The 57671-nt window shown below is 65.1% G+C and carries 52 protein-coding genes (2 of these 52 only partly in view); 33 read left to right on the top strand and 19 right to left on the bottom strand.

Annotated elements, in window-relative coordinates; genetic code table 11:
- The 5 genes from XI02_RS05280 to ugpB all read right to left on the bottom strand — a co-directional run.
- On the bottom strand, positions 1-150 hold the 5' portion of the coding sequence (locus XI02_RS05280) for an ABC transporter permease (RefSeq protein WP_172648901.1). The gene continues 750 nt to the left of window position 1, outside the view; only the first 150 of its 900 coding nucleotides appear in the window; the start codon lies at positions 148-150; its stop codon lies beyond the left edge, outside the window.
- A 110-nt stretch (positions 151-260) separates the two neighbouring features.
- The gene (locus XI02_RS05275; protein WP_172648902.1) at positions 261-1274 is read right to left on the bottom strand and encodes an ABC transporter permease; all 1014 of its coding nucleotides are present in this window, start codon (positions 1272-1274) and stop codon (positions 261-263) included.
- Between the two features lie 331 nt (positions 1275-1605).
- Positions 1606-3228: an ABC transporter substrate-binding protein gene (locus tag XI02_RS05270; protein ID WP_172648903.1), complete on the bottom strand. Its 1623-nt coding sequence runs from the start codon at positions 3226-3228 to the stop codon at positions 1606-1608.
- A gap of 247 nt (positions 3229-3475) precedes the next feature.
- On the bottom strand, positions 3476-4423 hold the full coding sequence (locus XI02_RS05265) for a phosphotransferase (protein ID WP_172648904.1): 948 nt from the start codon (positions 4421-4423) through the stop codon (positions 3476-3478).
- Positions 4424-4650: 227 nt separating this feature from the next.
- Positions 4651-5889 (bottom strand): sn-glycerol-3-phosphate ABC transporter substrate-binding protein UgpB, encoded by a 1239-nt coding sequence (ugpB, locus tag XI02_RS05260; protein ID WP_244981172.1) that lies wholly within the window; start codon positions 5887-5889, stop codon positions 4651-4653.
- Between the two features lie 297 nt (positions 5890-6186).
- On the opposite strand from ugpB, the gene XI02_RS05255 reads away from it, so the two are divergent.
- The 7 genes from XI02_RS05255 to XI02_RS05225 all read left to right on the top strand — a co-directional run bounded on the left by XI02_RS05255 (position 6187) and on the right by XI02_RS05225 (position 17169).
- A complete protein-coding gene (locus tag XI02_RS05255) occupies positions 6187-7143 on the top strand; it encodes a TRAP transporter substrate-binding protein (protein WP_172648906.1) in 957 nt (318 codons plus the stop codon).
- Between the two features lie 34 nt (positions 7144-7177).
- Positions 7178-9244 carry a HAMP domain-containing sensor histidine kinase gene (locus XI02_RS05250; protein WP_172649294.1) on the top strand — a complete coding sequence of 689 codons (2067 nt, stop codon included), beginning with the start codon at positions 7178-7180 and terminating at the stop codon, positions 9242-9244.
- Positions 9214-10962, top strand: coding sequence for a DUF3369 domain-containing protein (locus XI02_RS05245; RefSeq protein ID WP_016847581.1), 1749 nt, complete (start codon positions 9214-9216; stop codon positions 10960-10962). Before XI02_RS05250 ends, XI02_RS05245 begins: the two co-directional genes overlap by 31 nt.
- A complete protein-coding gene (locus XI02_RS05240; protein WP_172648907.1) occupies positions 10959-11696 on the top strand; it encodes a response regulator in 738 nt (245 codons plus the stop codon). Before XI02_RS05245 ends, XI02_RS05240 begins: the two co-directional genes overlap by 4 nt.
- A gap of 174 nt (positions 11697-11870) precedes the next feature.
- Positions 11871-12905, top strand: coding sequence for an IS110 family transposase (locus XI02_RS05235; RefSeq protein WP_172646394.1), 1035 nt, complete (start codon positions 11871-11873; stop codon positions 12903-12905).
- Positions 12906-13264: 359 nt separating this feature from the next.
- Positions 13265-16303 carry a DNA polymerase I gene (gene polA, locus XI02_RS05230; protein ID WP_172648908.1) on the top strand — a complete coding sequence of 1013 codons (3039 nt, stop codon included), beginning with the start codon at positions 13265-13267 and terminating at the stop codon, positions 16301-16303.
- Between the two features lie 230 nt (positions 16304-16533).
- The gene (locus XI02_RS05225; RefSeq protein WP_026192149.1) at positions 16534-17169 is read left to right on the top strand and encodes a LysE family translocator; all 636 of its coding nucleotides are present in this window, start codon (positions 16534-16536) and stop codon (positions 17167-17169) included.
- Positions 17170-17285: 116 nt separating this feature from the next.
- On the opposite strand, the gene XI02_RS05220 is transcribed toward XI02_RS05225, so the two are convergent.
- Positions 17286-17912, bottom strand: a complete 627-nt coding sequence (locus XI02_RS05220; protein ID WP_016841252.1) for a glutathione S-transferase family protein — start codon at positions 17910-17912, stop codon at positions 17286-17288.
- A gap of 250 nt (positions 17913-18162) precedes the next feature.
- Between XI02_RS05220 and pyrE the strand changes: the two genes are divergently transcribed.
- The gene (gene pyrE / locus XI02_RS05215) at positions 18163-18726 is read left to right on the top strand and encodes an orotate phosphoribosyltransferase (protein WP_018269561.1); all 564 of its coding nucleotides are present in this window, start codon (positions 18163-18165) and stop codon (positions 18724-18726) included.
- Positions 18727-18914: 188 nt separating this feature from the next.
- A complete protein-coding gene (locus tag XI02_RS05210; protein WP_172648909.1) occupies positions 18915-19712 on the top strand; it encodes a DUF2865 domain-containing protein in 798 nt (265 codons plus the stop codon).
- Between the two features lie 21 nt (positions 19713-19733).
- Here XI02_RS05210 and XI02_RS05205 read toward each other — a convergent pair whose 3' ends face one another.
- Positions 19734-20165: a hypothetical protein gene (locus XI02_RS05205; protein ID WP_016843277.1), complete on the bottom strand. Its 432-nt coding sequence runs from the start codon at positions 20163-20165 to the stop codon at positions 19734-19736.
- Positions 20166-20359: 194 nt separating this feature from the next.
- On the opposite strand from XI02_RS05205, the gene XI02_RS05200 reads away from it, so the two are divergent.
- On the top strand, positions 20360-20653 hold the full coding sequence (locus XI02_RS05200) for a GIY-YIG nuclease family protein (RefSeq protein ID WP_172648910.1): 294 nt from the start codon (positions 20360-20362) through the stop codon (positions 20651-20653).
- Positions 20654-20906: 253 nt separating this feature from the next.
- Here XI02_RS05200 and XI02_RS05195 read toward each other — a convergent pair whose 3' ends face one another.
- Entirely contained in the window at positions 20907-21140 is a 234-nt protein-coding gene (locus XI02_RS05195; RefSeq protein WP_069279146.1) for a hypothetical protein, read from the bottom strand.
- 269 nt (positions 21141-21409) lie between these two features.
- Here XI02_RS05195 and XI02_RS05190 point away from each other — a divergent pair, with 269 nt between their 5' ends.
- The 3 genes from XI02_RS05190 to rocF all read left to right on the top strand — a co-directional run bounded on the left by XI02_RS05190 (position 21410) and on the right by rocF (position 26033).
- Entirely contained in the window at positions 21410-23953 is a 2544-nt protein-coding gene (locus XI02_RS05190; protein ID WP_172648911.1) for a glycogen/starch/alpha-glucan phosphorylase, read from the top strand.
- 136 nt (positions 23954-24089) lie between these two features.
- A complete protein-coding gene (locus XI02_RS05185) occupies positions 24090-24911 on the top strand; it encodes an acyl-CoA thioesterase II (RefSeq protein ID WP_172648912.1) in 822 nt (273 codons plus the stop codon).
- A gap of 144 nt (positions 24912-25055) precedes the next feature.
- Positions 25056-26033 (top strand): arginase, encoded by a 978-nt coding sequence (rocF, locus tag XI02_RS05180; RefSeq protein ID WP_069279148.1) that lies wholly within the window; start codon positions 25056-25058, stop codon positions 26031-26033.
- A 320-nt stretch (positions 26034-26353) separates the two neighbouring features.
- Here the strand turns inward: rocF and XI02_RS05175 are convergent, their stop codons facing one another.
- The 4 genes from XI02_RS05175 to XI02_RS05160 form a co-directional block, all read right to left on the bottom strand.
- On the bottom strand, positions 26354-27388 hold the full coding sequence (locus XI02_RS05175) for an IS110 family transposase (protein ID WP_172648913.1): 1035 nt from the start codon (positions 27386-27388) through the stop codon (positions 26354-26356).
- Between the two features lie 302 nt (positions 27389-27690).
- Positions 27691-29307, bottom strand: coding sequence for a phosphoenolpyruvate carboxykinase (locus XI02_RS05170; RefSeq protein ID WP_172648914.1), 1617 nt, complete (start codon positions 29305-29307; stop codon positions 27691-27693).
- Between the two features lie 177 nt (positions 29308-29484).
- Entirely contained in the window at positions 29485-29859 is a 375-nt protein-coding gene (locus XI02_RS05165) for a hypothetical protein (protein WP_172648915.1), read from the bottom strand.
- A 376-nt stretch (positions 29860-30235) separates the two neighbouring features.
- The gene (locus XI02_RS05160; protein WP_172648916.1) at positions 30236-30970 is read right to left on the bottom strand and encodes a HugZ family protein; all 735 of its coding nucleotides are present in this window, start codon (positions 30968-30970) and stop codon (positions 30236-30238) included.
- A gap of 242 nt (positions 30971-31212) precedes the next feature.
- On the opposite strand from XI02_RS05160, the gene XI02_RS05155 reads away from it, so the two are divergent.
- The 5 genes from XI02_RS05155 to XI02_RS05135 all read left to right on the top strand — a co-directional run bounded on the left by XI02_RS05155 (position 31213) and on the right by XI02_RS05135 (position 35209).
- Entirely contained in the window at positions 31213-31914 is a 702-nt protein-coding gene (locus XI02_RS05155; RefSeq protein WP_016843287.1) for a response regulator transcription factor, read from the top strand.
- A 110-nt stretch (positions 31915-32024) separates the two neighbouring features.
- Positions 32025-33833 (top strand): sensor histidine kinase, encoded by a 1809-nt coding sequence (locus XI02_RS05150; protein ID WP_172648917.1) that lies wholly within the window; start codon positions 32025-32027, stop codon positions 33831-33833.
- Positions 33830-34270 carry an HPr kinase/phosphorylase gene (locus XI02_RS05145; RefSeq protein WP_172648918.1) on the top strand — a complete coding sequence of 147 codons (441 nt, stop codon included), beginning with the start codon at positions 33830-33832 and terminating at the stop codon, positions 34268-34270. The genes XI02_RS05150 and XI02_RS05145 overlap by 4 nt, the downstream gene beginning before the upstream one ends.
- Positions 34271-34484: 214 nt before the next feature.
- Positions 34485-34886, top strand: coding sequence for a PTS sugar transporter subunit IIA (locus XI02_RS05140; RefSeq protein WP_021076632.1), 402 nt, complete (start codon positions 34485-34487; stop codon positions 34884-34886).
- Positions 34883-35209: an HPr family phosphocarrier protein gene (locus tag XI02_RS05135; RefSeq protein ID WP_016843291.1), complete on the top strand. Its 327-nt coding sequence runs from the start codon at positions 34883-34885 to the stop codon at positions 35207-35209. Before XI02_RS05140 ends, XI02_RS05135 begins: the two co-directional genes overlap by 4 nt.
- A 201-nt stretch (positions 35210-35410) precedes the next feature.
- Here the strand turns inward: XI02_RS05135 and XI02_RS05130 are convergent, their stop codons facing one another.
- Positions 35411-37024, bottom strand: a complete 1614-nt coding sequence (locus XI02_RS05130; protein ID WP_172648919.1) for a glycosyltransferase family 39 protein — start codon at positions 37022-37024, stop codon at positions 35411-35413.
- 110 nt (positions 37025-37134) lie between these two features.
- Positions 37135-37308 carry a M15 family metallopeptidase gene (locus XI02_RS45090; RefSeq protein ID WP_244981174.1) on the bottom strand — a complete coding sequence of 58 codons (174 nt, stop codon included), beginning with the start codon at positions 37306-37308 and terminating at the stop codon, positions 37135-37137.
- 277 nt (positions 37309-37585) lie between these two features.
- On the opposite strand from XI02_RS45090, the gene lepA reads away from it, so the two are divergent.
- From lepA to XI02_RS05105, 4 genes are all read left to right on the top strand, one after another.
- Entirely contained in the window at positions 37586-39397 is a 1812-nt protein-coding gene (gene lepA / locus XI02_RS05120; protein ID WP_057019506.1) for a translation elongation factor 4, read from the top strand.
- 100 nt (positions 39398-39497) lie between these two features.
- The gene (locus XI02_RS05115; RefSeq protein WP_172648920.1) at positions 39498-39830 is read left to right on the top strand and encodes a hypothetical protein; all 333 of its coding nucleotides are present in this window, start codon (positions 39498-39500) and stop codon (positions 39828-39830) included.
- Positions 39831-40083: 253 nt separating this feature from the next.
- Positions 40084-41310 carry an MFS transporter gene (locus XI02_RS05110; RefSeq protein ID WP_172648921.1) on the top strand — a complete coding sequence of 409 codons (1227 nt, stop codon included), beginning with the start codon at positions 40084-40086 and terminating at the stop codon, positions 41308-41310.
- Between the two features lie 136 nt (positions 41311-41446).
- A complete protein-coding gene (locus XI02_RS05105; RefSeq protein WP_172648922.1) occupies positions 41447-42619 on the top strand; it encodes an acyl-CoA dehydrogenase family protein in 1173 nt (390 codons plus the stop codon).
- 103 nt (positions 42620-42722) lie between these two features.
- On the opposite strand, the gene XI02_RS05100 is transcribed toward XI02_RS05105, so the two are convergent.
- Together XI02_RS05100 and XI02_RS05095 are read right to left on the bottom strand one after the other, a co-directional pair.
- Positions 42723-43085, bottom strand: coding sequence for a cytochrome c (locus XI02_RS05100; RefSeq protein WP_016843298.1), 363 nt, complete (start codon positions 43083-43085; stop codon positions 42723-42725).
- Between the two features lie 192 nt (positions 43086-43277).
- Positions 43278-43442 (bottom strand): hypothetical protein, encoded by a 165-nt coding sequence (locus XI02_RS05095; protein WP_016843299.1) that lies wholly within the window; start codon positions 43440-43442, stop codon positions 43278-43280.
- Positions 43443-43751: 309 nt separating this feature from the next.
- Here XI02_RS05095 and XI02_RS05090 point away from each other — a divergent pair, with 309 nt between their 5' ends.
- The 3 genes from XI02_RS05090 to XI02_RS05080 all read left to right on the top strand — a co-directional run bounded on the left by XI02_RS05090 (position 43752) and on the right by XI02_RS05080 (position 46922).
- The gene (locus XI02_RS05090; RefSeq protein ID WP_016843300.1) at positions 43752-44054 is read left to right on the top strand and encodes a hypothetical protein; all 303 of its coding nucleotides are present in this window, start codon (positions 43752-43754) and stop codon (positions 44052-44054) included.
- Positions 44055-44234: 180 nt separating this feature from the next.
- Entirely contained in the window at positions 44235-44636 is a 402-nt protein-coding gene (locus tag XI02_RS05085; protein ID WP_016843301.1) for a cytochrome c, read from the top strand.
- Between the two features lie 318 nt (positions 44637-44954).
- Positions 44955-46922 (top strand): methyl-accepting chemotaxis protein, encoded by a 1968-nt coding sequence (locus XI02_RS05080; protein WP_172648923.1) that lies wholly within the window; start codon positions 44955-44957, stop codon positions 46920-46922.
- Between the two features lie 218 nt (positions 46923-47140).
- Here the strand turns inward: XI02_RS05080 and XI02_RS05075 are convergent, their stop codons facing one another.
- Positions 47141-48052 carry a sterol desaturase family protein gene (locus XI02_RS05075; RefSeq protein WP_172648924.1) on the bottom strand — a complete coding sequence of 304 codons (912 nt, stop codon included), beginning with the start codon at positions 48050-48052 and terminating at the stop codon, positions 47141-47143.
- Positions 48053-48157: 105 nt separating this feature from the next.
- Between XI02_RS05075 and XI02_RS05070 the strand changes: the two genes are divergently transcribed.
- The 3 genes from XI02_RS05070 to XI02_RS05060 are packed head-to-tail and all read left to right on the top strand — an operon-like array spanning position 48158 to position 50045.
- Positions 48158-48763: a TetR/AcrR family transcriptional regulator gene (locus tag XI02_RS05070; RefSeq protein WP_172648925.1), complete on the top strand. Its 606-nt coding sequence runs from the start codon at positions 48158-48160 to the stop codon at positions 48761-48763.
- An 11-nt stretch (positions 48764-48774) separates the two neighbouring features.
- Entirely contained in the window at positions 48775-49557 is a 783-nt protein-coding gene (locus XI02_RS05065; protein WP_172648926.1) for a sulfite exporter TauE/SafE family protein, read from the top strand.
- Between the two features lie 32 nt (positions 49558-49589).
- Positions 49590-50045 carry a DUF1801 domain-containing protein gene (locus XI02_RS05060; protein ID WP_172648927.1) on the top strand — a complete coding sequence of 152 codons (456 nt, stop codon included), beginning with the start codon at positions 49590-49592 and terminating at the stop codon, positions 50043-50045.
- Positions 50046-50338: 293 nt separating this feature from the next.
- On the opposite strand, the gene XI02_RS05055 is transcribed toward XI02_RS05060, so the two are convergent.
- Both XI02_RS05055 and XI02_RS05050 read right to left on the bottom strand, forming a co-directional pair.
- Complete coding sequence (locus XI02_RS05055; RefSeq protein ID WP_172648928.1) at positions 50339-52552, bottom strand: bifunctional diguanylate cyclase/phosphodiesterase; 2214 nt, start codon at positions 52550-52552, stop codon at positions 50339-50341.
- 353 nt (positions 52553-52905) lie between these two features.
- Positions 52906-53286: a L,D-transpeptidase gene (locus tag XI02_RS05050; protein WP_016843321.1), complete on the bottom strand. Its 381-nt coding sequence runs from the start codon at positions 53284-53286 to the stop codon at positions 52906-52908.
- 252 nt (positions 53287-53538) lie between these two features.
- Here XI02_RS05050 and mepA point away from each other — a divergent pair, with 252 nt between their 5' ends.
- The 5 genes from mepA to modC all read left to right on the top strand — a co-directional run.
- A complete protein-coding gene (mepA, locus tag XI02_RS05045; protein WP_172648929.1) occupies positions 53539-54501 on the top strand; it encodes a penicillin-insensitive murein endopeptidase in 963 nt (320 codons plus the stop codon).
- A 129-nt stretch (positions 54502-54630) separates the two neighbouring features.
- A complete protein-coding gene (locus XI02_RS05040; RefSeq protein WP_069279162.1) occupies positions 54631-55140 on the top strand; it encodes a hypothetical protein in 510 nt (169 codons plus the stop codon).
- Between the two features lie 190 nt (positions 55141-55330).
- Positions 55331-56131 carry a molybdate ABC transporter substrate-binding protein gene (modA, locus tag XI02_RS05035; protein WP_172648930.1) on the top strand — a complete coding sequence of 267 codons (801 nt, stop codon included), beginning with the start codon at positions 55331-55333 and terminating at the stop codon, positions 56129-56131.
- Between the two features lie 163 nt (positions 56132-56294).
- Positions 56295-56990, top strand: coding sequence for a molybdate ABC transporter permease subunit (gene modB, locus XI02_RS05030; protein ID WP_194483372.1), 696 nt, complete (start codon positions 56295-56297; stop codon positions 56988-56990).
- Between the two features lie 103 nt (positions 56991-57093).
- Positions 57094-57671, top strand: the 5' portion of a protein-coding gene (gene modC, locus XI02_RS05025) for a molybdenum ABC transporter ATP-binding protein (protein WP_018269544.1). Its footprint extends 94 nt past the window's final position; 578 of the gene's 672 nt are visible here — the first part of the coding sequence; its start codon is at positions 57094-57096; its stop codon lies off the right edge, out of view.

Here is a 57671-nt window from a genome sequence, read left to right as displayed (position 1 = left end):
CGCGGCAAACAAGATCAGGATAAGCAGCGCGAAGGCAAAGCCGGTGACCTTGTTTTCGCTCAAGACGTAACGGGTCTGATCAAGAGCAGCGGCAAGCCCCGACGTGCGGGCGGGACCTGCGGGTTCGACGGTCGGCGCGACGGTACTCATGCGTCCCTCCCTAAAGCGCGATGAGATCAGGTTGCATCGTCATCGCGCTTCAGCTCCTTGTTTGAGCATGATCTTTTCGGAAAACCGCTTCGCACTTTTCCGGATCATGTTTAGCCCTCCAGCCTGACGCGGGGATCGATCACGCCGTAGAGGATGTCGATCATCAGATTGAGCAGAACGTACATGACCGCCATGGTCAGCACGAAGCCCTGCACCGGCGCGAAGTCGGACGCGATCAGCGCCTCGACCGCGTAGGAGCCGATGCCGGGCCAGGCGAACACCTTTTCCACCAGCACATTGGCCCCGAGCAGGAACGAGAACACCATGCTGAGCGTGGTGATGACCGGCAGCATCGCGTTGCGGAAGGCATAGGTGACGATCACCTTGCCGGGCGACAGGCCACTGGCGCGCGCGGTGCGGACGAAGTCGGACGCCAGCACCGCCAGCATCGAGGCCCGCGTCATCCGCGCGATCGGCGCCAGCGAGAAGATCGCGAGCGTCACCGCCGGCAGGATCAATTGGCTGAGCGCGGAACGAAACGCTTCGAAGTCCCGCGCGATCAGCGTGTCGACGAGATAGAAGCCGGTGACCGTCGGCGGCGCGCTGTAGAACACGTCGAGCCGGCCGAGCGGCGCCGGCGACCAGCCGAGGCGGAAGTAGAACAGATAGACCAGCACGAGCCCGGTGAAGAACACCGGCAGCGACACGCCGGCCGTGGTGGTGACGCGGCAGAGATGGTCGATCCAGGAGCCGGGCCGCGTCGCCGCCAGCATGCCGAGCGGGATCGCGATCACGATGGAGACGACGAGGCCGAGCAGAGTGAGCTCGGCCGATGCCGGCAGGCGGTTGCGCAGCTCGGCTGCCACCGGCTGACCGGTGGTGAGCGATGAGCCGAGATCGCCGTGGGCGAGATCGTTGGTATAGCGCACGAACTGCTCGATCAGCGGCTTGTCGAAGCCGAGCTTCTTCCTGATCTGATCGACCGCCTCCTTGGTGGCCGCCGGGCCGGCGAAATACGCTGCGGGATCGCCCGGCAGCGCGCGCGTCAGCAGGAACGTCACAATCACGACCCCGATCAGCGAAGGGATCGCGAACAGCAGCCGCTTGCCGATCAGGGTCAGCATGGCGCGATCTCAGCTCTATCGCAGGCCACAACGGGACTGCGAGGGCTCCCTCCCCCACGCACCCCAAGAGCTATCGCATGTGCGCTCGATCCCTCTACAAACTCGTCATGCCCGGCCTTGTGCCGGGCATCCACGTCTTGGCTTCCGCGTGAAAAAGACGTGGATGGCCGGGACAAGCCCGGCCATGACGATGTGGAAATAGCGCCGCCAAGCTTGTCGCTGCCATATGCTATTGCCCTCCCCCGCAAGGGGGGAGGGAGCCTGAGAGATGTGGCCACCTCACCACGAGCCACATACGCAAGATCGTCGCGGGCCATCAGCATCACCGCCCTCACCCCTTCGCCATCGCGCGATAGTCGAGGCGGCGGTGGAACCAGTATTGGTAGCCCGTCACGTTCTTCTGCATCGCGACGTTGACGAAGGGCTGATAGAGCGGGATGCGCGGGATGTCGGCGAAGGCGAGATCGACGAAGCCCTTGACGTCGGCGTCGTAGGCCGCGGTGTCGCCATTCGCGGCGGCGACGCGCGCGCCGTCGATGAGCTTGTCCATCTCTGATGACTTGTAGCTCATCGTGTTGAAGATCGAATTGTTGCCGTGATAGCACCAGTAGAAGAAGTATTCGGGGTAATCGAGCCAGCCCGAGAACACGTTGGTGAACAGCGGCATTTCCTTCTTGGTGAGCTCGGTGCGCCAATTGGCGCCGGGCACCTTGTTGATCGTGGTCTTGATGCCGAGCTGCGCCAGACTCTCCTGCACCAGCACGCAGAGCGGCTCGTTGACACCAGCGAAATTCAGGTCGAACGAGATCGTGGTCTCGAAGCCGTTGGCGTAGCCGGCCTCCGTGAGCAGCGCCTTGGCCTTCTCCATGTCGGTGAAATACTTCGTCGGCTGCGGCCACGCGACCTCGGTCGGCTTGTCCTTTGCCGCGCCGAACATCGGGTTGGCGAGACCGAACAGCACCGCATCCATGATCTTCTGATACGGCATCGCGTAGGCCATCGCCTGCCGCACCTTGGGATTGTCGAACGGCGGCTTGGTCACGTTCATGCCGATATACTGGATGCCGTTGGAGAACGGCAGCGACACCACGTTGAGCTTGCCGTTCGCCTTCATCTCCTGGAAATCCTTGAACGGCAGCTCGTAGGAGATGTCGGCATCGCCGCGCTCGAGCAGCGCTCGGCGGTTGCCGGCCTGCGGCACCATGCGCCAGATCACGCGCTTGATCTTCGGCAGCGGACCGCAGACCCAATCGTCGTTGCGTTCCATGACGACTTCGGTGCCGGCGGTCCACTTGGTCACCTTGTAGGCGCCGGAGCCCGCGGTCTGCTGCTTGGTGAATTCAAGACCCCAGGGATCCTTTTCGCTGGCGTTCTTCTTCACGAGCTCGGAGTTGACGACGCAGGGCACGATCACCGCGAGGTCGGGGATCGTCAGCTTGTCCTTCTTCAGGAAGTCGACGCGCACCGTGGTGTCGTCGACGATCACGAACTGCTCGGGCTTGGTCAGCGAGCCCGCGCTCATCTGGAAGGTCGGGAAGCCGCCGACAGAGACGGCACGGTCGAGCGACCATTTGACGTCCTTCGCCGTGACAGGCGTGCCGTCGTGGAATTTGGCGTTCTTGCGCAGCTTGAAGGTGACCGACATGTCGCCGATGTTGATGTCCTCGGCGAGCTCGGGCTTGAACTTGTCGCGGTCGTAATAGGGCACGCCGCCCGGACCGCTCTTCATCTCGTGGCTGATCAGGCGGTCGTAGCAATTCCACGACACCTCGTAGCCCGGCACATTCGTGCCGACGCCGTGGATGTCGAGATTGTTGGGACCGCCTTCGGAAACGATCAGCAGCGTCTCGGAGCGCGCGTCGGCTTTGGCCGGCGACCAGATCGCGGGCGCGGTCGGCGCCAAGGCGCCCGCTGCCAGCCCGGACACCGATTTGAGGAAATCGCGACGCTTCATGTGATGCTCCAACGCCTTGGGAAACGGCCTTGGAACTCAGATCGCAAGGATTGTGCCAACCCTTAACGAAAGCTTATGTCCTGCTAATGCCTTGCCGAGGCGGGAGAAAACGCCGACCGGTATCCCGGTCGGGCAAAATCTCAGATCGTCAATTGCATACAAAGACAGGCTATATGCTCAAGATATGAGCAGGAAATGGCTCCTGCTTGCTTTGTGGCCGACAATGGATGTCGCGCGCTGAAGAGAGCTAGTCGGGCCAGATCAACTCCTGCAACTGCACGAAGTCATCAACCCGGTCCGGCCAGCCCGCGATGCAGATATGCCGAAGCGGATCGCTGGCCGAGTGCAGCATCAAGAGCGCCATCAGCCGCCGCTTCAGCGTGAACGTCACGTCAGTGCGCGAGATGCCGAAGCCGTCGAACAGGCTGCGGACCCGGCGGGGATGCCCGGCGGCCATGAAGGCGCTGGGGCCGAGCAGGTCGTACTCGCCCCACCCCGTCCGGACGTCGCCGAAGTCGAACAGGCCGGCGACGTGCCAGCCGTCGGCCCGGCGTCCCAGCAGAAAGTTCTCCGGGATGTATTCGCCGGTCAGGATCATCGGCGGCGCGCTCATCGGAATCAACTCAGTGGCGTCGCGCAGCAGATCGTCGAGCGAGGTGAGCAATTTCGCCGGCAGGCCGAGCCGTTCGTGCAGCGCCCGGCACTGCGCGATCTGCCCGTGCATGAAAACCTCCCAGCGCGGCTCGAGCGCGAGCAGGCGGCCGGGCGGCACGCGCTGCACCTCCGCAATCACGGCCCCGATCTCGCCGAGCACACGCTCCCGCTCGGCTTCCGACAGCGCCGGCCATACCTCCGAGCCGACGGTGCCGGCGAGGTGCGTGATGACGAGATACGGCCAGCCGTCACGCTCACCCTCCGCGATGAGGTCGGGGATCGGAATGCCGAGCCGTCCGCTCAACACCGCGAGTGCGCCGCGCTCGGACACGAATTGCGGGCGCAGAAACGGCGGGAAGAGTTTGAGGATCAGGCCATCGTCCAGCCCGACAACCAGATTGGTGCCGGTCGAGAACACATGCGGCGCGACGCACGACAGCCCGAGGCCATCAGCAATATCACGCGCGACCGGCAGCCAGCGCGACGCGTCGCCGCGCCAGGCGCGGTAGGAGTCGTAGTCGGTCAGGGAAGGAAGATGCATTCGCGCGCGGCCTCTCAACGCTGTCGTCCTGGCGAAAGCCAGGACCCATAACCACCGAATTTGATTGTAAGCGGGATCGCGGCCCTAGCCTCGCGCAACGATGAGCAGCCGGGGTAATGGGTCCTGGCTTTCGCCAGGACGACCCTGAGTGTGTGGCGCCGCTTGCGAGCGATACATTCACATCCTCTCAGGATGACGGAGAAACAGTTGAGCAGTCTGGATGCCCCTCACCTATCCGGATTGGCGCGCTCGAACTGGCGCAAGAGGCGGTTGCCGCGCTCGACGGCGTTGTCCATCGCGGCTTGCGCCGATCGCTTGCCTGAAAACACCTGCTCGAGTTCCTCCTCGATCACGTCGCGGATCAGGACGAACGAGCCGAGGCGGATGCCCTTGGAGTTATCGGTCGGCGGCTTCAGCGTCACCTCCTCGATCGAGATCGAGGCGCCGGGATTGCGATCGTAGAAACCCTGCGCGCGGGTCAGATCGAATGCGGCGCGGGTGATCGGCAGGTAGCCTGTGTTCTGGTGCCAGGCGGCCTGCACCTCCGGCCGCGACAGATAGGCGAAAAACTTCGCCACGCCGGCATATTCGGCGCGCGGCCGGTCGCGCAGCACCCACAGCGTCGCACCGCCGATGATCGAGTTCTGCGGCGCGCCCTGCACGTCGGGTTCGTACGGCATCATGCCGTAGCCGACCTCGAATTTGGAATTGGCCCTGATGTCGGCGCGCGTGCCCGACGAGCCGATGAAGATGCCGCATTCGCCCTTCTGGAAACGCGGCTCGGCCGCCTGCCCGCGGCCGCTGTAGTCGAAGGTCTTGTCGGCCTGCCACTGCGCGAGCTGCGCGATGTGGCGCACCACCAGCGGGTTGTTGAAGATCAGCTGGGCGTCGAGCCCGGAAAACCCGTTGGCCTTGGTTGCGATCGGCAGATTGTGGAAGGCGGAGAAGTTCTCGACATTGATCCAGGACGGCCACGACGTGGTCACGCCGCACATCGCGCCCGCCGCGCGCAGCCGCTTGGCCACGACGCCGAGCTCCGGCCAGGTCCTCGGCGGCACACTGGGATCGAGCCCGGCAGAGCGGAACATGTCCTTGTTGTAGTAGAGGATCGGCGTCGAGGCATTGAAGGGGAACGACAGCATGTTGCCGTCGACATCGGCATAGTAGCCGGCCACCGCGGGCAGATAGGCCGACGGCGCGAATGCCTCGGATTGATCGCGCATCAGCTCGAACACCGGATAGATCGCGCCGCGGGCCGCCATCATGGTTGCGGTCGCGATCTCGTTGACCTGTACGATCGCCGGCTGGCTGCGCGAGCGGAAGGCGAAGATCGCCGCGGTGACGGTCTCGGTATAGTTGCCCTTGTAGGCGGGCACGATCCGGTAGTCGGATTGCGAGGCGTTGAAATCGGCGGCAAGCTTCTCGAGCTGCTTGCCGAGCTCGCCCGACATCGCGTGCCACCACATGATCTCGGTGGCCGCTCGCGCCGGCGACACAAGCAGAAGAGCCGCGACGACGAGGGGCAGGAGCTTCAAAGCGAACTTCACGACGAGCCGTTCCCGGATGCCAACACGCCCTCATAAGGCGCCACAACCGCAGATTCAACCGACACCACAGGTTGCAGCGCGGATTTAACGTTTGGCCGATGGCGAACCAGCGCCATTCTGCTAAAAATGCGTTGAACCTTTTCTTCCCGCCCTGGACACAAATCACAAGGGGAATTGTAGCCTGTGTACCGCCGCGCCGGCCTTTCGCGGATAACGATGCTTGCCGTCGCGCTGTCATGGGCAGCGGTCCCGGCGAGCGCTTTCGCGCGCGAATTCCGTACCGCCGATACCCAGAATGAGGACTATCCGACCGTCCAGGCGCTGAATTACATGGACCGCCTGATCGCCGAACGCACCGCCGGCCGGCACCGCATCGTGGTCTTCCATTCCCGCCAGCTCGGTGAGGAAAGGGAGACGCTGGAGCAGACCCGGGCCGGCGCCATCGACCTGAACCGGACCAATGTCGCGCTGATCGGGACAATGGTGCCGTCGGTCAACGTGCTGGCAATGCCGTTCCTGTTTCGATCGCCCGAACACCTGCAGAACGTGCTGGATGGACCGATCGGCAGCGAGATCCTGAACAGTCTCGGGGCTCACGGCTTCGTCGGGCTGGCCTTCTACGACTCCGGCGCCCGCTCGATCTATAACAGCGTCCATCCGGTCCATTCGCTCGACGACGTCAAGGGACTGCGGCTGCGCGTGCAGCAATCCGAACGGATGTCGGACGTGATGCGCGCGCTCGGCGCCCAGCCGGTCCAGATGCCCTACGGCCAGGTGCTGACCGGATTCGCCACCGGGCTGATCGACGGCGCCGAGAACAACTGGGCGTCCTTCGTCACCACCGGTCACTACAAACACGCGCGCTACTACACGTTGACCCAACACACTTTCAGTCCGGACGTGCTGCTGATGTCGCAAAAGGCCTGGGCCAGCCTCTCGCCCGAGGAGCAGGCGATCTTCCGCGAGGCCGCGCAGCGCTCCAGCGTCTACATGCGCGGGAGGTGGCGGGAGCTCGAGGAGCGCTCGCGCAAGCAGGCGGAGCTGGCGGGCGTCGAGATCGTGACCGACATCGATCGCAAGCCGTTCGAAGCTGCAATGGCCGGCATCTACGCCAGGGCCGAGCGCGATCCCGCGACATCGGCGCTGATCGAACGCATCCGCAACGTGGAGTAACCGGATCTTGGACGCAGCAAAGCAGGACGGGACGATGCGACGGCGGGCGGCCTTCGGGCCGCAGGGCCGTTTCCGCATCGTCCAGCTGCTGCGTGCGGTGCCGATCCGCTGGCGCATCCTTTCGATCGCCCTGCTCAACTCCGCGGTCGTGATCGTGCTGGCGGTGCTGATCTGGAACGGCGCGAAGGTGCTCGGCTCGGCCTGGGAGGATGTCCGCCAGGTGCGGGAATCCGACAAGATCCTGGCCAAGCTCGAAAGCGAGACCAGCCGCCTGCAGAACCTGATCCATCGCTACATCAACCAGCCGAGCCCGGACCTGTTCGCGGAAATCCTGCTGCTCCGCGAGGCCGTGCTCGGCACGCTGACCAACCGGGCCTCGACCGACCCGATGCTGTCCGGCTCGGTCGAGCAGCTGGAGCGCGTCACCAGCCGCTTCCTCGACGGCTTCGGCGAACTGCGCACCGTGCAGACCAGGATCGCCAAGACCTATGACGAGCAGGTGCTGTCGCCGACCAAGGACATGGCCGGGCTCTATTCGATCATCGAGGGCGCGACCGGCCATCGCGATGCGCTGATCTGGCCCGCGCTCGGCAAGTCGCGCGAAGCGTTCACCTCGCTGCTGGTCGCCGCCAACGCCTACTATCTCTCGCTGGCCTCTTCGTCGGCCGAGGAAGCCCGCCGCAACATCGATACGATCGAGCGGACGATTCCCGTCATGACCGATCTGGCCGAGAACGATCTGCAGCGCATGGCGCTGGCGCGGCTCAAGGTCAAGACCGCCGAGCTGCGCGACGGGCTCGGCAAGCTCAGCGAGCAGCTCACCAACCGCACCGATCTGCTGCGCAACTCGATCGACGCCAGCCAGGCGGATGCGATCGGCGCGATCGACGATCTCTCGGTGAAGATGCGCCAGCGCGAGCAGAAGGCGCAGGAGACGTTCGACAAGACGCTGACCTCGATCTCGCGCCGGGTGCTGTCGATTGCCGTGATCTTCCTCGGCGTCATCATGTCGGCCGGCGTCATGATCGCGCTGTCGATCCGCCTGCCGCTGGCGCAGATCATGGCCGCGATGCGCACCATCACCTCGGGGGATCTCGACCGGCCGGTGCAGGGCACCTCGGCCAAGGACGAGGTCGGCGCCATGGCGCGCGCGGTCGAAGTGTTCCGTGAAAACGCGATCGCCAAGCGCAAGACCGAGGACGAGCTGCGCACCGCCAAGGAGGAGGCCGAAAGCGCGCTGCTCGAGCTCAATACCGCGCAGCAGAACCTGATCGATGCCGAGCGTCTCGCCGCGCTCGGCGGCCTCGTTGCCGGCGTCGCGCACGAGGTCAACAATCCGATCGGCATCAGCCTGACGGTGGCCTCGAGCTTCGCCCGCCGCAGCGAGCTGTTCGAGAACGACCTGAAGACCGAGCCGCTGCGCCGCTCCAAGCTCGACGAGTTCGTGCGCGCCTCGCGTGACGCATCGCAGCAACTGGTCGCGAACCTGCAGCGCGCCGGCGAGCTGATCCAGTCGTTCAAGCAGGTCGCAGTCGATCGCTCGCATGCCGAGCGCCGGCAGTTTGCCTTGAGCGAATCCACCGACCAGATCGTGGCGAGCCTGCGGCCGGTGCTGAAGAAGGCCGCGATCGCGCTGTCGGTCGATGTGCCCGAGGGGCTCCTGATCGACGGTTATCCCGGCGCCTATGGGCAGATCTTAACCAATCTTTTCCTCAACGCCGTCAATCATGCCTTCGCCGATGGCCGCTCCGGCACCATCACCATCTCGGCGCGCGGGCGCGGCGCCGACGATGTCGAAATCATTTTCGCGGACGACGGGGCGGGCATGACGCCGGACGTGCAGCGGCAGGCGTTCGACCCGTTCTTTACGACGCGCCGCAACGAAGGTGGTACGGGCCTTGGCCTCCACATCGTCTATAACCTCGTCACCCAGCAGCTCGGTGGACGCATGATGCTGGAGTCAAGGGTAGGACAAGGCACCACTTTTCGCATTATCATGCCCAGTATCGCCAAGGGGGCTGCCAAGGGCGAGCCCACGATCGCTGACGCAGCAGCCGACGGAACCAGTCAATGGCCGAACAGGACGATGTCCTCCAACTGATCGACGATACCGAGAGCCCCCCGGAGGACTCGTCGGCCCGCAAGTGGAAGATCGCCGTCATCGACGACGATCACGCCGTCCATGAAGGCACCCGCTTCGCTCTGAGCGACTACAACCTGAACGGTTCGACGCTGGAGATCCTCTCGGCCTACTCTGCGGCCGAAGGCCGCACGCTGATGCGGGACAACCCCGACATCGCAGCCGTGCTGCTCGACGTCATCATGGAGACCGACGTCGCCGGCCTCGAGCTCGTCGAGTTCATCCGCAACGAGATCAAGAACGAGACCGTGCGCATCATCCTGCGCACCGGCCAGCCCGGCCAGGCGCCGGAACGGCGCGTCATCGTGCAGTACGACATCAACGACTACAAGGCGAAGACCGAGCTCACCGCCGACAAGCTGTTCACGTCGCTGACCGCTGCGCTGCGCAGCTACCAGCAGCTCGAGCGCATGGTGCAGACGCGGCGCGGGCTCGAGATCATCATCGACGCAGCCTCGACGCTGTACGACTTCAAGTCGATGCAGCGGCTCGCCGAAGGCGTGCTGACGCAACTCGCCTCGCTGCTCAATGTCGATTGCGCGGGGATCCTGGTGCTGCGCGACGACGGCAACGCGGCCGCGGCCGATTTCTCGGTGCTGGCCTGCTCGGGCTGCTACAGCCGCTTCATCGGCACCACCTCGTCGAAGGCGCTCGATCCGGACCTGCGGCACATGGTGGAGGAAGCGTTCCAGCGCCGCAAGAACGAGTTCGCCGACCACCGCAGCGTGCTCTATTCGCGCACCGGCAGCGGCCGCGAGGTCGTGGTGCTGCTGCAGGCCGAGCGCCAGCTCTCCGACACCGACCGTGCGCTGGTCGAGATCTTCTCGAGCCGGCTGTCGATCGCGTTCGACAACGTAATCCTCTACCAGCAGCTGCACGAGGCCAATACCCAGCTCGAGGACCGCGTCGCGCAGCGCACCCGCGCGCTGATGCAGGCCAACCGGCGGCTCTCGGCGCAATGGCTGCGGCTGCAGCGCGCCAACGGCTTCAAGAACGAGATCCTCGGCACCGTCGCCCACGATCTGAAGAACCCGCTCGGCGTCATCCTCGGCCGCACCGAGATGCTGACCGAACTGATCGGCGCCGGCTCGCCGAAGGAAAACGTCACGTCGCAGGTCGAGCACATCAGGGACGCCACCAAGCGGCTGACCTCGATGGTCGACCATCTGATCTCGGACGCGATGGCCGATGCCTTCGACATCACCATCCGCCGCGAGCCGGTCGACGTCGCGGCGCTGGTCAACGAGGTCACCGAGGCCAATCTGCCATCGGCGGTCAACAAGCAGCAGAGCATCTCGGTCTCGGGGCCGCAGCAATTCGTCACGATGTGCGACGCCGACCGGATCCGCGAGGCGATCGACAACCTCGTCAGCAACGCCATCAAGTACTCGCCGATCGGCGGCAAGATCACGGTCACGGTCAGCCATGAGGGCGACGACACCGTGATCCGGATCGTCGACCAGGGTCCCGGCCTCAGCCCCGAGGATCTCGGCCGGCTGTTCGGCCGGTTCCAGCGGCTGTCGGCCAAGCCGACGGCGGGCGAGAGCTCGACCGGGCTCGGCCTTTCCATTGTCAAGCGCATCATCGACATGCATGGCGGCCATGTGACCGCGCAGAGCCCGGGCCCCGGACAGGGGTCGACCTTTACGGTTACACTGCCGGCGACAGAGACATCATGAGCCAGAACCCGCATATCTTCATCGTGGACGATGAGGCGCCGGCCCGCGAAATGGTCGGCGATTACCTCAAGATGCACGGCTTCGGCGTGACGCTGTGTGATGGCGGCAAGAGCCTGCGCAAGGAGATCGAGGGCTGCACGCCCGATCTCGTGGTGCTGGACCTCAACATGCCCGAGGAAGACGGACTGTCGATCATTCGCGACCTGAAGAGCAAGATCAACGTCCCCGTCATCATGCTGACAGCTACTGCCAGCCCGATCGACCGGGTCGTCGGGCTGGAGCTCGGCGCCGACGACTATGTGGCCAAGCCCTGCGAATTGCGCGAGCTGATGGCGCGCATCCGCTCGGTGCTGCGGCGGAGCGGGCCGGCGAAAGCGGCGACGCCGGAACCAGCGAGTGCGAAGGCCGAAAAGGAGCAGCTGGTGCGGTTCGGCACCAAATGGCTCGATCTCGAGGCCCAGGCGCTGCGCGACGACGAGGGCAACGAGCATCCGCTGACGGCCTCCGAATTCGGCCTCCTGAAGGTGTTCGCGGCCAACCCGAAGCGGGTCTTGTCGCGCGAGCGGCTCCTGGAACTCGCCAATGCGCGCGATGCGGAAGCCTTCGACCGTGCCGTCGACCTGCGCATCATGCGCATCCGCCGCAAGATCGAATTCGACCCGACCAAGCCGTCGGTGATCCGGACCATCCGCGGCGGCGGCTACCTGTTCTCGCCGACCGGGGACAAGGCCTGATTGTCGTCCCGGCGAAGGCCGGGACCTATTACCCCGACTACCTGTGGTGAGACGACGATAGGGCCACAGCGAGCTCCAACAGCGAACGGCTGTGGTTGATGGGGTGGACGGCCCCCTACGGCATCAGTTGTGCCAGAATGAGGTTGTTGCAAATCTCAGACAAGGGAGCCGTCCGTGAGAGAGATTATCCGCATCGGTATGGATACGTCGAAGCATATTTTTGTGCTGCATGGGGTTGATGCAGCCGAGCAGGTTGTGTTGCGCAAGAAGCTGTCGCGGAAGCAGGTGCTGGACTTCTTCGCCAAGTTGCCGCCGACGGTGATCGGGATGGAGGCCTGCGGAGGCTCGCAGCATTGGGCGCGAGAGCTTGGCAAGCTCGGCCATGAGGTGAAGCTGATGGCCCCGCAACTGGTGAAGCCCTACGTGATGCGGAACAAGAACGACGGGCGGGATGCGGAAGGGCTGTGTGAAGCGATGGGCCGGCCGAGCATGCGCTTTGTGCCGGTCAAGACGGCCGAGCAACAGGCCGCGCTGATGCTGACGGGTATCCGCGATGGATTGATCGCCCGGCGCACCCAGCTTGGCAATACGATCCGTGGCCATGCGGCGGAGTTCGGCCTGATCGCAGCCAAAGGGGTCGACAAGGTCGAGCCGCTGCTGGCGCGGATTGCGCAGGACGAGACGCTTCCCGCCCTGGCGCGCGAGTTGTTTGTCGTGCTGGGCCGCGAGTACACCAGGCTTGAGGGCGAGCTTGGGGAGATCGAAGCCAAGCTGATGGCCTGGCACCGATCCGATGCCACGGGTCGGCGTCTGGCGCAGATCCCCTCGATCGGTCCAATCATTGCGACGATGCTGGTGATGAAGACGCCGGATCCGCTTGCCTTCCGTTCCGGCCGGCACTTTGCGGCTTGGCTCGGCCTCACACCTCAAGACCATTCCACCGGCGGCAAGACCAGGCTCGGCAAGATTACGCGGGCGGGCGACGAGGACTTGCGACGGCTGCTGGTGATCGGGGCCACGGCGGTGATCCAGCAGGCCAGGCGCGGGCGCGGTCATCACTCGCGCTGGCTGCTGGCACTGATCCAGCGCAAGCCGCCGAAGCTTGCGGCCGTGGCGCTCGCCAACAAGGTGGCCCGCATCGCCTGGAAGCTGATGGCAACAGGTGAGAGCTACGATGTGGCACGGATGAATCCCATTCCGGCCACCTAACAGATTGGCCGGCCGGCGGGCTCGCTCGCCGGTCGACCCGGAGCTGCAGGAGCAGATGGAGCGATCGATCGAGCAACGATGCGAGACAATCCGTGGGACCCATCGGCCGTCAACAGGTCGCCTGGTTGTTTGGAACTCGCATCGCGCAACCCATCTTGGCCAGCGATCGACCCGATCGCACTCAACAGGCCGGACATATGGATGCAAGCGATCCGATCTCACCAAAAAGCTCTTGTGCCACGGGGGCCGTCCACATATGGGTCCCGGCCTTCGCCGGGACGACGATTTGATTGTGTGGCACCGGCGGATTCAGCGACACAAAGGCTGTCAATCCGCGCAAAAATCCCTAAGTTTCGGCCATGCCGAAAACAGCCTCCAAAGCCCCCGCCAAACCCGCATCGAAGACCGCCCCGAAGCCCGTTGCCGCCAAGGCCACGGCGAAGGGCGACCATGTCTTTCTGGTCGACGGCTCGTCCTACATCTTCCGCGCCTACCACGCGCTGCCGCCGCTGAACCGCAAATCCGACGGGCTGCAGGTCAACGCCGTGCTCGGCTTCTGCAACATGCTGTGGAAGCTGCTCCGCGACATGCCCGAGGACAACCGGCCGACGCATCTGGCGATCGTGTTCGACAAGTCGGAGATCACGTTCCGCAACAAGCTCTATCCCGACTACAAGGCGCACCGGCCGCCGGCGCCCGACGATTTGATCCCGCAATTCGCGCTGATCCGCGAGGCGGTGCGCGCCTTCGAACTGCCCTGCCTCGAGCAGGTCGGCTTCGAGGCCGACGATCTGATCGCGACCTATGCGCGGCTCGCCAGCGAGCGCGGCGCGACCACGACGATCGTGTCATCGGACAAGGATCTGATGCAGCTCGTCAACGACAAGGTCGTGATGTACGATACGATGAAGGATCGCCGCATCGGCCGCGACGAGGTGATCGAGAAGTTCGGCGTGCCGCCGGAGAAGGTGGTCGAGGTGCAGGCACTGGCCGGCGACTCCACCGACAACGTGCCCGGCGTGCCCGGCATCGGCATCAAGACCGCCGCGCAGCTGATCATCGAATATGGCGATCTCGATCAGCTGCTGTTCCGCGCCGGCGAGATCAAGCAGCCGAAGCGGCGCGAGGCGCTGCTCGAGAACGCCGAAAAGGCGCGCATCTCGCGCCAGCTCGTGCTGCTCGACGACAAGGTCGAGCTCGAAGTGCCGCTCGACGACCTCGCCGTGAACGAGCCCGACTCGCGCCGGCTGATCGCCTTCCTCAAGGCGATGGAGTTCACCACCCTCACCCGCCGCGTCGCCGACTACGCGCAGATCGACCCGGCCAATGTCGATGCCGATCCCGGCAACAAGAGCGGCGCGAGCGTGTTCTCGCCATTGCCGTCGTCGGATGTGACGCCTGTGCCCGGAGACGCTCCGGCATCGGCCGCGGCACCGCTGCCGAAAGCCAAGCCGACCGGCGCGCGTGACGACAAGAATTCGAGCCTGAAGGGCACCCCGGCGACGCTGGCCGAGGCCCGCGGCGAGGCGATCCGGAAGACCGGCTTCGACCGCAAGGCGTATCAGGCGATCGGCAGTCTCGAGCAGCTCAACGCCTTCATCGCCCGCGTGCCCGACACCGGCTATGTCGCGATCGAGGCGATGTCGGAATCGATCGACCCGATGCAGGGCGAGCTCGCAGGCCTTGCACTGGCGCTGGCGCCGAACGATGCGTGTTACGTCCCGCTCAGCCACCGGCAGGCCGGCGGCGGCGCGGGCCTGTTCGATGCCGGCCTCGCACCCGGCCAGATCAAGACGGCCGAGGCGCTGGCGGCGCTGAGGCCGCTGCTGGAATCCGTCGGCATCCAGAAGGTCGGCTTCGACGTCAAGTTCACCTCGGTGATGCTGGCGCAGCACGGAATCACGCTGCGCAACATCGACGATGCGCAGCTGATGAGCTACGCGCTCGATGCGGGCCGCGGCTCGCATGCGCTGGAGGCGCTCGCCGAGCGCTGGTTCGGCCACGCCGTCGTCAACTACGGCGGCCTCGTTGGCAGCGGCAAGGGCAAGCTGACCTTCGATCAGGTCACGATCGACAAGGCCAGCGAATATGCGGCCGAAAGCGCCGACGTGATCCTGCGGCTGTGGCGGGTGCTGAAGCCGCGTCTCGTCGCCGAGCGGATGGCGACGGTGTACGAGACGCTGGAGCGGCCGCTGGTCTCGGTGCTGGCGCGGATGGAGCGGCGCGGCATCTCGATCGACCGCCAGGTGCTGTCGCGGCTGTCGGGCGATTTCGCCCAGACCGCGGCGCGCGTCGAGGCCGAGATCCAGGAGATCGCCGGCGAGCCGGTCAATGTCGGCAGCCCGAAGCAGATCGGCGACATCATCTTCGGCAAGATGGGATTGCCCGGCGGCAGCAAGACCAAGACCGGCGCGTGGTCGACCACCGCGCAGGTGCTCGACGAGCTCGCCGAGCAAGGCCACGAATTCCCGAAGAAGATCCTGGAGTGGCGCCAGGTCTCGAAGCTGAAGTCGACCTATACCGACGCGCTGCCGACCTACGTCAATCCGCAGACCCATCGCGTCCACACCACCTACGCGCTGGCCGCGACCACCACGGGCCGGCTGTCGTCGAACGAGCCGAACTTGCAGAACATCCCTGTTCGTACCGAGGACGGCCGCAAGATCCGCCGCGCCTTCATCGCAACGCCCGGCCACAAGCTGGTGTCGGCCGACTACTCGCAGATCGAGTTGCGGCTGCTCGCCGAGATCGCCGACGTGCCGGTGCTGCGCCAGGCCTTCCGCGACGGGCTCGACATTCACGCCATGACCGCCTCCGAAATGTTCGGCGTGCCGATCAAGGACATGCCGAGCGAGGTGCGGCGCCGCGCCAAGGCGATCAATTTCGGCATCATCTACGGCATCTCGGCGTTCGGCCTCGCCAACCAGCTCGGCATCGCCCGCGAGGAGGCCTCGGCCTACATCAAGAAATACTTCGAGCGCTTCCCGGGCATCCGCGCCTATATGGACGAGACCAAGGATTTCTGCCGCCGCAACGGCTATGTGACGACGCTGTTCGGGCGCAAGTGCTACTACCCCGACATCAAGGCCTCCAACGCCTCGGTGCGCGCCTTCAACGAACGCGCCGCGATCAATGCGCGCCTGCAGGGCACCGCGGCCGACATCATCCGCCGCGCCATGATCCGCGTCGAGGACGCGCTCACCGAGAAGAAGCTCTCGGCGCAGATGCTGCTCCAGGTGCATGACGAACTGATCTTCGAGGTGCCGGACGATGAGGTCGCGGCGACGCTGCCGGTGGTGCAGAAGGTGATGCAGGACGCGCCGTTCCCGGCGGTGCTCCTGTCGCTGCCGCTGCAGGTCGACGCCCGCGCCGCGAACAACTGGGACGAGGCGCATTAGCGGCTCCTTCGCCTCTCCCGCTTGCGGGGGAGGCCGACGCGCGAAGCGCGGCGGGTGGGGGCTCTCTCCGCTGAAAGACTCTGCGCGGAGGCACCCCCACCCCGCCCTCCCCCGCAAGCGGGAGAGGGAGCCCTTGCACCGCCGCCACCACATTGCTCCGAGAGCAATTCCGAGATGGCCGCGCCGCGGATGACACGCTAGAAGTGCGCGCATTCCTCGCGAGACCCGTCATGCCCCACACATCCGCTTTGCTCGGCTTTGCGCTCATCTGCCTCGGCATGGTGCTGACGCCGGGGCCGAACATGATCTATCTGATCTCGCGCTCGATCACGCAGGGGCCCGCGGCCGGCATCGTCTCGCTCGGCGGCGTGGCGCTCGGCTTCGTGTTCTACATGCTGTGCGCGGCGTTCGGCATCACCGCATTGCTGTTTGCGATTCCCTACGCCTATGACGCGCTGCGCTTTGCCGGCGCGGGCTATCTGCTCTGGCTGGCGTGGCAGGCATTGAAGCCCGGCGGCCGCTCGCCGTTCCAGGTCAAGGCGCTGAAGGTCGACGGCCCGCGCAAATTGTTCGCGATGGGCTTCGTCACCAATCTGCTCAACCCGAAGATCGCGATGCTTTATCTGGCGCTGCTGCCGCAGTTCATCGATCCCGCCGGCGGCAGCGTGCTGACGCAGTCGCTCGCGCTCGGCTCGATCCAGATCGTGATCAGCGTCAGCGTCAACGCGATGATCGCCCTGGCCGCCGGTTCGATCGCGGTGTTCCTCGGCACCCGCCCGAGCTGGCTGCTGGTGCAGCGCTGGCTGATGGGCACGGTGCTGGCGGGACTGGCGATGAAGATGGCGCTCGAGGCGCGAAGGGCCTAGCCGACTCGTCATGCACGGGTTTGACCCGCGCATCCATCGCCTGCGCATGCAGGCGTCAAGACTCGCTTGCGAAGAGGATGGATTGCCGGGTCAAGCCCGGCAATGACGACCTCTCCTCAATCCAGCTTCGCCTCCATGCCCCGCTTCGTCGCCGGGCGGGCCATCAGCGTCTCGTACCAGCGCTTGACGTTGGGGAAGTCGGCCAGCTCGACCTTGTGGCGCGGATGGCGCCAGGCCCAGCCGAGGATGGCGAAATCGGCGACCGAGAGATCGCCGGCCACGAATTCGCGCCCATCAAGCCGGCGGTCCAGCACGCCGTAGAGTCGCCGCGTCTCCGCCATGTAGCGCTTCAGGCCGTAGGCGCGGTCCTGCTCGTTCTCCAGCGCGATGAAATGGTGCACCTGGCCCGGCATCGGGCCGAAGCCGCCCATCTGCCACATCAGCCACTCATAGACCGGAATCCGTTCCGCCAGCGGCTTCGGCAGGAACTTGCCGGTCTTCTCGCCGAGATAGAGCAGGATCGCGCCGGATTCGAAAATGCTGACCGGCTTGCCGCCCGGCCCATCCGGATCGACGATCGCCGGGATCTTGTTGTTCGGGCTGATCGCAAGGAAGGCGGGCGCCATCTGCTCGCCCTTGCCGATGTTCACCGGGATCACCTTGTAGGGCAGGCCCATTTCCTCCAGCGCCACGGAGATCTTGCGGCCGTTGGGGGTGTTCCAGGTGTGCAGCTCGATGGTCATTTCCGCTTCCCGTGCAAGTGTTTGGGCAAGTGTTTGGGCAAGTGTTTGGGCAAGTGTTTGGGCAAGTGTTTGGCCGAGTGTTTGGCGCCTGCTTACGGGGAACGGAACGGCCGCACAACCGCGCTTTCCGGAAAGCACGCCCGCGGAAATCGCGGCTTGGGCACTGTTGACGGCCCGATTTCCACGCTGGAATGTGCCGGTAAGCGTGGATAGATTGCCGCCCGCCTCAAACCCTCAAGGGAAAAAGCCTTTGTCCAAATCAGCCTCCCGCGCCCGCCTCGCCGAGATCATCCGCAAGCGTTCGTTCGGCCGCGGCGAGATCACGCTGGCGTCGGGCCGCAAGAGCGACTTCTATTTCAACCTGAAGCCGACGATGCTCGATCCCGAGGGCGCGGCGCTGCTCGCCGAGCTCACCTATGAAGCGCTGAAGGACGACAAGCTCGACTTCGTCGGCGGGCTCGAGATGGGCGCGGTGCCGCTCGCCGGCGCGATCGCGCAGCTGTCCTGGCTGAAGGGCCACCCGATCGCGGCGTTCTTCGTGCGCAAGAAGCCGAAGGAGCATGGCGCGAAGCTTTCCGTCGAAGGGCTTGCGAAGGGCGAGAGCCTTGCGGGCAAGCGCATCGTGATTGTCGAGGACGTCACCACGACAGGCGGCTCGGCGCTGAAGGCGGTGGAAGCCGTGCGCGAGGCCGGCGGCGAGATCGCGCTGGTCTTCACCATGGTCGACCGCGAGGAAGGCGCGACCGAGACATTTGCCGAAGCCGGCTTGCCGTTCCGCGCGCTGTACAAGGCGGGCGAGTTCCTGAAGGATTGAGGCTCTTTCGCGGCTGACTCCCGTCGTCGCGTATCGCCGCGCGGTGCGCGTTTCATGTGACGCCGTCACCCCAAATCAATCGCTCGTTTACCATCCCGCCTTAAGGTGAGTCCGCCGGGGCAGCTTGTCGCCGCGGCGTGGCGCGTCGGGTGGAGTTGGCGTTGCGTACAGAGTTGAGTGATCGGCGCATGCGGCGCCGCGTGATGCTGGCCGCCGCAGCCTTAGCGGGTTCCGTCCTGGTGGTGCCCGCGCCCGTCTCGGCCGAGGGGCTGTTCGACTTCTTCTTCGGCGGTTCCCAGAAGCAGCAGAGCCGGCAGGCGCCGCCGCAAGCCAATTTCTTCGCCGACCCGTTCGGCCTCAACCAGCAGGCCGAGCGGCAGCCGTCCGCCCCCATCTCGGCGCCGCGCGTGGCCGGTTCCGGACCGGCATATTGCGTGCGCAGCTGCGACGGCAAATATTTTCCGCTGACGATGCGCGGCAACGCCACGCCGGCGCAGCTCTGCCAGGCCTTCTGTCCGGCGAGCGCGACCAAGGTCTATTACGGCAGCCATATCGACAGCGCCGCATCGACCGCCGGCGAACGCTACGCCGACAGCGAGAACGCCTTCGCCTATCGCAAGGCGTTGCGCGCCGACTGCACTTGCAACGGCCGCGACCCGGCGGGGCTCGCGCCGGTCGACCTCGCGCTCGATGCCTCGCTGCGTGCCGGCGACGTGATCGCGACCACCGACGGCCTCGTCGCCTACACCGGTATCCGCGTCGGCAACGAGCAGTCCTTCGACTTCACGCCGGTCGCCTCCTATCCCGGATTGACCTCGGCGGTCCGCGCGCGGCTCGGCGAAATGAAGGTCGCCCCCGTCAGCGCCGAGATCGCGGGCGATGCGCCGCTGCCGGAAACCGGCCGCGATGTGGCGCCGTCGGCACCGTCTTCTGTTGCGCCGAAGGGCAACGCCGCAAAGCCCGCCAAGCGGGCCGAGGCGAACTGACGGCCTCGAGCTGAGCGCCTGTCAGCGCGCCACGATCACGCCGATCACGTTCGGCGCGGCCATGTATTTCTCCTCGATCGCGGCCCGCGCGGCCGCGCGGTTCTCCGGATTGAGGATGCCGCGCTTCTCGGCGAGGATCATCCAGCAATAGCCCCACCAGTCCGTCAGCATGCCGTGATCGTCGACGAGATCATAACCCTGCTCGCCGGCGAAAATCCGCGCATGCGCTTCATCGAGCGAGTCGAGCCAGGCGTGATCCTCGTCCGAGAACAGCTCGTCGCTGAAATCATCCGTGGTGTAGCCCCAGATCGACATGCAGACCGCGTTGAACTCGCGATCGAGCTGGTCGTCGTCGATCGGCTGGCGGCGCGAGGCCTGGTGCAGCCGCGACAGCGACCGCGCGAAATCGGCAATCCGGGTCAGGGCGAATTGATCGAAGGCGATGGTGGACATGTAGTCCTCGCAGAGACTGAAAGACCATAGATATTGTGTCGGCGCAGGCACCGAATCACAATGATATATCAAAGACTTGCTAAAGTGTTCTTAATTCGTTCTGATTGGTTTATAGACCGCCCCCGGACGTCGTCCTGGCGAAAGCCAGGACCCATTACCCCAATAGGCCGACATCTCGCGAGCTTGGGCCACGAATGAGCACCGCTGGCAGCTATTACGTCTACATCCTCGCAAGCCGGCATCACGGCACGATCTACATCGGCGTTACGAACGATATTCGCCTGCGGCTCGAACTGCACCGTTCCGGCCGAGGCTCCAAGTTTGTGTACCAATATCAGGTCTTCCGCCTCGTCCATGTCGAGGAATTCGCCACGCCGCAGGAAGCGATCGCCCGCGAGAAGCAACTGAAGTTCTGGAAGCGCGATTGGAAGATCAAGCTGATCGAAGCGGAAAATCCGGATTGGAACGACCTGTCGGGCCTCATCTGACTATTGGGGTAATGGGTCCGGCTTTCGCCAGGACGACGATGTGGGCGGCACTGCATGCCTGCCCGCAAAGCAATTCGGGCCGCTGACCAGGTCAGCGGCCCGTTGAAAATGGCTTCGGAATGAAATGCGTCGGAGCTGAAAAACGTGCCCGCCCCACGAGCGACAGCTGTGTTTGTAAAGGCTCCGTTAAGGCTTGGAAATCCGTATCACCACGGTGTTTCGGATTGCGCGCGAAAGCGCGCTGCGCGGCCGCTCAATTCATCGCCGAGAGCAGCTTGTCGCCGCAGGCATTTGCGTAGAACTTGCCGCCGCACTGCCGCTTGATGGCGGCGCAGCGCGCGGCGGGCGATGCGTTCTGCGCCACGCTGAAACTGCAACTCAGGCCGTCCGCGCTGCGGCCCGGTTTGCCCGCTGCGTCGGCTGCGCTGGTCGCCGTGATGCACACCACGAGCAACGCCGCGGCCGCGATCTCGATCAAGAGTCTCATCGTGCATGCTCCGGTCAATTGTCGCGAAATCCCGGCTTCTGCAACGCCATGGTAGACCCATGACGGCTGGTCCGGAAGGTTCCCGAAGCGGCCCGGTCCTTGCATAAAATCACGGCAGCGCTGTGTATGGCACCGTCCCTGACGGTTTCGATTGCCATGCAACGCGGGTATCATTGCGCTGGAGCGTGATCGGAAGGCTGCGGAACCGGGATTTCCGGGGGAACCATGCTCCACCAATGAGATGGGGTCATGACGCGCGTCATCGCATCATGTTCCGGTTTGAACGGCAGGGATTGGGCGCGTTGCAGGAACAGACAAACTACCCGGCATTGAACCAGCCGATCGACGAGCTGGCGCTGACCGAGATCAAGAGCGCGATCCTGGCGAAGCTTCGGCTTGCGATCGGCAAGGACGCCACCGTTGCGACCAGACGCGACTGGTACAAGGCCGCGGCGCTGACGCTGCGCGACCGCATCGTGCACCACTGGCTGACGGCCGAGAAGCAAAGCTACGACGCTGGCGCCAAGCGCGTCTACTATCTCTCGCTCGAGTTCCTGATCGGCCGCCTGTTCACCGACGCGCTGAACAATATGGGACTGCTGCCGCTGTTCGAGGCGGCGCTCGGCGACCTCGGCGTCGATCTCTCGGACCTGCGCAAATGCGAGCCGGATGCGGCGCTCGGCAATGGCGGCCTCGGCCGGCTTGCGGCCTGCTTCATGGAGAGCATGGCGACGCTGGCGATCCCCGCGACCGGCTACGGCATCCGCTACGATTTCGGCCTGTTCCGCCAGATCATGAACCATGGCTGGCAGCAGGAATATCCCGACGAGTGGCTCGCCTTCGGCAATCCCTGGGAATTCCAGCGGCCGGAGGTGGTCTACAACGTTCACTTCGGCGGCCATGTCGAGCATGTCGACGACCGCGGCCGCGACCGCGCCACCTGGCACCCGGCGGAAACCGTCGAGGCCATGGCCTACGACACGCCGATCGTCGGCTGGCGCGGCCAGCACGTCAACGCGCTGCGGCTATGGTCGGCGCATGCGCCCGATCCGCTCCAGCTCGACGTCTTCAACACCGGCGACTACGTCTCGGCCAGCGCCGAGCAGGCGCGCGCGGAAGCGATCTGCAAATTCCTGTATCCGAACGACGAGAGCGCGGCGGGGCGCGAGCTGCGGCTGCGCCAGGAATATTTCTTCGTCTCGGCCTCGTTGCAGGATCTCGTGAAGCGGCATCTCGCCTCCGACGGCGGCCTGCGCAACCTCGCGCAGAAGGCGGCGGTGCAGCTCAACGACACCCATCCGAGCCTTGCGGTCACCGAGCTGATGCGCATCCTGGTCGACCTGCACAACTTCCGCTGGGACGAGGCCTGGAAGATCACGGTCGCGACGCTGTCCTACACCAACCATACGCTGCTGCCCGAGGCGCTCGAGACCTGGCCGGTCGAACTGTTCGAGCGGCTGCTGCCGCGGCATCTCGAGATCATCTACCGCATCAACGTGGCCCATCTCGCGCTCGCCGAGGAGCGCTTCCCCGGCGACATCGAATACCGCGCCTCGGTCTCGCTGATCGACGAGCGCAGCGGCCGCCGCGTGCGGATGGGCCAGCTCGCCTTCGTCGGCTCGCACCGCATCAACGGCGTCTCCGCGATGCATTCCGACCTGATGAAGGAGACCGTGTTCCACGACCTGCACCATCTCTATCCATCGCGCATCACCAACAAGACCAACGGCATCACCTTCCGCCGCTGGCTGATGCTGGCCAACCCGCGGCTGACCGCGCTGCTGCGCGAAACCTGCGGCGAGGCCGTGCTCGACGACTTCTCGCTGCTCGAGCGGCTCGAAACCCATTCGAGCGATCTGGAATTCCAGAAGCGCTTCCGCGACGTCAAGCATCACAACAAGCTGGCGCTGGCGCGGTTGATCCGCGAGCGCAACGGCATCCAGGTCGATCCCTCGGCGCTGTTCGACGTGCAGATCAAGCGCATCCACGAATACAAGCGGCAGCTGCTCAACATCCTGGAGACGATCGCGCTGTACCACGCGATGAAGGACGAGCCGCAGCGCGACTGGGTGCCGCGCGTGAAAATCTTCGCCGGCAAGGCGGCCGCAAGCTACCGCTACGCCAAGCTGATCATCAAGCTGATCAACGACGTCGCCGAGGTCGTCAACAACGACGCTTCGCTCGGCGGCAGGCTGAAGGTCGCCTTCCTCGCCGACTACAATGTCAGCCTCGCCGAGGTGATCATTCCGGCCGCCGATCTCTCCGAGCAGATCTCGACCGCCGGCATGGAGGCCTCAGGCACCGGCAACATGAAGCTTGCGCTGAACGGCGCACTGACCATCGGCACGCTCGACGGCGCCAATATCGAGATCCGCGACAATGTCGGCGAGGAGAACATCGCGATCTTCGGCCTCGAGGCCGGCGACGTCATGGTCCGCCGCAAGCAGGGGCTCGACGCCAGCGACGTGATCCGCAAATCGCCGCGGCTCGAGCGCGCGATCCGCGCCATCGAGAGCGGCGAGTTCTCGCCCGGCGATGCCGCGCGCTTCGCCTCGATCGGACACGCGCTGCGCTACCTCGACCACTACATGGTCTCGGCCGATTTCGATTCCTATTACGACGCGCAGCGCGGCATCGACGCGCGCTGGCGCGTGCCTTCCGCCTGGACCCGCGCCTCGATCCTCAATGTCGCGCGCATGGCGTGGTTCTCCTCCGACCGCACCATCCGCGAATATGCCGAGGACATCTGGCACGTGCCGGTGCATCCGGGCGCCTCGCCGCAGCTCGGCAACCAGCGCGAGGCGAAGGCATAATCCCGGGACGCGGAAATCGATTACGCCCGACATCATTGAATTCCGCGCCATTGCCCGCGATATTGCATGACGGACGTCATTGCTCGTCATCGCCCCTGGCGGTGACGGAAGCGCCAGTCGATACTGAAAGATCTGCATGCTCACCAAGACCCCGCACCTTTTCGATGAAGCCACCGCCGTGACCGCCGGCGACAGCCGCTGGCAGGGACGAACCAGTCCCGATTACTGGGCGTTCGTCGGCCCGTTCGGCGGCTGCACCGCCGCGACCATCCTGCGCGCACTGATGCAGCACCCGCAGCGCGCGGGCGATCCGCTGGCGCTGACGGTCAACTACTGCGCGCCGGTCGCCGAGGGCGCGTTCGATCTCGACGTCCGCCTGGTCAAGGCCAACCGCTCGAGCCAGCACTGGTCGGTCGAGATGACGCAGGGCGGCGGCGAGGTCGCGACGCTGGCAACCGCCGTGTTCGCCGAGCGCCGCCCGTCCTGGTCGCACCAGCCGGCCGGGTTTCCGGGCGCCGTGCCGTTCGAACAGCTGCGCTCCTTTCCGAAGCTCAAGATGACCTGGGCCAACCAGTACGATTTCCGCTTCGCCGAGGGCGAGCCGAGGTTCGCCGGCGACAGCGGCGCGAAGCAGCCGTCGAGCCCCTATTCAAAGCTCTGGATCGCCGACCGTGTGCCGCGCAAGCTCGATGCGCTATCGCTGATGTCGATGTCGGACGCGTTCTTCGGCCGCGTCTTCCACGCAAGGCACGAGCTGGTGCCGTTCGGCACCGTGTCGCTGACGACCTATTTCCACGCCGACGCGGCCGACCTGGACGCGGAGGATACCACCCGCGTGCTCGCCACAGCCGACGCCAAGACCTTCCACAAGAGCTACGGCGACCAGCACGGCGAATTGTGGTCGCCGTCCGGCCGGCTGCTCGCGACCACGACACAGATCGCTTATTTCAAGGCGTAGGCGTTTCGAGCAGATCGGCCACCGGCTCGTGTAGAGCCGTAGACAAATATCCACATTGGTCTGTGCCGACCGCATTGCCTATTTCAAGGGTTGAGGGAACATTGGCACGTCGCTTCTGTTCCACACCTTTGGGAGCACTGCTGCATGTCCGAAGCCGACACGTCAAAGCCCTCGCGCATCGCCCTGCTTGGCGTTCCCATCGAGATCGGCGCGTCGCAGGCCGGCCCGCTGATGGGACCGGACGCGCTGCGCACCGCGGGCATCGCGCGCCTGCTCGAGCAGCTCGACTTCCAGGTCGACGACCACGGCAACCTTGCGATCCCCCAGGTGATCGCCGACGGCCCGGTGCCGGCCAACACCCGGTTCTATGACGAAGTGAAGACCTGGACCCGCGCGCTCTCCGAGCGCGCCTATTGGCTGGCGCATTCCGGCGCGATTCCGATCTTCATGGGCGGCGATCACTCGCTGTCGATGGGGTCGATCAACGGCGTCGCGCGCTACTGGCAGGAAAAAGGCCGGCCGCTGTTTGCGCTGTGGGTCGACGCGCATGCCGACTACAACACGCCGGCCACCACCATCACCGGCAACATGCACGGCATGTCGGCCGCGTTCCTGTGCGGCGAGCCTGGTCTCGACGATTTGCTCGGCGGGCTGCCGCGCGCCTCGATCCCGCCCGATCAGCTCGACCTGATCGGCACGCGTTCGGTCGATCCGCTGGAGCGCAAGCTGCTGCGGCAGCGCAATGTGTCGATCGCGGACATGCGCCAGATCGACGAGTTCGGCGTCGCGGTGCTCACGCGCCGCGTCATCGAACGCGTCAGGGCGAAGAACGGCGTGCTGCACGTCTCGTTCGATGTCGACTTCCTCGATCCGGCGGTGGCGCCCGGCGTCGGCACCACGGTGCCGGGCGGCGCGACCTATCGGGAAGCCCATCTCATCATGGAGCTGCTGCACGATTCCGGGCTGGTGCGCTCGCTCGACATCGTCGAGCTCAATCCCTTCCTCGACGAGCGCGGCCGCACCGCGCGCGTCGCGGTCGAATTGATCGGCAGCCTGTTCGGCCTGCAGATCACCGACCGCCAGACGCCGAGCAACGCGGTGCTGCCGGAGATGGGGGAGTAGCGAAGCAACACACGCGATGTCGTCCCGGCCTAGTGCGCAATTGCGCACGGGAGCCGGGACCCATATGTGGACGGCCCCCGTGGCACAAGAGCTTTTTGGTGAGATCGGATCGCTTGCATCCATATGTCCGGCCTGTTGAGTGCGATCGGGTCGATCGCTGGCCAAGATGGGTTGCGCGATGCGAGTTCCAAACAACCAGGCGACCTGTTGACGGCCGATGGGTCCCACGGATTGTCTCGCATCGTTGCTCGATCGATCGCTCCATCTGCTCCTGCAGCTCCGGGTCGACCGGCGAGCGAGCCCGCCGGCCGGCCAATCTGTTAGGTGGCCGGAATGGGATTCATCCGTGCCACATCGTAGCTCTCACCTGTTGCCATCAGCTTCCAGGCGATGCGGGCCACCTTGTTGGCGAGCGCCACGGCCGCAAGCTTCGGCGGCTTGCGCTGGATCAGGGCCAGCAGCCAGCGCGAGTGATGACCGCGTCCCCGCCTGGCCTGCTGGATCACCGCCGTGGCCCCGATCACCAGCAGCCGTCGCAAGTCCTCCTCGCCCGCCCGCGTAATCTTGCCGAGCCTGGTCTTGCCGCCGGTGGAATGGTCTTGAGGTGTGAGGCCGAGCCACGCCGCAAAGTGCCGGCCGGAACGGAAGGCAAGCGGATCCGGCGTCTTCATCACCAGCATCGTCGCAATGATTGGACCGATCGAGGGGATCTGCGCCAGACGCCGACCCGTGGCATCGGATCGGTGCCAGGCCATCAGCTTGGCTTCGATCTCCCCAAGCTCGCCCTCGAGCCTGGCGTACTCGCGGCCCAGCACGACAAACAACTCGCGCGCCAGGGCGGGAAGCGTCTCGTCCTGCGCAATCCGCGCCAGCAGCGGCTCGACCTTGTCGACCCCTTTGGCTGCGATCAGGCCGAACTCCGCCGCATGGCCACGGATCGTATTGCCAAGCTGGGTGCGCCGGGCGATCAATCCATCGCGGATACCCGTCAGCATCAGCGCGGCCTGTTGCTCGGCCGTCTTGACCGGCACAAAGCGCATGCTCGGCCGGCCCATCGCTTCACACAGCCCTTCCGCATCCCGCCCGTCGTTCTTGTTCCGCATCACGTAGGGCTTCACCAGTTGCGGGGCCATCAGCTTCACCTCATGGCCGAGCTTGCCAAGCTCTCGCGCCCAATGCTGCGAGCCTCCGCAGGCCTCCATCCCGATCACCGTCGGCGGTAACTTGGCGAAGAAATCCAGCACCTGCTTCCGCGACAGCTTCTTGCGCAACACAACCTGCTCGGCTGCATCAACCCCATGCAGCACAAAAATATGCTTCGACGTATCCATACCGATGCGGATAATCTCTCTCACGGACGGCTCCCTTGTCTGAGATTGCAACAACCTCATTCTGGCACAACTGATGCCGTAGGGGGCCGTCCACCCCATCAACCACCGATGGTCATTGTTGCGCGACGTCGGAACGACGAGTCCCATTCACAACACCCGCTGCGGAGTATGGGTCCCGGCCTTCGCCGGGACGACGGTGGAGGATGTAACGCCGTTCGCGGCTCAGCTTGGACGGATGGAAAAGGTGCACGCTTCGCTGATTACGTCGAAAAATAAAAAGGCGGCCACGAGGGCCGCCTTTTCAAATCGCGTATCGCCTGCGCGGTTTACTCTGCCGCCAGCTTCACTTCCGGCGCGGCGGCGCGGACTTCGGCGTCGACCTGCGCTTCGAACTTGGCGAAGTTCTTCTGGAACATGCCGACCAGCGCACGCGCGGTCTTGTCGAACTCGGCCTTGTCGGCCCAGGTCTTGATCGGATCGAGGATGTGCGGCTCGACGCCCGGCAGCGAGGTCGGCACCGCGAAGCCGAAATACCTGTCGGTGCGGAAGTCGGCGTTGCGGAGCGAGCCGTTCAGCGCCGCGGTGAGCAGCGCGCGGGTCACCTTGATCGGCATGCGACGGCCGGTGCCGTACTTGCCGCCGGTCCAGCCGGTGTTGACCAGCCAGCAATCGACATTGTGCTTGGCGATCAGCTCGCGCAGCATGTTGCCGTAGACCGACGGATCGCGCGGCAGGAACGGCGAACCGAAGCAGGTGGAGAATTCCGGCTGCGGCTCGTTGCCGAGGCCGCGCTCGGTGCCGGCGACCTTCGCGGTGTAGCCGGACAGGAAGTGATACATCGCCTGCGCCGGCGTCAGCTTGGCGATCGGCGGCATCACGCCGAAGGCGTCGGCGGCGAGCATCACGACGTTCTTCGGATGCGGCGCGCAGCCGGTGCGCGAGGCATTCGGGATGAAATCGAGCGGATAGGCCGAGCGGGTGTTCTCGGTCTTCGAGCCGTCGTCGAAATCGGGCACGCGATCGTTGGCGCCGAGCACGACGTTCTCCAGCACCGCGCCGAAGCGCTTGCTGGCGGCGTAGATTTCCGGCTCGGCTTCGCCGGACAGCTTGATGCATTTGGCGTAGCAGCCGCCTTCGAAATTGAAGACGCCGTCCTCGCTCCAGCCATGCTCGTCATCGCCGATCAGCGTGCGCTTGGGATCGGCCGAGAGCGTGGTCTTGCCGGTGCCGGACAGGCCGAAGAAGATCGCGGTGTCGCCGTCGGAGCCGACATTGGCCGAGCAGTGCATCGGCATCACGCCCTTCTCGGGCAGGTAATAGTTCAGCGTGGTGAACACGCTCTTCTTCATCTCGCCGGCATATTGCGAGCCGCCGATCAGGACGATCTTGCGGGCGAAATCGATCGCGACGACGTTCTCCGACTTGCAGCCGTGACGCTTCGGATCGGCGCGGAAGCTCGGCAGGTCGATGATCGTGAGTTCGGGCACGAAGCTCGCGAGCTCCGACGCATCGGGGCGGATCAGCAGCGTGCGGATGAACAGCGAGTGCCAGGCAAGCTCGGTGAAGACGCGGGTCTTGATGCGATGCTTCGGATCGGCGCCGCCGTAGAGATCCTGCGCGAACAGCGTCATGCCTTCGGCATGCTTGAGGAAGTCGGCATGGAGCGCAGCGAACTGCTCCGAGGTGATCGACTGGTTGCCGGCCCACCACATGCTCTTGTCGGTCAGGCCGTCGCGGACCGTGAACTTGTCCTTCGGACTGCGCCCGGTGAACACACCGGTGTCCGCGCAAAGCGCGCCATCGGCCGACAGCACCGCTTCGCCGTTACGCAGCGAATGCTCGTAAAGCTGAGGTGCGCCATAATTCCAATGCACGCCCTTGAGATTTTTTAAGCCGAATTTGTCGGCGCCGAAGGCACCGTTATGCACGCCCGTCTCTTGCACGAAGAACCTCCTCGAACCCGCGTATCCTTGTTCGCGCGAATATCGCTAGTCGCGCCCCGCCGCGGTGACCGTGATCAGAATATAGCCTCTCGGCTTCGGTCCGGCGACCTAATAGTGGGGATCGCCGGGCTTGCCAAGCCAATCGAACGGCTTTTGGCTGATTCCAAGGCACGCCCATCATCTGGCGCAAATACCGCAGCGCGAAACCCTTTCGCCTTGCTTTCGTTTTCTCGTTGTTTTCCCGGCGGTCGGGCGACGTTTCGTCGCCTTTCCCGCCGCGCACGAAGCTTTGCGATGCACAAAAAGTGCCAGCCGCTGGGCAGCGCCGTCGCTGATCGAGGCGAACGGCGCTGAGAATGCCGGGCATGCATTTCGCGCTGAGGATGTATCGTTGAGATGAGCCGCCGCGCGATGACGCAGCGCTGCAGAGCCGAGCATGACCACCATTGTGCTGCACGCGGCACCGCCTGATCGGCATTGAGCTGCAGATGTGAGCTGCTGACGAGCAGTTTCGATTGCGCTCAACACGCCTTCGTCGAAGCCCAATTGCATCAATGCTCAACTGCGGTGAATGTTCCGCAACACGTGGCGTTTCGGCGGCGAGACGATCGCTGCCCATGGCGATCGATGATAACGCAATCAGCGCGGTCGCACGCGCGCGTCGTCGCGGTCGACATTGCGATCCGGCTGATTTTCCGATGCAGCAGCGTCAGAAATTCTTGCTTGCACACCGAGCCCACGGGCGATGACATGACGCGCCGGTGCGAAATGATCGCGCTGTCAAACCCGCGCAGACTGGAAGCGACGCGCGGTTGAAGGACGCCTCGGCTCGGCGACCGCGCAAGCGCGCCGCCTCGGCCATGCGACACCATGCCTCGCCACGGCCGCAGCACCGCCGGGCGGACAGGTGGTTTTCTCCTATCCCTTGCTATCCCTTGGCGCGCGCCTCGCCGGCGAGCCGCACCAGCATCTTGCGCAGCTCGGTGCCGCTGGTGACGCGCTCGGGGAAATCCAGCCGCAGCGTGTCGCGGCCGGCCTGCATGTCCATGCCGTCAGGATCGCAGCCGGTGCAGAGCCAGTCGGCACTTTCCGCGCCGAGCAGCCGCGTCGCGTAAAGATTCATGGCCTCGCGGTGATCCTCGTTCATATGCGCCACCGCGCCGGGCTCAGCTTCGAGCAGCTCCTCGGCGCCCCCGAGATCGGTCAGGAATTGCGCGGGTTTGAGGTCCACAATGCGGCCGAACCCGGCGACCAGATGGGCACCGCTTGGCTTGATCCGGAAGAACGAAAAATCCTTAAATTCCACAAAGGCTTCCGCTGACGGATGGGCGCCGATATAGCGCCTTCGGACGAGCTCCCGCCCGGCCTCCGCGACCTCCTCCGCCTGACCGGCCAGCATGATCCGGGCGCCCTCCAGCGGATCGCCCTCGGCGCGCTCGTCCAGCATCAGTGACACCCTGTCGTCGGCCAGAATGTTCTTCGTGTGCAGCGCCAGGCGGGAAATCAGCAGGATCGGCGAGCCATCGGGATGGCTCGCCAGATTGACCAGCGAGCAATAGGGATCGCCTGACCCGGCCATCAGCGTGGCGAGGGCGCCCTGGCGGCTGCGGCGGAGCAGCGAGCGGGCAAGGTGGGCAGGATCGAAGTCGGCGGTCGGTTGCATGGGCCTATCGGGTCATTTTATGGGCGAATCGGGCGGGTTCCCTTATGAAAAAAGGGCCTTTTCTCATGGTCTAAGGGTGCTATATGGGGACCCATCGCGTGGGTCGCAGAAGCGGATTTTTGCGGAACTCGGTCACACTTCAGCCCAGCTTGCATTGCTCGTTGACCGCGTTCGAAGCCCAATTCTACGGCGCGTCGCCAGAGTGCCCGCCGTTTAAGCCACTCTCATTGTGAAAGCAGCACATGCCCACAATCGCCCTGGTCGATGACGACCGCAACATTCTCACTTCGGTTTCGATCGCGCTCGAAGCCGAAGGCTATCGCATCATGACCTACACGGACGGTGCGTCGGCGCTGGATGGGTTTCGCACGTCGCCGCCCGACCTTGCGATTCTCGATATCAAGATGCCGCGCATGGACGGCATGGAAACGCTGCGCCGGCTGCGCCAGAAGTCCGACCTGCCGGTGATCTTCCTCACCTCGAAGGATGAGGAGATCGACGAATTGTTCGGCCTGAAAATGGGCGCCGACGATTTCATCCGCAAGCCGTTCTCGCAGCGCCTGCTGGTCGAACGGGTCAAGGCCGTGCTCCGCCGCGGCCAGCCGAAGGATCCGACCGCCGCGCCGAAGGAGCCGGACGCCCGCGCCCTCGACCGCGGCCTGCTGCGGATGGATCCGGAGCGCCACACCTGCACCTGGAAGAACGAGCCGGTGACGCTCACCGTGACCGAATTCCTGATCCTGCAGGCGCTCGCCACCCGCCCCGGCGTCGTGAAGAGCCGCAACGCGCTGATGGACGCGGCCTATGACGACCAGGTCTATGTCGACGACCGCACCATCGACAGCCACATCAAGCGGCTGCGCAAGAAATTCAAGGTGGTCGACGACGACTTCGAGATGATCGAGACGCTGTACGGCGTCGGCTATCGCTTCAAGGAAGCCTGATCTGCGCTTCCCGGGCGGCTTGTTAACTGACAGGCTCAGCACGGCTGGGGTAAGCTCGGGCGAACGATTGCTTCGCGGGACGACATCCATACCAACCGGCAGCTTTGCCAGTGCTTGATCGAACGCAGCTCGAGCAAGGCCTGAATACCGAGGACGCGTCACAGCTCCTCGATCAGGACGCCGTTGCCGAAGATTTGGCGCAGGACAAGGGCTGGCGCCGTCCGCTCGGCTGGCTGCGCCGCGCCGGTCAGTTCTTTTTCGCGCTGTCGTTCTCGAGCCTGACGCGCCGCATCGTCTCGCTCAACCTTGCCGGCCTCGTCGCGCTGGTCGCCAGCATCCTCTATCTCTCGCAGTTTCGCGCCGGCCTGATCGAGGCGCGCACGCAGAGCCTTTTGGTCTATGCCGAGATCATCTCGGAGGCGATCGCGGCCTCGGCGACCGTCGAAGGCAATACCGTCACCATCGATCCCGATCGCCTGCTCGACCTCAAGCCCGGCGAAAGTTATGGCCAGCCGGATGAATCGGCTGACTTCCCGATCAATCCCGAGCGGGTCGCGCCGGTCCTGCGCCGCCTGATCGCGCCGACCAAGACGCGGGCCCGCATCTTCGACCGCGACGGCGGCCTGATCCTCGACAGCCGCAATCTGTTCGCGCGCGGCGACGTGCTTCGCATGGAGCTGCCGCCGCCGTCGGAGAAGCCGTCGCTCTATGAGAAGACCAAGGCCACGATCAAGACCTGGCTCAACCGCGGCGACCTGCCGATCTACCGCGAGCTCGGTCCCGAAGGCGGCAAGGGCTATTCCGAAGTCGCGCAATCGCTCGAAGGCATGAAGGGCAGCGCCGTGCGCGTCACCGAACGCGGCGCGATCATCGTGTCGGTCGCGGTCCCGGTGCAGCATTTCCGCGCCGTGCGCGGCGCATTGATGCTGACGACGCAAGGCGACGACATCGACCAGCTGGTGATGTCCGAGCGCCTCGCCATCCTCAAGATCGGCGGCGTCGCCTCCGCCGTCATGATCATGCTGTCGCTGCTGTTGGCGAGCACGATCGCGGGCCCGGTGCGGCGGCTCGCCGACGGCGCCGAGCGCGTCCGCCACCGCATCCAGACCCGCGTCGAGATTCCCGACTTCACCGGGCGCCGCGACGAGATCGGCCATCTCTCCGGCGCGCTGCGCGACATGACCAACGCGCTCTACAGCCGCATCGAGGCGATCGAGATGTTCGCCGCCGACGTCGCCCATGAGCTGAAGAATCCGCTGACCTCGCTGCGCTCCGCGGTCGAGACGCTGCCTTTGGCGCGCAACGAGAACAGCCGCGCGCGGCTGCTCGCCGTGATCGAGCATGACGTCAGGCGGCTCGACCGCCTGATCTCCGATATCTCCGACGCCAGCCGGCTCGACGCCGAAATGCAGCGCCAGGACATGGCGCCGGTCGATCTGCGGCGGCTGCTGACGACGCTGACCGGCGTCGCCAACGAGACAAGGCTCGGCCACGACGTCGCCGTCGAAGCCCGCTTCGAGGGCCGCGGACCGACCGATACGCTCTCGGTGCCCGGCCATGATTCACGGCTCGGCCAGGTGATCTCGAACCTGCTGTCGAACGCCCAATCCTTCTCCAAGCCGGGCGACAAGGTGCGCATCGTCTGCCGCCGCAGCCGCGGCGAGGTCGAGATCGTGGTCGACGATGACGGGCCCGGCATCGGCGAGGACGCGCTGGAGCGGATCTTCGAGCGCTTCTACACCGACCGGCCGCACCAGGGTTTTGGCCAGAACTCCGGCCTCGGGCTTTCGATCTCCAAGCAGATCATCGAAGCGCATGGCGGACGCATCTGGGCCGAGAACCGCCTCGGCCCTGCGGATGCAGACGGCAAGCCCACCGTCGCCGGCGCGCGTTTCGTGGTCAGGCTGCCGACACTATGAGCGACAATTCGAGCGTGCACGCATCCGCCGTTCTGGTCGGCGAGCGTGCGGTGCTGATCCGCGGCCCGTCGGGCGCCGGCAAGTCGCGTCTCGCCTTCGATCTGATTCTCGCCGGGCGCACCGGAGCGCTTCCGCCGGCCATTTTGGTGGGGGATGACCGTGTCCATCTCGACACAGCCGGCGAACAATTGTGGGTTCGTCCGGTCCAGCAATTGGCCGGTCTGATCGAGATCCGAGGCCTCGGAATCCGCCATTGTCCGTTCGCAGGTGAGGCCGTCGTGGGGCTGGTCGTCGACCTCGCCGCTGACGACGCCGAGCGGCTGCCGCCACCTGAGGCGCTCACGATTCGCCTTAATGGTGTTTCGATACCGCGAATTCCCGTCGGCATCGGCTTTCAACCCCTGCCGCTGGTTGTCGCTGCGCTGACGACAACCTGAAAGTTCATGTTCCCGTAATCTTGCGGCCAATTGTGGGAAGGGAATTGGTAACCATATCACATCCACTATCGCGTCGGATTTTGCCGGCGCAGCCTCCCCTCTCTACCGCCAGGAACCGGGAGACTAGCCAAGATGCCCTCTTGCGCAGGGCCTCTGGATGGTCAAAGTGGCGCGTTCGTGCGGTGCACCAAAGGGCGCCCGCGAGGAGTTTCCGATGATTGGTCTAGTGCTGGTGACCCATGGGCGCCTTGCCGACGAGTTCAGAGCGGCGCTCGAACACGTCATGGGTCCGCAGAAACAAATTGAAGCGATTACGATCGGGGCCGAGGACGATTCCGATCTCTGTCGAAGCGACATCATCGAGGCGGTGAACCGCGTCGATAGCGGCGACGGCGTTGCGATTCTCACCGACATGTTTGGCGGCACGCCGTCCAACCTTGCGATCTCCTGCATGAGCCGCCCGAAGGTGGAAGTGCTCGCAGGCATCAACCTTCCCATGCTGGTCAAGCTTGCCAAGGTTCGCGAGGAGCGCTCGCTGCCCGACGCGATCGCGATGGCCCAGGAAGCCGGCCGCAAATACGTCACCATCGCCAGCCGCGTTCTCGCAGGCAAATGAGCGACGAGGCTCCGGGCGGAAATCAGGTCGGCCCGGGCGTGCCAGCGGGCGCCATCTCCCGTGAGCTTCTGATCGTCAACAAGCGCGGCCTGCATGCGCGGGCATCGGCCAAGTTCGTCCAGCTGGTCGAGCGCTTCAACGCCGAGATCTGGGTCACCCGCGGCACCGAGACCGTCGGCGGCACCTCGATCATGGGCCTGATGATGCTCGCCGCCGGGCCCGGCACCTCGGTCGTGGTCTCCGCAAAGGGCGACGAGGCGCAGCAAGCGCTCGACGCCATCGCCGAACTCGTCGCCAGCAAGTTCAACGAGGAAGGCACGTAAGCGCCGCCGCGCGCTCGTCAGCTACGCTAAGCGAAAGCCTTCCCCGTCATCCCCGCGCAAAGGCTTCGCCTTTGTCGCTGGAGGAGCGCGAAGCGCGTCTCGAAGGATGCACGGCCCGGCCGCTGGCCCTCGATCCTTCGAGACGCCGCTTCGCGGCTCCTCAGGATGACGGAACAGCACGGCACTGATGCCTGGCAATGGCTACTTCGCCGGCGGCACCAGATAGACCTTCCAGACCGTCGACGGACCGGGATGGCCGTTGAAGAAGCGCATGGTGGTCATCACCAGCGGCTCGGCATCCTTGGCGTGCTCCGTCATCCACGCCTCGCAGGGCTTCAGGAACACCGGATCGGTGGTGTCGCAGACGCCGATGAAGCCGAGACGCTTGGCTTCATCGAGCGACGTCAGCCCCGACGACCAGGCTTCGCCCGGCACCAGCGACGCCGGATGGTCCGGACTGTAGAACGTCATCGGCTCGCCGATATCGGACCGCGCGACGACCACGGCCCAGCGCGAATGGAATCTGTCCTGCCAGGTCTGGGTGAGCTCGCGCGCGAGCTCGGAGCGCGCGGCGTAGGTCGAACCGCCGACATGGTTGGACGCGATCTCCTGCGTCGCGATGCTGGGCGCGGCGATCAGCGTGACGATCGTGGCCACGAACCAGATCGCGGTGATCGAGAACAGCGCCATGCGCGGGAAGCGAAGCGAGGGGATCGCAACCAGCGCAAGCGGCACCAGGAAGAACAGCGGGATGCCCCAATCGGTCTTGATATAGACGGTGAACGCCAGCGCGCCGAGCGGCGGCCCGATCGCAACGATCAGCTGGATGATCCAGACGTTCAGTGCCTGCGAAAGATTGACGGCCGGATTCGGTCCGCGCGACCAGATCCGCGCCAGCACGTCCGACGGCCGCCACGGCACCGAGCCCAGCAGCAGCGCCACAAGGCCCAGCACGACGGGAATCGCGAGCAGCCCGAGATTGTGCACGACATAGCCGACCACGAGCTGCACGTTGAGTGCGCGGCTCGACAGCGCGTAGACGTCACCGGCATAGGTGAACGGCACGAAGTCCACCTCCTCCAGCCACACCAGATGCGGAATCATCGCCACCGCCATCGTGCCGATCGCAACCCATGGCGCCGGCGAGCGCAGGAATTGCGTCCGTTGCGGATGGATCAGCGCGGCCAGCCCGACGGCGCCGATCATCGTCACCACCCAGTACTTGGTCATCAGCGCCAGCATGCCGGCAAAGCCGAGCCAGAGACCCGATTTGAAGCTGCGCTTCTCGAACGCGTTCAGATAGGCCAGCACCAGCAGCGGCAGCGGCACCAGCTGCGCGAGATCGGCATTGTACTTGAAGCCCTTGAAATTGAAGATCGGGTAGAGCGCGAGCATCACCACCATGAAGAACGCGCGGCGGCGATCGACGACACGCAGCGCGATCAGCCAGCACACCACCAGCGCGAAGCTGACCGTCGTCATCGCAAGCGCATAGGTCGACCAGTTGGTGACGGGAAAAATCCTGAACCAGACCCCGGCGATCCAGCCCGACAGCGGCGGGTGCTTGCCATAGCCGAGCAGGAAGCGCTGGCCCCAGGCATAGGCTTCCGCAACATCCATATGGATGTCCTGTGCCGCCTTGAGCTTGACCAGGATCAGCGTCCACAGCACGGCATGAACCAGTGCGAAGCCGATCACGAACCACAGGCTGGTCCCGGGATCGGTGGCGCGCGAGGCGATCCAGGCGGCGACCCGCCGGATCGTCAGCTTGCGGTTGGTGCGCCGGGCGGCGGGGAGCGTGGAGGCGGTCGACATGGCCTGTGCCTGAGGCATGCCCCGGAAAAGTGGAAAGCGGTTTCCCGGAAGGATCATGCCCGAATGGAAGCGGAAGCGCAGATGGGTGCTGATCTGCATTTCAGCGCGCTTTAGCGCGTTTTTGTGGCCGGTGAAATCAGCTTGGCGTGAGAACACCTCCAGCCAGCGGCTTCACTTTCCGGGAAGTCCGGCCGGGACTCGACATGCATGGTATCGTAGTGACACCAATTACCGCCCCAGATGAAGCCGTGGCGCGCGAAGATGTCGACGATCTCCCGCGGCATCCGGTTCTTGCAGGGGATGGTCCTGCCCTTGCTGGCCACAGCCGATCATTCAAAACTTTCAGGTTGAGGTCGATGGCGGCGGCGTAGCCATGCATGCTCATCCGCCCGGTGCCGGCAACGCGAAAGACGATTTTCGGGCCGCCGGACCTGGCAGGAACAGGCCAGAAAATCGATCACGGCAACCCTGCCGGAAACGGTGTCGTGATTCGCCGTCACACCGCTGCAAAATACCGCAATTTGGTTGCCCGCGCGGGGGTGCGGATGCTATCCCGCGCCCATGACAACTGCCCCGATTTCGAACATCCGCAACTTCTCCATCGTCGCCCATATCGACCATGGCAAATCGACCCTTGCCGACCGCCTGATCCAGATGACGGGCGGCCTGTCGGATCGCGAAATGGCGGGCAAGGAGCAGGTGCTCGATTCGATGGATATCGAGCGCGAGCGCGGCATCACCATCAAGGCGCAGACTGTCCGGCTGAACTACCGCGCCAAGGACGGCAAGGACTACATCTTCAACCTGATGGACACGCCCGGCCATGTCGACTTCGCCTACGAGGTCTCGCGGTCGCTGGCGGCCTGCGAGGGTTCCCTGCTCGTGGTCGACGCCAGCCAGGGCGTCGAGGCGCAGACGCTCGCCAATGTCTATCAGGCGCTCGACAACAATCACGAGATCGTGCCGGTCCTGAACAAGGTCGACCTGCCCGCCGCCGAGCCCGAGAAGGTCAAGCAGCAGATCGAGGACGTGATCGGCATCGATGCGTCCGACGCCGTGATGATCTCGGCCAAGACCGGCGTCGGCGTGCCCGACGTGCTGGAAGCGATCGTCACCCGCCTGCCGCCGCCGAAGGGCGACCGCGACGCGACCCTGAAGGCGCTGCTGGTCGACAGCTGGTACGACGTCTATCTCGGCGTGGTCGTCCTGATCCGCGTCGTCGACGGCGTGATGAAGAAGGGAAGCCGCATCCGCATGATGGGCACCGGCGCCGCCTACGACATCGAGCGCGTCGGTTTCTTCACGCCGAAGATGGAGCAGGTCGAGGAGCTCGGCCCCGGCGAGATCGGCTTCATCACCGCGGCGATCAAGGAAGTCGCCGACACCCGCGTCGGCGACACCATCACCGATGACAAGAAACCGATCAGCGAAATGCTGCCGGGCTTCAAGCCGGCGATTCCGGTCGTGTTCTGCGGCCTGTTCCCGGTCGACGCCAACGACTTCGAAACGCTCCGCGCGGCGATGGGCAAGCTGCGGCTAAACGACGCCAGCTTCTCCTACGAGATGGAAACTTCCGCCGCGCTCGGCTTCGGCTTCCGCTGCGGCTTCCTCGGCCTGCTGCATCTGGAAATCATCCAGGAGCGGCTGTCGCGCGAATTCGACCTCAATCTGATCGCGACCGCGCCGAGCGTGATCTACAAGATGAAGCTGACCGACGGCACCGAGCTCGAGATCCACAACCCGGTCGACATGCCCGACGTGGTCAAGATCGCCGAGATCGAGGAGCCGTGGATCGAGGCCACGATCCTCACCCCCGACGAATATCTCGGCAGCGTCTTGAAGCTGTGCCAGGACCGCCGCGGCTCGCAGAAGGAGCTCACTTATGTGGGCTCCCGCGCGATGGTGAAATACGACCTGCCGCTCAACGAAGTGGTGTTCGATTTCTACGATCGCCTGAAGTCGGTCTCCAAGGGCTACGCCTCGTTCGACTATCATCTGACCGACTACAAGCCGGCCGATCTGGTCAAGATGCAGATCCTGGTCAACGCCGAGCCGGTCGACGCGCTGTCGATGCTGGTGCATCGCACCCGCGCCGAAGGCCGCGGCCGCGCCATGGTCGAGAAGATGAAGGAGCTGATTCCGCCGCACATGTTCCAGATCCCGATCCAGGCGGCGATCGGCGGCAAGGTGATCGCGCGCGAAACCGTGCGCGCGCTGCGCAAGGACGTCACCGCGAAGTGCTACGGCGGCGACATCACGCGCAAACGCAAGCTTCTGGAGAAGCAGAAGGAAGGCAAGAAGAAGATGCGGCAGTTCGGCAAGGTCGACATCCCGCAGGAAGCCTTCATCGCCGCGCTCAAGGTGGATAGCTGAGGCGCCGCCGCCGGCGCGACTGTTGCGCATTCTTGTCCCAGCAACAAAACGCACCATGATTTGAATCGCCACTGCATCGCACTCCGACTAGACTGCGATCATGTTGCGCATTCTGTCCCTCCTGATCGTCATCCTCGCATTGCTGCAGCCGGACCTGAGCTCGGCCGCGTCCTCGAAGAAGCGGCACGGCAGCACGCGCTGGCACGGCTATGGCTTCCTGCCCGGCTACCGGCAGCCGCCGAACCAAACCATTCCGGTGTTCGGCCCGCGCGGCGCAGCGCGCGGCTACCCGGACTATTCGCCGCAATATTGGTATGGCGGGGATTGGTACTATTTCGGCCGCCCCGGATTCTATCGCGGCCGCTACAATGGCGGCAGTTTTGGCCCGTGCTGGACCTGGACGCCGATCGGCCGGGCCTGGCAGTGCGGGTAGAGCGTTTTCGAGCGAAGTGGCTCCCGGTTCGCGTGAAGAAAACACGTCAAAGCAAGAATCAAGAGCCCCATTCCGATTCTATCGGAACGGAAAAGGCTCTTGCCGCGCGTCGCTGCGACATCCTGCGCACGCAACTCACAATCCGCTGATCCCGGAATGAGAGGCATGTTGCCCGTCATGTTGCCCCTGGGCCTCGGATAGGCCAGCATCCTCCCTGCGCGCACCACAACAAACAACAGCGCCGGGGAAACGCATGAGCAAGACCGCTCGGTTGGATTATGGCTGGGTCGTCGTCGGCGCGGGCGCGCTGATGACCTGCGTCGGCTTCGGCACCATGCTGTCGCTCGCGGTGTTCCTGCAGCCGATCTCGGATGCGATGGGCTGGTCGCGCGCCGGCATCTCGGCGGCGGCGACGCTGGATTTCCTCTGCATGGGTTTTGCGGCGTTCGCCTGGGGCGCGCTGTCCGACCGCTTCGGCACCCGCGTCGTGGTGCTCGCCGGCAGCCTGCTGCTCGGGCTTGGCCTCGTGACGGCAAGCCAGGCGCAGAGCCTGTGGCAATTCCAGCTCTGCTTCGGCGTGCTGATCGGAATCGCGGCCGGCAGCTTCTATGCGCCGATGATGGCGCTCGCGAGCGCCTGGATCGACAAGCATCGCAGCCTCGCCGTCGCGCTGGTGTCGGCCGGCATGGGCGTGTCGCCACTGACCGTCGCGCCATCCGCAAGCTGGCTGATCACCGCCTATGACTGGCGCTTCGCGATGCTCGTGATCGGCATCGCCGCATGGGCGCTCTTGATCCCCGCGTCGTTCCTGGTGCGCCCGGCGCCGCAGGGAACGGACGTCGCAATCCCGACCGCCGCGAACGCGCCGCAAACCGAATGGACCGCGGCGCAGGCGCTGCGCACGCCGCAATTCATCACGCTGGCACTGGCGCATTTCGCCTGCTGCGCGGCGCATTCCGGGCCGATCTTCCACATGGTGTCCTACGCCATGGTGTGCGGCATCGCACCGCTCACCGCGGTCACGGTCTACAGCCTCGCCGGCTTCTCCGGGCTCGGCGGCCGACTGCTGCTCGGCGTGCTCGCCGACCGGCTCGGCGCCAAGCCGGTGCTGGTCGGCGGCCTCCTGGTGCAGGCGCTGTCGATCGCGACCTATCTCGCGGTGGCGCAGCTCGGCGAATTCTACGCGCTGTCTGTCGTGTTCGGCCTCGCCTATGGCGGCGTGATGCCGCTCTACGCCGTGCTGGTGCGCGAGTTCTTCGGCGCGCGCATCATGGGCACGGTGTTCGGCGCGGTGTCGGCGTTCGCCAGCCTCGGCATGGCGCTCGGGCCGTGGGCCGGCGGTTACGTGTTCGACACGTTCCACGGCTATACGTGGCTGCACGCCGGTTCGTTCGCGATCGGCCTCGCCGCGGTTGCGGTGGCGCTGAGTTTTTCCACCAAGCGCCAGCCGTCGCTCGATCTCGGCCGCGCCACCGCCTGAGCGCGGCAGCGTTCGTCGTTCGCGCGCGGCGGATGGCTGATCTGCATCGGCGCTGCCCCGCCTTGCCCTCCTTTGCCGGATGCGTCACCATCACGCACCCGCCCAACAAGAATGACAGAAGGCGCCGAGGACACGCATGAACAAGCCGCAGGGAGTAGACCTTGTCGAGCGGGCGCGCGCGCTGGCGCCGCTGATCACAAGTGAAGCCGACGAGATCGAACGGACGCGGCGGCTGACGCCGGCCGTCACCGCAGCGCTGGTCGAGAACGGGCTCTATCGCGCGCTACTGCCGAAGCGTTTTGGCGGCGCCGAGGCGACGCTGGACGCGTTCATGCAGATGCAGGAGGAGATCGCCAAGGCCGATGCCTCCACGGCGTGGTGCCTCGGCCAGTGCAGCGTCTGCGCCATGACCGCGGCCTATCTCGAACCCGACGTGGCCGACGAAATCTTCAACACCGCGCCCGGCATCCTGGCATGGGGCGCGATCGCCCATGAGGTCCGTGCCGAGCCCGGCGGCTATCGCGCCAGTGCGCGCTGGGATTTCGCCTCGGGCTCGCGGCAGGCGAGCTGGCTCGGCGCCCATGTCCGCGTCGTCGAGGCCGACGGTTCACCGCGCAAGAGAGCCGACGGTTCGCCGGAGATCCGCACCATCCTGTTTCCGATGTCGCAGGCCGTGATGTACGACGTCTGGGACGTGATCGGCCTGAAAGGCACCGGCACCGATTCCTATTCGGTCGACAACCTCTTCATTCCGGAAAAATTCGCCGCGCTGCGCGACGATCCGGCCGCGAGCCGCGAGCCGGGGCCGCTCTACAAGCTCTCCACCAACATGGTGTTCAGCATGGGCTTTGCCGCCACCTCGCTCGGCGTCGCCCGCGCCATGCTGGATGCGACGACCGAGCTTGCCCGCGGCAAGACCCCGCAGGGCCTCAAGGCGATGCGCGACAACAATGCCGTGCAAGGCCAGATCGGCCGCACCGAGGCGAGCCTGCGCGCGGCGCGCGCCTATCTGTACGCGACGGCCCACGACGTCTGGAGCGATCTCGCGAGCGGCGATCCCATCACCGAGGCGCATCGCGTCGCGATCCGCATCGCCTCGACCTGGACCATCCACCAGTCGGCCGCCGTGGTCGACATCGCCTATCACATGGCGGGCGCGACGGCGGTATTCGCGAAAAATCCGTTCGAGCGGCGGTTTCGCGACATGCATGCGATCGCACAGCAGATCCAGGCCCGCGACACGCAATATGAGGACGCCGGCAAGGCGATCCTTGCGGGGAATCTCTCCGCGCCGCCGACGGCGCGATGAAGCATACCTGCTTCGGCGCTATGCGTCCTTCGGCACCCAGGCGCACGGCGCGCTGTGCGAGTGGCAGAACAGTCCTGGGGGCCCTTCCTGCCGCGATTTGAGGTTATTTCGACTTGGGAGGTTCCTGAATTGACTTCATATAGCTGACGACCTCCTCCGCATCCTCCCTGCTGAAGCGGAAGGTCGGCATGGAGGGATGGATGCTGCTATAGCCGTCCTGCAGTCGTTGCAAGAAGTCGCTGTCGTAGAGTTTGGTTTCACTGAAGGTGCGAAAGGGCGGCGCCAGCCTGTTCGGGCTGTTCCCGGTCCTGCCAATGGAGTGACATCCGGCGCATAGCTTTTGCAACATCTCTTTGCCATGCCGCTGCTCCTCAGCCCGCGCCTGGGCCATGGTGCTCGAAAAGAGACATATGGTCAGTACCAGCAAGGATCGCGTCATCGCAGTCGTTCCGCTGTTCTGTCGCATGGCGCAACCTTCCTTGCTACTTGTCCCAATTGCGCCAGTGCGTCAGATGAACCTGAGCGGGATGGCCGGTTGATGTCTTGATCCAGCCCTCGAGGGCGCGACGGCAGGGGAATCATCACGAAAGGCTAGAGAGCAACCCGCTACCAGCTATTGATCGGTATCAAAGTCCAGTAGTGATCCCCGGGGGAGCCTCTATTCTTTAGCAGGCGGCTGTGGATTTTTGGCCAGCCATTGAGCCAGCTTGCCTTCTTCCTCGGCCAACAGCTTGCGCAACGTCTCGATCTTCCGAGCGTCGGTTTCCGTTTCTAAAAGCTCTTTGTAATGAGCGATGTTCGCTCGAAAGACGAAGTCAGCCATGCTTGCCGCTGGTTGCCCGATTGCCGAGTTCCATCGTGCCACAGCCTACCGGTGATTAACATAAGTAATCAGCGGTGAAGCTACTCGTGTCGAGGGCTGGGGAGGTCAGTTGAGGGTCAAACTCGGAAGTCGGAACGCGCAACCGTGAGGTCCGCTTCACCCCGACACCGGACTTTCGATCCGGGAAACCCCTTACGGACACCACCCGAATTTCAAATACGGCTCAGTCGGGCTAGATGATGCTCGATGAGGCCAGGATGCTCGGGCCATGATGAGCAAAGAGTGTCCGTTAGCGATGTTCGACGAACAATGACCAAGCTTGAATTGATGAAGGTCAAAGACGCTGCCAAGGAACTGCCAGACCATTTTGCTATGGACTGGCAGACGATAGCGAGCGCACCGTTCGACCGTGATCTCGAAGTCGCGGTTCTCGACGCTGGAGAAACCCACGCGGTTGTCTTTCCGTGCCGCCGTGTGCTTCGGGGTTGGGTAAGCGCAGAGACAGCCGCCCCCGTGGCCATTCATCCAACCCATTGGCGCGAATGGAAGGCCTCCAACTCAGCGCTTTTTGTTGTGCTCGGTCCGGGAATTGCGCAAGGCGGCGACCTTTAGTTTCTCCTCCGCCAGTAGACGTTCGATGGCGGCGCGCCTCTCTCCGCGTCCGTTTCGGTCTCAGCGTCTTGAAGTGCGCAATGTTGGCGTTCGCGATCTCTTCAGGCATCAGGAGAGGCGTCCAATCACTCGACCAAGTTGATCCGACCCCGATCCCACAAGGAATACGGCCGTGCTGCAATGCGGCACGAAAGCATCGCAATCACCTGCCCCCTTCAAGCGGTGGCCGATCAGCGCTACAAGAGATCCATCGAGTTGGAATCTTGCTCAATGCAAATCTGTCATGCAGCGATTCTTGCTGTCGCGTTTGAACTGACCGGATCGGCGGTCATTGCTGCGGATGCAAACCACGGGGCGGAGCTGGCAAAACGATGGTGCGCCACCTGTCACGTGGTGAGCGACGATCAGAAGCAGGCAGTCGCCGATGTGCCGCCATTTGCTGCGGTTGCGCGTAACCCAGATTTTAGTCCCGAGAAGCTGGCGTTTTTCCTGCTCGACCCGCATCCCAAGATGCCAAATTTTCCGCTGAACCGAGCCGAAGCAGCGGATATCGCCGCTTACGTCGCGTCGCTGCGCAAATAGCGCGAAGCTGGCTGAGTGGCGCAGCAAGAACTCGAGACCTGAGGCGGCAAAGTAATGGCCACCTCAGTTGGCGGCTTCTTTCATTCAGCCGAACGACATCCCTGCGCTCGAGGCCGCGTGTCCGCTTACCCCCGCAAGCGGGAGACGACCGAGGTCCGGCCGATTCAACTCAACCTCATCTCGATTTGGGCTCACGGTACGAAAGCAGGCACCGGCGACGATGGCCCCCGGCACGAATACCGGCGGCGCAACATCCGGTTGTTAAGCTTTTTCTGAGACGTTGCGGACGGCGCTAATGCCTGGAGTTTCGCTGGTCCCATGTTCACGCTTCGATCGATTGCCGCCCGCCTCATTCTGGCGATTTCGCTGACTGTCGCGGTCGCCTGCGCCATCCTCGGCGGCTTCTCCATCAGCCAGCAGCGGGCGCTGACCCGGCTCGCGCTCGATCAGCAGCTCAAGCTGCAATATGACAGCGTGATTGCAGCGATCGACTACGAGGGGCGCGCCGCGCTCGCGGTCTCGGCGGTCATCGCCGCCCTGCCGCCGGTCGAGGACGCCATCGCCAAGGGCGACCGCGACGGCCTCGGCAAGCTGCTCGGCGCCTCCTGGGCGTCGATGAAGGCGCAGGGCATCCCGCTGATCTCGTTCTGGCAGCCCCCGGCGACCAGCTTCTACCGGGTCCATGCGCCGAAGACCTTCGGCGACGACGCCTCGACCCGGCGCACGACGGTGGTGGAATCGAACAGGACCGGCAAGCCGATCGTCGGCGTCGAGCCCGGCCGCGAAGCGCTGTCGATCTTCGGCATGACCCCGATCATGCACGAGGGCAAGACGCTGGCCAATGTCGACGTCGGCGCCGCCTTCGGCAAGGAATTCGTCGACCGCGCCAAGAAGCGCTTCGGCATCGATCTCGCCGTGCATTCCTTCGACGGCCAGAGCTTCAAGCGGCTGTCCTCGACCTTCGGCGATACCGTGGTCGCGACCCAGGACGAGCTCAAGCGCGTCATGAACGGTACAGCCCTGCTGCGCGACGCCGTTCTCGACGGCCATGCGGTGGAGCTCTATCTCGGCCAGATCAAGAACTATGCCGGCGAACCGGTCGCCGTGCTCGAGATCGTCAAGGACACCAGCGACTATGAAGCCGCCGCCGCGAGCGCGCAGCGCAATCTGATCCTCGGCGTGGTCGCGATCATGGCAGCCGCCGTGCTGCTCGCGTTCCTGCTCGGCCGCGGCCTGTCACGGCCGCTCACCGCGATCACCGCGGTCATGAACCGGCTGTCCAGCGGCGACACCAGCGTCACGATACCCGGCAGCGAGCGCCGCGACGAGCTCGGCACGATGGCGAAGGCGGTCGACGTATTCCGCCGCAGCATGGTCGAAACCTCCTCGCTGCGCGAGGCGCAGGAAGCCGACAAGGTGAAGGCGGAGGCCGACAAGCAGGCCTTGCAGCGGCAGATGGCCGACCGTTTCGAAGCCGACGTCAAGGGCATGGTCGCCGCCGTCGCACGGTCCTCGGGCGACATGCAGCGCGTCGCGGGCGAGATCACGGCCAGCGTCAACGGCGCCTCCGAACGGACCTCGGCGGCAGCCGCCGCGTCCGAGGAAGCCTCCGCCAGCGTCAACGCGGTCGCGGCCGCAACCGAGGAGCTGGCGTCCTCGATCACCGAGATCGGCCGCCAGGTCACGCATTCCAGCCGTGTCGCCGACAGCGCCGTGACCAAGGCCATGGAGACCACCGAGATGGTGACGAGTCTCGCCGCATCCGCAGAGAAGATCGGCGACGTGCTGCGCCTGATCAGCGCGATCGCGAGCCAGACCAATCTGCTGGCGCTCAACGCCACCATCGAGGCCGCGCGCGCCGGCGAAGCCGGTCGCGGCTTTGCCGTGGTCGCCGCCGAGGTCAAGGATCTGGCGAGCCAGACCGCGAGGGCGACCGAGGAGATTGCCGGCCAGGTCGGCGCGATCCAGTCCGCCACCGGCAACTGCGTCAGCGCGATCGGCGACATCAGCGGCACCATCCGCGAGATCTCCGGTATCGCCACCGCGATCGCGGCCGCCGTCGAGCAGCAGGACTCGGCGACGCGGGAGATTGCCCGCAGCGTGCAGCAGGCGTCCACCGGGACCGTCGAGGTCTCCGCCAATATCGCGGGTGCGAGCGAGGCCGCCGGCCAGTCGCGGGCCCTCACCGGCAATGTGCTGGATGCCTCCGGCCAGCTCGGCGATCACGCCGCCGCGCTGTCGCACAGCGTCGACACCTTCCTCGCCGGGCTGCGCAACGCCGCCTGATCTTGCCTTGTCATAGGCACAATACCCGTCATCCGTCACCCCCGCGCAAAGGGTTCGCCTTTGTCGCTGGAGGTGGCCGCTGCTTCAGCGGCCCTCGAAGGGTCGACGGCCACCAGCGGGGCCGATCCATCCTTCGAGAGGCCGCTACGCGGCTCCTCAGGATGACGGGACAGAAAGCATACGCCTCGGAGCTATGACGCAGCAGGACCAGGCCGCGATCATGGCCACGGCAACATGGGCGGCGGAGCCGATCGATCCGCCTTATCGTCCGACCCTGATCCTGGTCGGCCCCAGTCGCGCATGAACGGCATCTTCAGCAGTCCGCGCAGCGACTGCTTCTCCGGATCATCAAAGCCGTCCAGGCCATAGCGCAGCTCCGCGAAGCGCGGACCGCGATGATAGGTGCCGCCGAGCCGGTCCCAGATCGAGAGCAGGTTCGAATAATTGCTGTCGGTCTCCGGCTGATGACGCGAATGATGCATCTTGTGCATGTTCGGCGTCACGAAGACGAGCCGCAGCCAGCGGTCGAGCCGCTCGGGCAGGCGGATATTGGCGTGCTCGAACTGGGCGTTCAGCGCCGACAACGTCAGATAGCTGACCAGCACCCAGGCCGGCGTTCCGAACACGACCACGCCGGCGATGTGCCAGCCGATCCGCCACAGCGTCTCGCCGGGATGCTCGCGGAAGGCCGTGGTGACGTCGACGAAGCGGTCGGCGTGGTGCATGCGATGGAAGCGCCACATCCAGCCGAGCTTGTGCATGGAGACATGGGCGAAATAGGCGAACAGGTCGAGCCCGATGATGCCAAGCAGCAGCTGGCTCGGGGGTGACAGGCCGAGCCACCAGGACAGGCCGAATTTCGCATCCAGCGTCCATTGCGCGGCCAGCGGCGACAGCGGGCTGAGCAGCAGGTTCACGCCGACGAAGATCACGGTGATGGCGGCGTTACGGCTGATATTGCGCAGCCGGTCGCTGCGGCCACAGCTGAACGGCGGAAACGCAGCCTCGAACAGCAGCACGATCGCGAACGACGCGAGCAGGAACGCAATCCGCGCGCCGGTCGACGGCAGCTCGATGTGAGCGGTCTCAGCCGTGCCCGGATGCCACAGAAGCTTTGCAAAGCCGATCATGCCGATGCCCTCTCTTTACAAAACGAATATTCATTCTTTATAATGCCGGCAAATGATCGTCAAGCCCGCCGCATCGGCCGGCCGCGACCTGGCAAGGACCCGACAATGCCGAAGGTGAAACCCGAGACGCTCGCGATCCGGCGCGAGGAGATCCTGCAGGCCGCGGAGATCTGCTTTGCGCGCCAGGGATTTCACCAGACCACGATCCAGGACGTGATCAAGCAGTCCGGGCTCAGTGCCGGCTGCATCTACGGGCATTTCACCGGCAAGGAAGAGTTGATCCAGGCGATCGGCGAAAGCCGCCATGGCCGCGACAGCGCGCTGCTGGCGCTCAAGGATCCATCGGACGATGTGTTGCAGAGCCTGCGGTCGATCGCCCGCGCCTTTCTCGGCGACCTGCAAAGGGAAGAAGGCCTGCGCGCCCGCCGCGTCGCGTTGCAGCTCTGGGCAGAGGCGCTGCGCGACGACGTGGTCCGCGACCAGGTGGTGAGCGGAATCCGCCAGCCGATCGCCCTGATCGTGGACCTGCTGCGGCGCGGCCAGAAGAGCGGCGCGATCGATCCTCACCTGCAGCCGCGCGGCGCGGCGCGGGCGATGGTCGCGATGTTTCAGGGCATCGTGCTGCAACGGCTGTGGGGCGAAACCGTCTCGACCGCGGAGGCGATGCACGCCTTCGACATCTTCCTTGCCGGCCTTGCCGCCAGGCGCTGACGGAGGATGCGGTGATCGTCCACGACCTGTTTGCCGGCATCGCCACCGGCCTTGCCGGCGGCCTCACCGCCGGGCTGCTCGGCGTCAGCCCCGGCGGCGGACTGGTCGTGTTCTCGGTGCTGCTGCTCGGCGCCGGGCAGCATGTCGCGCAGGGCATCTCGCTGGTCGCGCAAGTGCCGCCGACCAGCCTCACCGGGATCCGGCGCTATTGGCAGAGCGGCAACCGCACGCCATTGCACTCGATCGCGCTCTTGACAGTCGGCTTCGTCGCCGGCGGCGCGGCCGGCGCGCTCGCCGCCAACCATGCCGCCGAGCCCGCGCTGCGCTGGACCTATGTGGCCTATCTCGTCGTGCTCGACGCGATGCTGATCCTGCGCGGCGGGCGCGACCCGGCGAGGCACGACGACAAGGACACCGCGCGCGACATATCCTGGCCGGCGCTGCTCATCGTCGGGCTGCTGGCGGGCCTGTCGTCGGGCTTTCTCGGCATCGGCGGCGGACTGGCGACCGTGGTCGGACTGAGCGCCGTGCTCGGCATGCCGCAGCATCAGGCGCAGATGGCGAGCCTCGTGATGTCGCTGATCCCGACCACGATCCCCTCGGCCTGGATCTATTGGAGCGAGGGCTCGCTGGCGTCCTGGCCGGTGCTGGCGGGCGTGATCGTCGGCCTGCTGGCCGGCACTGATCTCGGCGCCCGCGCCGCCAACCGCATCGACCGCGCGCGGTTGCGCAGCGCGATGATCGTCTTCGTCTCGCTGATGGCGGTCTATATGACCTTCAAGGCGCTGTGGTAGATAGACGTGGCACGTCCTCCGCGGAGCCCACCATGCGCAAGCCGGCAACATCGACCAGCAAGGCGGCATCAACGTCGCACGCGAAACCGGCAGCTGCGCTGTTCGACGCCTACCCTGCCCCGGTCAAGGCCAAGCTGCTGGCGCTGCGGCGCCTGATCTTCGAGACCGCGAAGGCGACCAAAGGCGTCGGCGCGCTGGAAGAAGCGCTGAAATGGGGCCAGCCGAGCTACCTGACGCCGGAGACCGGCAGCGGCAGCACGGTCCGGATCGATCAGGTGAAGCCGGCCGCCGACCAGGTCGCGGTCTACTTCCACTGCCAGACCAATCTGGTCGAGACCTTTCGCGAGCTCTATCCCGAGCTCAGCTACAGCGGCAACCGCGCGATCCTGCTCGATGTCGCCGGCAAGCTCCCGGAACCCGCGCTGCGCCACTGCGTGGCGCTGGCGCTGACTTATCATTTGAACAAGAAGGCGTCGCAGACTTCGTAGGGTGGGCAAAGGCGCGCAGCGACGTGCCTACCATTCACGTGGTGCTCACCATGGTGGGCGCGCCAACCCCTTGTCCTCCCTACGACGTTGGCTTTCGCCAGCACGACAGAGAAATAATCGTCGTCCCGGCGAAGGCCGGGACCCATACGCCGCGGCGGATGTTGTGAATGGGACTCGTCATTCCGGCGGCGCGCAACGACCGGCATTTGGGGTTATGGGTCCCGGCCTTCGCCGGGACGACACTGAATTTGTTGCAGGATCCAGCGCAACGACGTTGTGGCCGGCGGCGCGCCCTACGCGACCAGCGCTGTGCCTGCCGCCGTGGCCACGCGCTGCGCCTTCAAGAGGCTGATGACCTCGGCGTTCGGCCGGGCGCGGCTGAACAGAAAGCCCTGGCCTTCGTGGCAGCCTTCGGCGCGCAGGCGGCTCAGCTCCGCCTCGGTCTCGACGCCCTCGGCGGTGATGGTGACGCCGAGCCCGATGCCGAGACTGACGATCGAACGCACGATCGCCTGCGCGTCCGGGTTCGCGCCGAGGTCGCGCACGAAGGACTGGTCGATCTTGATCTTGTCGAACGGAAAGCTGCGCAGATAGCTGAGGCTCGAATAGCCGGTGCCGAAATCGTCCATCGACATCCGCACCCCGAGCGCACGCAAGGCATGCAGCGTCGCCAGAACCTGGCTGCTCTTCTCAAGCAGCAGGGTCTCGGTGATTTCGAGCTCGAGCCGCCGCGCCGGTAGGCCGGATTGCCGCAGTGCGTCGGTGACCAGCGCAAGCAGATTGCCGGTGCGGAATTGCAGCGGCGACAGATTGACCGCGACGCGCACGTCGTCAGGCCATTGCGCCGCGTCCATGCAGGCGCGATGCAGCATCAGCGCGCCCAGCGGATTGATCAACCCGGTCTCCTCGGCCACCGGGATGAACTCACCCGGCGAGATCATGCCGCGCTCCGGATGCGGCCAGCGCACCAGCGCCTCGAAGCCGGTGATGCGCCCGGTCGCAAGATCGACCAGCGGCTGGTAATAGGGCCGCAGGCCTTCGTTCTGGATCGCATCGCGCAGGTCGATCTCGATCTTGCGGCGGCTTTGGGCGCGCGCGTCCATCTCCGCCTCGAAGAAGGAGAAGGTGCCGCGGAATTCGCTCTTGGCGCGCGACAAGGCCATGTCGGCGCTCTTCAGCAGCTTTTCGGAATCCTCGCCGTCGCCGGGCGACATCGCGATCCCGATGCTGGCGCCGATCACCACCGAATGCCCCTCGAGCAGATAGGGCTCGCCGATTGCGTCCAGAATCCGCCGTGCCAGCAACACCGCGTCCTCGGGCCGCATCACGCCGCCCTGCACGATGGTGAACTCATCGGAGTTGAGACGGGCCAGCGCATCTTCCTCGCGCAGCGTCGAGCGCAGCCGCTTTGCGACCGCGCGCAGCAGCTTGTCGCCGATGCCGTGACCGAGGGTTTCGTTGACCGCCTTGAAATTGTCGAGGCCCAGCATCAGCACCGCGACCTTGTCGGTCGAGCGGCGGGTGTGCTGCAGCATCTCGTCCATCTGCTGGCGCAGCAGATTGCGGTTGGGCAGGCCGGTCAGGCTGTCGTGCTGGGCCATGAAGGCGAGCCGCGCCTCGGCGCGCTTGCGTTCGGTGATGTCCATCAGCGCGAGCAGCATCGCCGGCTGGTCGCCATGCATCAGCTGGCGCGAATAGATCGCAAGGTCGATCAGCGTGCCGTCGGCGCGCACATGCTTCCAGGTCCGCGCCGCCTGCTCGTCGCTGCTGCGGCCCGCCGCCCAGGGCAGCTCGGCATCGAACGCCTGCAGGCTCCTGATCGTCATCCGCTCGAATTCGGCCCGGACATAGCCGTAATGCGCGATCGCGGCGTCGTTGACCGCGAGGATCCGCTCGCCGTCGAGCGCGCACAGGATCATCGGCACCGGATTGCCGTCGAACAGCAGGCGGAACGACGCCTCGCGCTGCTTCAGTTCGGTGATGTCGACGCGCAGCCCGACGATGCCGCCATCCGAGGTCAGCCGCTCCTCGATCAGCACCACGCGGCCGTCGGCCAGCACCTGCTCGTGCCGCTCGCCCGGTTGGTACATCTTCTTGAGCCGCTCGGCGATCCACTCCTCCTCGCGGCCGGCAGCCTCGGGATAGTCGCCGCGCGCGACGCCGATGCGGATGGTGTCTTCGAGACGCGCGCCGTGCTCGAACAGATCGGAGCTGCGCTTGTAGATTTCCGAGTATTTCTTGTTCCAGAGCGTGTAGCGGCCTTCGGGGTCGAGGAACACGATGCCCTGCGGCAGGATGTCGATCGCCTCACGCAGCCGCGCGTTGGATTTGCGCGCCTCAGCGATCGCGGCCTCGGCCTGCGCGCGCTGGCGCACCAGTTCGCCGATCTCGACCGCGGGGCGGCGCGATCTGCCCAACACTTTCGGCATCGGTGTGGGCCGGCGTCCCCGAGGACGGGACAGTTTGGCCTGGTTCGGCTTCTTGGTGTTTTTCTTCGGCCGCATCATCGGTATCGCACGCCCCACGCGCATTCCAGTTCGGCAATATATCTGCGATAAGTCTCTGAAAAATTGGTATCTCTTGGCGAGTAGCCGCGCCGCCTGAGAAGCCCTTGCATGCCTGCTTTGCAGGCGAATTCACGCCGGGCGCGAGTTTGCTTCCGGCGCGCCGGCGGCGCACGGCACAGATTCACGGCATGGAAGCGCCTGCGCTTGGTGAAGGAAGCGTAAACCGGCGCGCGATTGCACAATGAATGCGCCGAAGACGCTTCAAGCGCACCAATGTTTGTCAGCGTGCGGCAGGGTTATCGCGCGGTTAAGCCGCGGTGCGCCTCGGCCTTCGCATTTTGCCGGATCATACATTAGTTGGTGATCTCGATCCGCGTGCCGCCGCGGCCATTGCGCTCGACCAGCCCATAGAGCATTGCGGCGTGCGAGGGATGCAGGCGCACGCAGCCATGCGAGGCCGGCCCGCCAAGGCGCGTGAGTTCGTATGTTCCATGAATGGCAAAACCGCCATGGAAGAAGATCGAATGCGGCATCGGCGAGTTATAGTACTTCTTCGAGTACCAGCGGCGCGCCAGCATCTGCGGACGAAAGACTCCACTCGGCGTGCCATAGCCGCGGCGGCCGGTCGACACCGGCCAGTTGTAGCGTCTCGCGCCGTCGACGCTGACCGCCATGCGCTGCGATGATTTATCGATGTGAACGACGACGTCGGCCCGCGCCGGGGAGAGCGCCAATATCGACGCAGCTATCGCGGCGGCAAATGCCGGCCGTACGCACGATACGCTTGTCACAATAACGCCTACCCTGAAATTATTGCGGACATGATGTCGCCCACAACGTGCGCTTGTAAAGTGGCGTGGCTCACATCGGAGCCTGGAAGCCGCGGGTAATCTTAATCCACCCTGTGGGCGATCAAGCGAATGGGATGAAAGCGCGGTCCGCCTGCTCCGAATCCATGCTAGCCTTGCGCCGACAGAGTGATCCGAATGACACCCCGCCTGCGTCTGTTCCCGCTCCTGATCTCAGCCCTCATCGCCTGCACCATCTCCGCGCGGGCGCAGGACAGGGGCTCGCTCAATCCGCAGCCGCTGCCACCGCTCGCCAACCCTGACGATCCAAAAATCGGGGCGAAGCAGCTGTTCGCACGCAAGGTTTTGCCGGCGGCGTTGCCGACCCGGTCGATCGGCGGCTACACCAAGGGTTGTCTCGCCGGCGCCGCGCAGATGCCGCTCAACGGCGACACCTGGCAGGTGATGCGCTTGTCGCGCAACCGCTACTGGGGTCACCCCAACATGATCGCGCTGCTGAAGCGGCTGGCGGCCAACGCGCACAAGGACGCCGGCTGGCCGGGCATCCTGGTCGGCGATATCGGCCAGCCGCGCGGCGGCCCCGCGCTCTCCGGTCATGCCAGCCACCAGATCGGGCTCGACGCCGATATCTGGCTGACGCCGATGCCCGATCGCAAATTGTCGCGCGAGGACCGCGAGGAGATGTCGGCGGTGATGATGGTGCGCGACGACCGGCTCGACATCGATCCGCGCGTCTTCACGCCGGGCCACGTGCTGGTCATCCGCGACGCGGCGCGGGAGCCGGCGGTGCAGCGCATCTTCGTCAATCCCGCGATCAAGAAGGCGCTGTGCCGCGAGGCCAAGGGCGATCGCGGCTGGCTGTCGAAGATCCGGCCGTGGTGGGGCCACGACTACCACTTCCACATTCGCATGCGATGTCCGCCCGGCAGCCCGGCCTGCGAGGGACAGAAGCCGCAAGCGGAGGGCGAAGGCTGCAAGCCGTCCGACCTCGCCTTCTGGTTCAAGGATTCGGTGCTGCACCCGAAGCCTCCGCCGAAGCCGCCGAAACCCCGCCCGCCGATGACGCTGGCGCAGATGCCGGCGGACTGCAGGACGGTGCTGAACGCACCCGACGCCAAACAGCAGCTGCCAGGGCAATAACATCTTTGTCAGGCGGCTATGCCGGCCGGCTCGAACTGCGATATGATCGCGTGCCGTCGCGCCGTAAGCGCGTTCGGGCGATGGATCGGGGCCGCTGATCTATTATCCGTCATCATCAATGGATCAGACATGCGCAAATCGCTCCTCGCGGCATCGCTGCTGCTCGTCTCGGCTCCCGCTTTCGCGGCGGAAGAGCCGAGCGGCTGTGACAAGTTCAAATGGTCGATCGAGCGCGCACGCGCCGCGCTGACCGCGCCCGATCGTGCCAAGGTCGTATCGGGAAGCGAGCAGACCGCGCTGCCGGCGACCGCGATCACGCTGGCGCTGGTGGCCCCCGGCGACGCCAGATTGCCGACCCCGCCGGAGCGCGCGCCGAAGGAAGGCACCTTCGCCGGCTTCACCAGCTTCAAGGCCGCGCCGAAGGCCGGGCTCTATACCGTCAGCCTGTCGGCCGGGGCCTGGGTCGACCTGGTGCAGGACGGGCATTTCCTGAAGCCCAAGGCGTTCAGCGGCGCGACCGATTGCGACGGTATCCGCAAGACCGTGAAATATGACCTCGCCGCCAGCCCCTTCGTGCTGCAGGTCAGCGGCTCGAAAGAGAACTCGCTGTCGGTCGCGATCCAGCCGTCGGATGAATAGGACGATCCGTTAGTCAAAGGGTCGCCTTTACCGCAAGCCCCAGTCTGCTATGTTTGCAGTGCGATATCCCTGAGGACCGTAAGTCCGTCGGGGACCAGCGGAACAGCGCTTCCGTCCGTCGCAGGCCAGACCTCACCCAACGCCTGATTTGCGCGCCGGTTCGCGCGCGAACTCGCACGGAGCGCTTTCCATGTCACGACTTTCAATTTTAAGGCTTGCCGGACTTTTCGCCGCTTTCGTCATCCTGCTCGGCGCGCTGCATTCGCCCGCGAGCGCCGAGGACAAGACGCTCACCGTCTTTGCCGCCGCCTCGATGAAGAACGCGCTCGACGACATCGATGCAGCCTATACCGCCAAGACCGGCGTCAAGATCACGGCCAGCTATGCCGCGAGTTCGGCACTTGCCAAGCAGATCGAGCAGGGCGCGCCGGCCGACGTGTTCGTCTCCGCCGATACCGACTGGATGGACTATGCGATCAAGCAGAAGAACATCAATGAGCCGACGCGGGTGAACCTGCTCGGCAACTCGATCGTGCTGATCGCGCCGAAGGATTCCAAGATCGACAACGTCAACATCGGACCCGGCTTCGATCTCGCCAAGCTTGCCGGCGACGGCAGGATCGCAACCGGCGACGTCAAGGCGGTGCCGGTCGGCAAATACGCCAAGGCCGCGCTGGAGAAGCTCGGCGCCTGGCAGGCCGCCGAGCCGAAATTCGCGATGGCCGAGAGCGTCCGCGCCGCATTGACGCTGGTGGCGCGCGGCGAAGCCGTGCTCGGCATCGTCTACTCGACCGACGCAAAGGTCGAGCCCGGCGTCAAGATCGTCGGCACCTTCCCGGCCGATACCCATCCGGCCATCATCTATCCGGTCGCAGCAACCACGACCGCGAAGCCGGAGACCGCCGACTATCTCGCCTTCCTGCGTTCGTCTGTGGCGAAGACGATCCTCGAGAAGTACGGCTTCAAGTTCCTGATCAGCCCGACGACTTAAGCCCAGCGCCGCCGACTTGACGTTCCTCTAGTGATAGCCGCGCGCACCGTGAGGAACGTCAAATCGATCAGCGGCACTGGCCTATTGACTCTTACTGGTGTCTGTTCCCGAAGTTCGTAACTGAGGAGCCGCACTTGCATACGAACTTCGGGAACAGACGCTAGTGTTTGAGATCTCGCCGGTCGAATGGACGGCGATCCTGCTGTCGCTGCGGGTCGCCGTCGTCGCAACACTGGTGGCGACCCCGTTCGGGGTAGCGCTCGCCTGGCTGCTGGCGCGGCGCGATTTCTGGGGCAAGTCGCTGCTCGATGCCGCCGTGCATCTGCCGCTGGTGCTGCCGCCCGTCGTCACCGGCTATCTGCTGCTGCTGACCTTCGGCAAGCGCGGCCTGGTCGGCGGCTGGCTGGCCGACCATCTCGGCATCGTGTTCGCCTTCCGCTGGACCGGCGCGGCACTCGCCTGCGGCGTGATGTCGTTTCCGCTTCTGGTGCGGCCGATCCGTCTCTCGATCGAGGCGGTCGACCGCCGCCTCGAGCAGGCGGCCGAGACACTCGGCGCCGCGCCCTGGCGGGTGTTCGCAACGGTGACGCTGCCGCTGGCGCTGCCGGGGGTGCTGGCCGGCATGGTGCTCGGTTTTGCCAAGGCGATCGGCGAGTTCGGCGCGACCATCACCTTCGTCTCCAACATTCCCGGCGAGACCCAGACCATTTCGTCGGCGATCTATTCACTGATCCAGACGCCGGATGGCGACACCGCCGCCGTGCGGCTCGTGATCATCTCGATCGTGCTCGCGGTCGGCGCACTGGTCGCGGCTGAAGTGTTCGCGCGCCGCGCCACCGCGCGCCTGCATGGGCAATAGAGCATGATCCGGAAAAGTGTGAAGCGGTTTTCCGAAGAGATCATGCTCAAACAAGGAGCTAAAGCGCGATGACGATTCAACTCAATCTCATCGCGCTTTAGCCATGCTGCGCGTCGACATCACCAAGCAGCTCGGCGAGTTCTCGCTTGCGGCCTCGTTCACCAGCGAGGGCCGCGTCACCGGCCTGTTCGGCGCGTCCGGCTCCGGCAAGACCTCGCTGATCAACACCATCGCGGGGCTGTTGCGTCCTGACCGCGGCAGCATCGTGATCGACGGCGAGATCCTCGACGATACCGCAACCGGCATCCACGTTCCGACCTGGCGCCGCCGCATCGGTTACGTGTTCCAGGACGCGCGGCTGTTTCCGCATCTCGACGTCGGGCAAAACCTCGACTACGGCCGCCGCATGAACGGCCTCACCGAGGATCCCGCGCAACACCGGCGCGTCGTCGACCTGCTCGACATCGGCGCCCTGCTCGACCGCCGTCCCGGAAAGCTCTCCGGCGGCGAGCGCCAGCGCGTCGCGCTCGGCCGGGCGCTGCTGTCCAAGCCGCGGCTGCTGCTGCTCGACGAGCCGCTGGGCGCGCTCGACGAAAGCCGCAAGCTCGAGATCCTGCCCTATCTGGTCCGGCTGCGCGACGAAGCCGGCGTCCCGATGGTCTATGTCAGCCACGACGCGGC

This window comes from Bradyrhizobium sp. CCBAU 21365 (assembly GCF_015291305.1).
GTDB lineage: Bacteria > Pseudomonadota > Alphaproteobacteria > Rhizobiales > Xanthobacteraceae > Bradyrhizobium > Bradyrhizobium elkanii.
This window is presented reverse-complemented; position numbering and strand designations above follow the sequence as displayed.

Coding starts and splice junctions, on each gene's coding strand:
- XI02_RS05205 (WP_016843277.1), bottom strand. CDS start 20,165: ATGTCCACCATCGCCTTCGATCAATTCGCCCTGACCCGGATTGCCGAT.
- XI02_RS05140 (WP_021076632.1), top strand. CDS start 34,485: ATGATTGGTCTAGTGCTGGTGACCCATGGGCGCCTTGCCGACGAGTTC.
- XI02_RS05060 (WP_172648927.1), top strand. CDS start 49,590: ATGCGCAAGCCGGCAACATCGACCAGCAAGGCGGCATCAACGTCGCAC.
- XI02_RS05200 (WP_172648910.1), top strand. CDS start 20,360: ATGAGCACCGCTGGCAGCTATTACGTCTACATCCTCGCAAGCCGGCAT.
- XI02_RS05095 (WP_016843299.1), bottom strand. CDS start 43,442: ATGGCTGACTTCGTCTTTCGAGCGAACATCGCTCATTACAAAGAGCTT.
- modA (WP_172648930.1), top strand. CDS start 55,331: ATGTCACGACTTTCAATTTTAAGGCTTGCCGGACTTTTCGCCGCTTTC.
- XI02_RS05165 (WP_172648915.1), bottom strand. CDS start 29,859: ATGCAATTGGGCTTCGACGAAGGCGTGTTGAGCGCAATCGAAACTGCT.
- XI02_RS05055 (WP_172648928.1), bottom strand. CDS start 52,552: ATGATGCGGCCGAAGAAAAACACCAAGAAGCCGAACCAGGCCAAACTG.
- XI02_RS05250 (WP_172649294.1), top strand. CDS start 7,178: ATGCGACGGCGGGCGGCCTTCGGGCCGCAGGGCCGTTTCCGCATCGTC.
- XI02_RS45090 (WP_244981174.1), bottom strand. CDS start 37,308: ATGCCGCGGGAGATCGTCGACATCTTCGCGCGCCACGGCTTCATCTGG.
- XI02_RS05190 (WP_172648911.1), top strand. CDS start 21,410: ATGTTCCGGTTTGAACGGCAGGGATTGGGCGCGTTGCAGGAACAGACA.
- XI02_RS05270 (WP_172648903.1), bottom strand. CDS start 3,228: ATGAAGCGTCGCGATTTCCTCAAATCGGTGTCCGGGCTGGCAGCGGGC.
- XI02_RS05135 (WP_016843291.1), top strand. CDS start 34,883: ATGAGCGACGAGGCTCCGGGCGGAAATCAGGTCGGCCCGGGCGTGCCA.
- XI02_RS05240 (WP_172648907.1), top strand. CDS start 10,959: ATGAGCCAGAACCCGCATATCTTCATCGTGGACGATGAGGCGCCGGCC.
- XI02_RS05100 (WP_016843298.1), bottom strand. CDS start 43,085: ATGCGACAGAACAGCGGAACGACTGCGATGACGCGATCCTTGCTGGTA.
- XI02_RS05225 (WP_026192149.1), top strand. CDS start 16,534: ATGCCCCACACATCCGCTTTGCTCGGCTTTGCGCTCATCTGCCTCGGC.
- XI02_RS05220 (WP_016841252.1), bottom strand. CDS start 17,912: ATGACCATCGAGCTGCACACCTGGAACACCCCCAACGGCCGCAAGATC.
- XI02_RS05080 (WP_172648923.1), top strand. CDS start 44,955: ATGTTCACGCTTCGATCGATTGCCGCCCGCCTCATTCTGGCGATTTCG.
- XI02_RS05245 (WP_016847581.1), top strand. CDS start 9,214: ATGGCCGAACAGGACGATGTCCTCCAACTGATCGACGATACCGAGAGC.
- XI02_RS05130 (WP_172648919.1), bottom strand. CDS start 37,024: ATGTCGACCGCCTCCACGCTCCCCGCCGCCCGGCGCACCAACCGCAAG.
- XI02_RS05265 (WP_172648904.1), bottom strand. CDS start 4,423: ATGCATCTTCCTTCCCTGACCGACTACGACTCCTACCGCGCCTGGCGC.
- mepA (WP_172648929.1), top strand. CDS start 53,539: ATGACACCCCGCCTGCGTCTGTTCCCGCTCCTGATCTCAGCCCTCATC.
- XI02_RS05160 (WP_172648916.1), bottom strand. CDS start 30,970: ATGCAACCGACCGCCGACTTCGATCCTGCCCACCTTGCCCGCTCGCTG.
- XI02_RS05070 (WP_172648925.1), top strand. CDS start 48,158: ATGCCGAAGGTGAAACCCGAGACGCTCGCGATCCGGCGCGAGGAGATC.
- XI02_RS05085 (WP_016843301.1), top strand. CDS start 44,235: ATGCGGCACGAAAGCATCGCAATCACCTGCCCCCTTCAAGCGGTGGCC.
- polA (WP_172648908.1), top strand. CDS start 13,265: ATGCCGAAAACAGCCTCCAAAGCCCCCGCCAAACCCGCATCGAAGACC.
- XI02_RS05145 (WP_172648918.1), top strand. CDS start 33,830: ATGAGCGACAATTCGAGCGTGCACGCATCCGCCGTTCTGGTCGGCGAG.
- XI02_RS05040 (WP_069279162.1), top strand. CDS start 54,631: ATGCGCAAATCGCTCCTCGCGGCATCGCTGCTGCTCGTCTCGGCTCCC.
- XI02_RS05155 (WP_016843287.1), top strand. CDS start 31,213: ATGCCCACAATCGCCCTGGTCGATGACGACCGCAACATTCTCACTTCG.
- rocF (WP_069279148.1), top strand. CDS start 25,056: ATGTCCGAAGCCGACACGTCAAAGCCCTCGCGCATCGCCCTGCTTGGC.
- XI02_RS05090 (WP_016843300.1), top strand. CDS start 43,752: ATGACCAAGCTTGAATTGATGAAGGTCAAAGACGCTGCCAAGGAACTG.
- XI02_RS05185 (WP_172648912.1), top strand. CDS start 24,090: ATGCTCACCAAGACCCCGCACCTTTTCGATGAAGCCACCGCCGTGACC.
- lepA (WP_057019506.1), top strand. CDS start 37,586: ATGACAACTGCCCCGATTTCGAACATCCGCAACTTCTCCATCGTCGCC.
- ugpB (WP_244981172.1), bottom strand. CDS start 5,889: ATGTGGTGGCACGCGATGTCGGGCGAGCTCGGCAAGCAGCTCGAGAAG.
- XI02_RS05195 (WP_069279146.1), bottom strand. CDS start 21,140: ATGAGACTCTTGATCGAGATCGCGGCCGCGGCGTTGCTCGTGGTGTGC.
- XI02_RS05275 (WP_172648902.1), bottom strand. CDS start 1,274: ATGCTGACCCTGATCGGCAAGCGGCTGCTGTTCGCGATCCCTTCGCTG.
- XI02_RS05210 (WP_172648909.1), top strand. CDS start 18,915: ATGCGGCGCCGCGTGATGCTGGCCGCCGCAGCCTTAGCGGGTTCCGTC.
- XI02_RS05255 (WP_172648906.1), top strand. CDS start 6,187: ATGCTTGCCGTCGCGCTGTCATGGGCAGCGGTCCCGGCGAGCGCTTTC.
- XI02_RS05110 (WP_172648921.1), top strand. CDS start 40,084: ATGAGCAAGACCGCTCGGTTGGATTATGGCTGGGTCGTCGTCGGCGCG.
- XI02_RS05075 (WP_172648924.1), bottom strand. CDS start 48,052: ATGATCGGCTTTGCAAAGCTTCTGTGGCATCCGGGCACGGCTGAGACC.
- XI02_RS05105 (WP_172648922.1), top strand. CDS start 41,447: ATGAACAAGCCGCAGGGAGTAGACCTTGTCGAGCGGGCGCGCGCGCTG.
- XI02_RS05115 (WP_172648920.1), top strand. CDS start 39,498: ATGTTGCGCATTCTGTCCCTCCTGATCGTCATCCTCGCATTGCTGCAG.